Genomic DNA, 57,671 nt, shown 5'->3' with positions numbered 1-57,671 from the left:
GCACTGCCATAGCGTTTTTTGATGCGTTCGGCTTCCTCAAAGGGAATTTTGAGGATCTGGGCGATGTCTCCAGTGATGTGGTCTCCGCCAATGGGGATCACGGCACTGTGGCAGAGGTTGCCCCGGCGAAACACCCCGATGTCGGTGGTTCCGCCGCCGATGTCGATGATCAGCACGGTGTGGTCGTAATCTTGCTGGTCCAGCACGGCAAGGCCAGCGCTGTAAGCCTGCAAAACCAACTGGTTGGGTGTGATTCCGCTTTCCTGCACGCAACGGCGCAGGTTGGCCAGAGGACCCACCGAACCGGTGACCATGTGCACGTCCACCTCAAGGCGGACGCCCTGCATGCCAATCGGGTTTTTGATCTCTTCCTGACCGTCTACGGTGTATTCCTGCGGCAAAATGTGCAGGATTTCCACCGTGGGATCCAGGGGTACTGCCTGTGCATTTTCAATCGCGCGTTCTACGTCTGCGCGGGAGATTTCCTGGTTTCTGCGGATGGCTGCTAGTCCGTGACTGGTGAGCGCTTTGATGTGGGAGCCGTTGGCGCTGACGAATGCTTCGTGTACTTTCACTCCTGCAACGCGCTCGGCAGCCGCAATGCTCTGCCGGATGGCTTGAGTGGTCTTGTCTAAATTGACGACCACGCCCTTCTTGATCCCGTCGCTGGGAACGGTGGCTTCACCAATAACGTCCAGCACACCATCGGGTCCGACCTCGCCGATCACCGTTGTGACTTTCGTCGTACCGATGTCGAGACCTACAATGATTTGGTTTTCCTTCATTACTGGACGCTCACCCCCCAAGGGTAAATGTGGATGTTCTTACCACGCTTCATTTTGACACTGCTCATGTATTTGCGCAAGGAATCGACAGAATCCGCCCAGACGGTGGAGTCTCCCAGTTTCATGCGAATGCCTGCTGGAGTCAATTCTACAACCTGAACGCCTTCAGAACGCAACAGGAACGCAACTTCCAGAGCCTGTTGAATATTCAATTTGCCTTCTGTCTTGATGAGGGGTCCCACTCGGGGTGCTCCAGGCAGTTCCACACCATCGGCGGAGAGCACCACTTCATGGCCTTCTTTGAGAAGTCGGGCCACCGGAACCCTTTCCACGATGCTGACTTTCACATCACTGGGAAAGGTTTTGACCACACTTGCACTCAAAATCCAGGGATGGTTTTCCAGCGCTTTCAGGCGGAAACGGGCAATCCACAACCACGGATCGCCGGGCTTGCCGTGCACCAGTTTGACCACCTCTTCGTTTTTGAGGTGCCTGAGTCCAGAGATTTCGGTTTTTCGCACTGGCAGAATGAACCATGACGCCACCAGCAAGGTGACGCTGATCAGCATGACCACCAGCAGGCGAATTATTCCCACACTTCATACTCCATTTCCAGAGGCACCCCAATTTTTTCGCGCACGATGCGCAGCAGTTCCATGACATCTGCGGCGGTGGCTCCGCCCAGATTGATCACAAAGTTACCGTGCTCGTGTGAGACCATGGCATTGCCCACCCTTAAGCCTTTGAGTCCAGCTTCATCAATCAGTTTACCTGCACTCACACCACCGGGATTCTTGAAGGCACATCCGGCGGTGCGGGCTTTGGGCTGACCTTTGCGCGCATGGTCTGCAAAATCCATTTTGGCCTGCACGTCCTCTGGATTGGAGGGGGTCAGCTTCAGGCGCACCCTGCTGACCACGGCACCCTCTGGAAGTCCACTGGAACGGTACTGGTAGGGAAAATCCGAAGGATGATGGACAGTGATTTTTCCCTGATAAGCGATTTCCAGACAGTAGAGGGCGTCCCACATCTCGCCGTAACGGGTGCCTGCGTTCATCCAGACGGCCCCTCCGACGGTGGCTGGAATGCCCACCAGTCCTTCCATGCCGCTCAGGCCCAGTTTTTGCACCTGACGCACCAGAGCAGGCAAAGCTTTGCCCGCGCCAATCCATCCGGTGACATGCAAATTTTCCGAAGAGAGCTCTGGATCGGCTTCCAGATTCACTTCGGAGAGGGTGCCTTTCAAGAGGATCACACGCTCTTTGACCCCGGCATCGGAGACCACCAGATTGGAGCCTCCACCCAGAGGGCGGTAAGGGGCCTGCATCGCTTCCAGCAGTTCCTGATGGTCGTGTACGGTCCAGACTTCGGATTCGCCACCTACTCCAAGGGTGGTGAGTTTGGCCAGCGGAAGATGGGTGACTTTGATCATGGGAGCAACCTCGGGGCAAGTTGGGTGACGTCTCCGGCACCCAAGGTCAAAAGCAGGTCGTTGCTTTGCAAATCGTGCAGGGCCTGCTGGATGGCTTCTTCAAAGGTTCGGGCGTAAAAGACCTGCTGAAACCCCAAATCTTGCATGCGGTTCAGGATCAGGCCCGAGGTGATGCCTTCGATGGGGGGTTCACTGGCCCCATAAATGTCCAGCAAGATCACTTCGTCTGCGTCTGTGAGGATGCTGGCGTACCGCTCCCACGAAAGCTGGGTGCGTTTGTAGCGGTGGGGCTGGAAAATCACCCGTACGCGGCGTCCGGTTTGCCGTGCAGCTTGCAGGGCCGCCTGCACTTTGGTGGGGTTGTGGGCGTAATCGTCCACGATCAGGGCACCTTCGCGGGAGCCGATTTCCTGCCACCTTCTGCCTGCCCCTTTGAAATGCTTCAGTGATTCAATGGCCCCGGACACATCCCCATTCAGTTCATGCACCACGGCCAGAGCTGCGAGGGCGTTCAGCACATTGTGGTTGCCCAGCAAAGTCAGGTGAACCCGACCTTTGAAGGCACCTTGCACATACAGGTCAAAGCTCTGGTTGCGGTCCGTCGCAGAAAGATTTCTGGCCTGATACACCCCCTGCCCGATGCCATAAGACACCCGTTCAGGATGGTCTCGGGTGAATTCTTCCAGACCCGGCCAGTCTGCACAGTAAATCAGTTTCTTTGCACCATCCACATGGTTTTTGAAAGCCTGATGCAGGTCTGAGATGGAGGCATAGTAATTTTCAGTGGCTTTGCCGTCTGGTGAAACATGATCGTCTTCCAGATTGGTCAGGACTGCCAGAGACACCTTCAAATGCTGAAATTGAGGATCGGACTCGTCGATCTCTGCGACAAAAGGTCCAGAGCCCACCCGCACATTGCTGCCTTCAAAATCTGGAAGCACGCTGCCCACAAAAGCACTCGGGTCAAGGCCTCCGCCGATCATGGCCACTGCGGTCAAACTGGTGGTGGTGGTTTTGCCGTGGGTGCCTGCAATGCCCACACTGACTGGAGCGCCCTGCATGATTTCGTCCAGCACCTGAATGCGTCGCAAGACCGGAACACCCAGAGCTCTGGCCTGCACCACCTCGGGTTCGGAGTCTTTGATGGCCGTGCTCAGGATCAGGGCGGTGAGCTCTTCAGAGATGTGCTCCGGGCTGTGTTTTTCCAGCACAGGGATCCCTTCAGAGATCAGTTGTTCACCCATCCCATTGATTTTGGCATCGCAGCCAGAGACTTCATGGCCTTGAGCCTTGAGCAATCTGGCCAGACCGCTCACCCCGATGCCTCCAATGCCCATCAGGTGATACCGCATCACTGGCCTCCTTTGACCCGCAGCACTTCATCTGCCAGACGGGCCGCAGCGCCAGAGGGGGTCAGGGTGCCAGCGGCTTCACGCATTTTTTTGCGTTTGTCCGCAGAAATCAGCTCTTTGAAGGTGCTGGCAAGTTGCTGGATGTGGGCCTCTTCCACCACTTTGCCTGCTCCAGCGGTTTCCATGGCTCTGGCATTGAAAAACTGGTGGTTGTCGGCAGAACTGGAGAGGGGAACCGCAATGGTGGGCACGCCATAAAAAGCCGCCTCTGCCAGGGTGCTGCTGCCTGCCCGCGTGATGGCGATGTCTGCGCAGGACCATGCAGCAGTGCTGTCCACATAACCCGAGACCTTGTACCAGCTCAGGTGTTGCACTTTGGGCACCATCTCCGTCAGCCAGCGTGGACCGGTGGAGTGGATCACCTGAATGCCAAATTCACCACACAGGCCTTCAATGCCGCAAGCGGCCTCAAGGGCACCGGGCACCGACTGGTTCAGGAACAAACTGCCCTGAGAACCCCCCATCACCATCACGGTGAGCGGTCCTTTTTGCAGGTTCAGTTTCCCGAGCGCCTCATCGCGGTTCATGCGCCTTTCGCGGACAGGCATGCCGACCCATTTGGCTCTGGCTTCTGGCAGTCCTTGCACTTTGGGGTAAGCGGTGGTCACGCTTTTGGCTTTGCCAAGGGCCAGTTTCTGTGTGAGGCCCAGTTTGGCATTCTGTTCATGCAGGACAGTGGGGATGCCCAGAGATTGTGCAGAAAGCACGCCGGGCAGGGAGGCATAACCTCCAAATCCCACCACCACTTTGGGTTTGATTTTGATCAGGGCGTTGCGGGCCTCGGTGAAGCCTTTGGCGGCCTTGAGAAGTTCGAGGGGATTGGGTTTGCTGCGGTCTATCTTTCCAGCACTGACCCCGTAAAAGGGCAGGTTTTCCTGTTTGGCAATGCGTTCTTCCATGCCATTTTCCATGCCGAGAATGGCCGACGCATACCCCCTTTTGGCGAGTTCCTGAGCGAGAGCAACCGCAGGATAAATGTGTCCTCCGGTGCCTCCTGTGGCGAGTACGATCAAAGGCTGACTCATCGCACTATACCTTATATGTTTTCTGGTCGAAATTGCTATAGATCTCTGGAGGGTTTTTCGAAGGATTTAGACCACTCTTTAAAAGAAATTTTACAGTTGTGAAATTTCAAATTTGACTGCATTTGTGTTGCCGCTTTTTCGTGAAGCATCGCACGTTCGACCCACATTTGCTTAGATGGGTTGCTGAGCCTCAACTGAACATCCCTCCCACAAATGCAGGAAGGATGTCCAGAGGATGTGCTGTTTTCAGCGGGTTTTGTTGGCTTTGTTGCTCTGGGCTTTTGGCGTGACTCCCAGCCGTTCTGCGGTCTGGCTTGCAGTTTGGGTGGGAGACACCCCTCCTGCCATTTGCTCCATCTGGGCGTGGGCTTCTGGCATCGGAGGAGCAAGTCTCGGCTCTTCACCCATTGGGGTGACTTTGCGAACACTGAATGCGCTTTTGCCATCAATGGAAGGTCCAGAGGTGAACCGTCCTGTGGGCGCCTCAATCCCATCAATGCCGGTGGCAAAAAAGCTGTAGTTGACGTCCTGATTCTCCAGCTCCTGAGGGAAACTGTTGGGAATGGGCAAGACCCCCTGATGCCCCCCGAGTTCTTCCAGCACCGCAAGCCACTGCTGCTGGTGCATGGTGTCTCTGGCGATCAGAAAGGAAAGCATGTCTTTCATGCCGGGATCGTCGGTCAGGTGGTACAAACGGGTCGCCAGAGCCCGACCTGTGGCCTCGGCAGTCACATTGGCGTACATGTCGGCAGCCAGATTTCCGCTGGCATACACGTGGGACCCATCAAAAGGCACCCCATTGGCATCGCTTGCCAGAGCCGCCATCCCTGCGGAAAGGTACTGTCTGGGATCCATGCCGCCCATCACCGCCTCGACCAGAGGGTTTTGTTTTGCAGCTTGCTCCTGCATGTGGGATGGAGCACCTTCCAGATTCAAGGCCACAGCGGTGGCAAGCATCTCCACGTGGGCAATTTCCTCGGTGCCGGTTTCCAGCAGCATGTCACGGTACTTGGCTGGACCTCTGGCCCCCCATGCCTGGAACAGGTACTGGAGCATCACGCGGATTTCGCCTTCCACACCTCCAATGGCCTGTTGCAGCATGCGGGCGAAGCAGGGATCCGGGCGGTCCACCCGAACGGTGTATTGCAGTTTTTTGTCGTGGTAAAACATAAAGTTCTCCTTTCACAGAAAACGGTTTTCTGCCACTCTGGAGCAGCAAAAAAATCAAAAACGTTGAAAAACATCAAGCATTGTCTGATGTCCCCATCAGCCTAAGGTGAACAGGTGACAGTCAGATGATATGGGTCATGGGTTTTATGGGATTCTCTTGAAGTTAGAATGGAGAACATGCTCATTCTATGGAAATTTGCTGATTTTCATTAAAGGGCCCAAACGATGTCTTTTTTCTGCTTGAATAATGACATTTGTTTTTAGGGAAATCACTTGTATCATAAAAAAGACTGAAGCAATCACTTCAGTCTCTGGAGATTGTTGACAGAAGAATTTACAAGGCGGAGGCGTGCTCTGGGTTGGTCCCTTCGGCCAGACGGACTTCACGCAAAGCCGAGTGGATCAGGCCAAAAGCAATGCCCATGGACAGTTGTGAACTGCCTCCGTTGGACACCATCGGTAAAGGTACCCCGGTCACAGGAAAGAGGCCGATGGCCACACACAGGTTCACAAAGGCCTGTCCCACAATCATGAACATCGCTCCGGTCGCCATGATGCTGGCAGCGTGCAAATGCGGTCGGAACGTTCCCGCACTCACCACCATGGCCGATGCCCCGAGTCCCACATAGGCCACCAACCAGTACGCCAGAATCACCATCGCCACACCAATGAACCCTGTGGCGAAGGCCACACTGGCAATGATCATGTCGGTGTCTTTGGCCGGGAGTCTGGGCATGCGTCCATCCACCCCTTGTCCCCAGAGCCCACCCCGTTCCATGGCTTTGCGGGCCTGTTTGATCTGGTATCCCGAGTCCTGCGAAGTGTCTTTGCCCTGTACGGTGTTCACGTGACCGAAGAAACGGGCGGTGATGTAAGGGTGACGTTCCAGATAACTGCTGGCAAAAGGCAAGGCCACCAGAAACAACGACAGGATCAGGGCACTGATGCTGGTGAATCGCACCCCTGCAGCGAACATCATCAGGATGCCTGAGGCAAAAATCAGCACGCTGGTCCCGAGGTCTGGTTCCAGAATCACCAGAAAAGTGGTGGTCATGATCATCAGGCTGCTCTGCCAGAGTTTGGCATTGACCCCTTTGCGGGCAAAGGCGCTGCCGAGTTGCATGATCAGGGTCAGTTTGGCGATTTCGGAAGGTTGAAAGCGGATGGGACCGATTTCCAGCCAGCGTTTCACTTCACTGTCGTTGCCCCCCACCCCGATGAACAGGGTTAGGACCAGCAGGATCAGGGAGACCACCCACATGAAGGGTGCAATCCGAATGATCCCTTTGGGCCTCAGCATCGCAAAAATGAAGGCAGCCAGCATGGCCAGCAGGGTTTGTGGGATGTGGCCGGTCAGCTCTCCAGGCATGGCTGTGGCCACCCCGATCATGCCAAGCACCCCGAGGATGCCCTGTGCAAGCCAGAGGAGTTGCTGGTACTGGCGGCTTTTTAAGGTGAGGGTGGGTTTCAGGGTTCCTTCGTATAGCACTGGACAGCCTCCCGAAAAGCCCGCTCCCGATCTTTGTAATCCTTGAACTGGTCGAAACTGGTCCCCAGTGGGGCGAGCAGCACCGTTCCACCCTCAGGAAGCTGCTCGGCAGCGGCTTTTACAGCTTCTCTGATGGTAGCATCTCCATCTGCCTCAAAGATGATCTGGTGGGGAAGGTTAAAGGCGCTTGCAAACTGCGCTCCAGCCTCTCCGAAACCCACAATGAATTTGACTTTCTGCTGGGCCACTTCCTGCAAAGGTTCCAGAGCGGCCCCTTTGTCCCGACCACCCACCAGCCAGACGATGGGGGCTCTGGCTTGTTCCAGAGCAGATTTCACAGCGATGGTGCGTGTGGCAATCGAATCGACAACAAAATCAATGTTCTGGTGGGTGGCCACCCGTTCATTGCGGCCCTTGACGGGTTCTGCTTCCAGCAGAGCCTGACGGATGGCCTGCACATCCAGCGGTTTCTGGATTTGTTGCAGGTAGCTTTCGGTGGCCAGCACGGCTGCTTGTGCATTGGCAGGATGGATCCCTCTGGGCAAATTTGCTGCGTCCAGCACCAGATCACCGTTTTGCAACCGGATTTGCTCTGGCATGCGGGCAAATTTCAGGATGCGTGCCCGGGCAGAGGAGGGCACCTGCAGTTCTTCCATCACGACCAAGGTGTCGTCGGAAAGCTGGTTTTCCTGAATGCGCCATTTGGCCCCGTGGTACGCCTCGATGGTTTTGTGGCGGTCCAGATGGTCGATGTCCATGTTGGTGATCACCGCCACATGGGGTCTGAAGGTCTGGATGCGTTCCAGTTGGAAAGAAGAAATCTCCACCACGGCCACTTCGGCATCGTCGATGATGTCCAGAAAAGGCGGGTCGAAGTTGCCCCCAATCCGGGCATTCAGACCAGAGGCTTGCAGCAGTTGGGTGATCAGCACACTGGTTCCCCCTTTGCCTGCTGTCCCTGTGATTCCGACAATCGGGGTTCTGCGGGTCAGGAAGCCCAGTTCCAGTTCTCCGATCACTTTTGCACCCAGAGACCGCAGTTTTTCCAGATCTGGATGGTCAATGGGTACGCCCGGAGCAGCAATCACCCATGGGTAAGCTTGGTCTGCAGAGCCTTGCTGAAACCCCAGTTCTGAAACCAGTTCGAGGTCCTCTGGTTGGGGCCTCTGGTCCAGCCATTCGGCATTCCAGCCCAGTTTTTTCAGGTAACGGGCCACCCCGCGACCTGAGCGTCCGAGTCCGTAGATCAGGGCGTTCATTGTGCTTTCCCGAAAAGGCCCCATGCCAGAGCCGTGAAAATGGCCGTGATGGCAAAGAAACGACCGGCCACTTTGCCTTCCTGCCAGCCACTCAGTTCAAAGTGGTGGTGGATGGGGGTCATTTTGAAGATGCGTTTGCCTCCGGTTTGCCTGAAGTAGGCCACTTGCAGGGCCACACTCAGGATTTCCATGACGGGAACCACAGCAGCAATCGGCAAAAGCCAGGTGTGGTCATACAGGATGTAAGCCCCGGCAGCCAGAGCCCCCAGTGCGTGTGAGCCGACATCTCCCATGAAAATGCTGGCAGGTTTCCAGTTGTACCAGAGGTAACCCACGATGCACCCTGCCATGATGGCGACCACCGGAGACACCCCGATCAGGGGCAAAATGATGATCAGGGTCACCCCTGCACACAGGCCATCGACCCCATCGGTGAAGTTGAAGGCGTTTACAGCACCCACCATCACAAAAGTGTTGAACAGCAAATCAAACCAGAACACCCAGTCCATGGTGGTGGGGTGCGCCAGTCTGGCAGAGGCAATCCCGAATGCCAGACCCACCACAATCTGCAAAGCGATTTTGTAGCGGGCCATCAGGCCGCCCCGTTCTGCTGCTCCGGTCAGTTTGGAACGCACAATCAGGTAATCGTCAATCAGCCCGATGATGCCCATCAGCACAATGCTGAGCAGCAACACCACTTCCTGAGGTTTCACCTCGGTGAGCCCGGTCTGGATGTGATTGAGCACCCACACAAACAACAAAGCCACCACGAAAGGCGCACCACCCATGGTGGGTGTGCCCTGTTTCACCAAGTGGGTCTGGGGACCGTCTTTGCGTACGGTCTGGCCCCATCCGCGCCTTCTGGCGATGCCCAGAAACAGGCCGACAAAAAACCAGGCGGCCAGAGCCCCCCACACCACGTTGAGAAGTTCACTCACTTCGCACTCCCGACTGCGTTCAACTCCAGATCAAAACGCTGAAAAAATCCGTCTTTGCAAACCAGCATGACTTGATCGTACACCACGCCCAAGTGGCATTCCTTCTGAGAAGGCAGGCTCCAGGTGTTCAAAACCTCATTTTGCAGGTCTTTGAGCAGCACTTTTTGCCCTTGAAGCACAAATTGCTTGTTTCTCACTTGCACTGTGGGAACCGCAGCGGTTTGTACCCCGTTTGGCACTGCATACAGAAAAGCATCGCTGCTGTTGCGCAAAAAGGTGGTTTTGCCTTCCTGCAATTGATAGATCTTGCCACTGGCCAGCACGTAATCGGTGCCCTCCACGCTCAAGAGGTCTTCGATGAAACCCGGAAAGCGGTAAGAGGCGCTGTTCCCTGAGGGGTTCAAAACCCCACCATTTTCGAGGTAAATCAGGTTGTTGCTGAGGGCGCGTGCCCGTCCCACAGGGCGCACATCCGATACCCCTTGCACCCGGATCACCCAACTCGCATCAGGAAGGCTGGCGTATACCTCTTCGTTCCACCATGCCAGTCCAGAGAGGTTGGCAGGCAAAGAGATTTTTTCCAGCTCAAAACGGGGCCCTTGAAGGATGTACACCGTGCGCCCTGAACCCCAAGCGATCCCTCTGGAAAACGTGGCCACAGACAGGCTTTTGCCTTGAGGTCCCACCTGTGCTGACGGAGCGCAGGACACCAGAGCCAGCATGAACACCGCCAGACGTTTAAACACCAAAAGCCTCTTTGATGGCCTGCACCGCCTGTTCGAGCCTGACCCCTCTGGAGGCTTTGAACAGCACCACATCCCCGGCCCGCACTTCCTGTTTGAGGGTGTGGATCAGAGCTTGCATGTCGGTTTGTGGATGGGCGGAAAGTTGAGCGGCATGCTCACCCACGCTGAACACCAGATCGGCGTACTGCTGGGCAAAATTCCCGATGCTGCGGTGAAACCCTGCAGCGTCGGGTCCAAGCTCCAGCATGTCACCCAGCACGGCCAATTTGCGACCTTTGTAATGCTTGAGGTTTTCCAGACTGGCCCGCATCGAAATGGGATTGGCGTTGTAAGTGTCGTCAATGACGGTGATCCGGCCCACATGAACCCGGAAGCGCCCGCCCGGCACATCCACACTCTGGAGGCGCTCTGCAGCTTCACGCAAAGGGATTTTCAGTTCGCTGGCCAGTCCCAGAGCCAGCACAGCAGCTTCTGCAACCACCTGAGAAGTGGTGGGAACCGTCACGCCCTGATCCATGAACTGGAAGTGGCACTGCTCGGGATCGAAATTCAGGTTTTTGCCCTGAAAAGTACCCTGCTCGAAGCCGTAAGTGGGCAAACCCGGATAAAAATGGCTGCACCTCTGGCTGACCACCCCGAGTTTGCGGGCCTGCAAAATGACCCCTTTCTCGCGTGCAACGTTTTCCACGGTTTTCAGGAATTCCAGATGCGCCTCACCCACAGCGGTCACCACACCATAATCCGGTGAAACCAGAGCCACCAGTTCTTGCATTTCACCCATGCGGTCGATGCCCATTTCCACCACCAGAGGGGCAGGGGTGATGGTGGCATGTTCCAAGAGGAAACAAGAAATGGCATTCAGGGTGTTCAGGTTGCCGGGGGTGCACACCCCATCCACGGCTGCACGGACATGTTCTTTGGCGGTGGTTTTGCCTGCACTTCCGGTGATTCCAATGACTGCATGGTCATGCTGGTCCCTCTGGTGGCGTGCCCACTGGCGCAAGGCCGCAGTGGCATCTTCCACCTTCAGGGCACGGGGCACATCCAGATTGGTCAGCACAAAAGGAGCACCCCGTTCCAGAGCCTGTTCAATGAATTCATTGCCATGCCGGGATGCCCCTTGCAAGGCCGCAAAGGCGGTGTTTTCGTCACAATCCTGTGCCACAAAAGTGATGCGGTGGGCCGCTCTGGCCTCCGGGTGGCATTGCGCATCAAACGGAAACTGGTGGGGATCAATCATACAGGCCCCATCCTACCGCACCTGCATGAAAAAAATGGACGTGTGGAAAACAGATGGGGTGCAGAAGGCAGAAGAACAAGGCAACTCCAAAGCCACAGCATCAAATGGGAGGTTGAGGCCTCCTCAGAGAGGGCAACATTGCGCGAGGCATGAGAATGCTGGCCTGTGTTGCTGGCTTCTGTGTGAATGGTCAAAAAGCAATCTGCATTATGCCTTTTGCAAAAAACCCTCAGCTTTAAGGGCTGAGGGTTTTTGACCAACTTGGATCACTCCAGAGTCACCAGATAATCGTACAGGTCCGGCCCGCCAGCATGGATTTCCACCATCAAATCGGGGAAAGCCTCCTGAAGCGTGTTCATGAGACCATCAATTTGCTCTTGATCGACATTGGGACCCGTGAAAATGGTGGCCACAGTCTGATCGGTGTGCACCTGACGCAGCATGGTCAGAACGGCTTCCTCTGGGGTGCCCCCTGCATGCACCAGTTCATCGTCTTTCAGGCCAATGACCCCGCCTTCTTCAATGTTCAGACCGTTGAGTTCAACGCTTCTGGAAGCCCGGGTGACTTCCAGAGTGGTGACCCGATTGGCGCTGTCCTGCATCATTTCCAGTTGCTCTTCAACAGGGGAGAAGCTGGAAAAGCCGATGGCTGCACTCATGCCCTGCCCGAGGGTGCGGGTGGGCAGCACCTTCACATGGGGTCCCAGCAACTCTGCGGCTTTCTGGGCGGCCATGATCACGTTTTTGTTGTTGGGCAGAATGATGATTTCTCTGGCGGTCACGGATTTTGCTGCATCCAGAATGTCCTGCACACTGGGGTTCTGGGTTTGTCCTCCCGAGACCACACGGGCACCCAGAGAACGGAACACTTTCACCAAGCCGTACCCACTTGCCACTGCCACCAGACCACTCTGGGGGAGGTCTTCTTCTGCCCGGGTGCTGGCCCCTGCCATGGCAAGGATTTCGGTGTGCTGTTCGCTCATGTCTTCCACTTTGGTGCGGACCATGTTGCCGTGTCTGGCCACCGTGGAAAGCAACTCGTCTGGTTCGTTGGTGTGGATGTGCCCTTTGACGTATCCTTCAGCGCCCACCACCAGCAAACTGTCCCCGTAAGGGGCCACCAGTTCACGGACCTTTTCGATGGGCAAGGTGCAGTCTTTCATCAGGAATTCGGTGCAGTAACCAAACTCCTCGTGTTCCACACCCTGACCTGCGTAAGACTCGATTTTGGGAGCTTCGGGAAGGGCACGGTTGTGCAAGTAAGCCAGCATGCCTTCCAGCAGATACAGGTAACCCTGACCCCCACTGTCCACCACTCCGGCCTGTTTGAGGGCGGGAAGCTGATTTGGGGTGTTGTCCAGAGCGATCTGTCCTGACTTCAAAGCACATTCCAGCAGTTCCTCAATGGTGGTCACTTTGGCTTTGCGTGCCCCAGAGCCCACTTCTCGGGCAACGGTCAGGATGGTGCCCTCTACGGGTTTCATCACAGCAGCGTAGCCCAGTCTGGAGGCTTGCTCAAAAGCGGTTTTCAGGGTGTCCACAGACACGGTTTTGTGATCACGGATGCTCTCAGAGAAGCCTTTGAAGAGTTGGCTCAGGATCACGCCACTGTTGCCTCTGGCCCCGAGCAGACCCCCGTAAGCGATGGCCTTGGCCACGCTGGGCATGTTGTTTTCATCGCAGGTGTCGAGTTCCCGGCGGATGGACTGCATGGTGAGGTGCATGTTGGTGCCCGTGTCGCCGTCTGGAACGGGGTACACGTTCAGGGCGTTCACCTGCTCTTTATACACCCCGAGCCAGTCGGTGGCATAACGCAAAGAGGCGGCAATCTGTTGAGGGGTGAGGGTTTCAGGCATGGCTGACTCCAACCGCATGCACCGTCACTCCTGCAAGCTCAATGCCTGCATTGCGTTTGACAAAGTCTTTGACTTTTTCTTCGATGTTGCGGGCCACAATGGGAATGTTGACGCCAAAAGCCACAATCACATACAGGTCAGCACTGTACTGACCGTTGCTGTCTTTTTTGATGGTGACCCCTTCAGAAGCCTGGGCTTTGCCCAGAATCTTTCTCAGGCCGTCTCGGATGTTGGCAGGGGACATCCCCACCACGCCGGGAATTTCGTGTGCCGTCAGACCAATCAGGGCAGCGAGGGCCCCTTCAGTGATGGTAATGTGTCCTTTCATGTTTACCTCTATAAACCTCAGAGTATACCGGAGTTGAGGCTTTTGAGAGGACACATGAACAATGCATAATGGTGTTCATGCAAAAAGTTTCAATGGATTCTCAGAAAAAATGGTTCGGGATGCTGATGGTCACTTTGTTTTTTGGATGCGCTCCAATTCCTGCAGGCTCCAGCAAGGATGCCCCAAATGTGTTTGCTGCGGGCCAATCGGTGAACATTCCCCATGGCACCTCTTATTTCTCAATGTCTTATACGGCTCTGGAATTGACCGGTTCAGGAAAAACATTCACTGCACTGCGACCAGATTCTGAATTTGCAACCTTCACAGGGGACAGCATTCCCTTGGGAGATTTCACTTCACGGTTCCTTTTGAAAGATCCTGCTGAAGACAAAGTGGTTTTTGAACTGGTCAAAGTTGAAGGGTTCAGGAAAATCAAAGACCGAACAGGAACACGGGTGACATTCGTTGATCATCTGACCCTGACTTTCAAAACCGTTGCCACAGACATCGGCTACAGTGGGAATTATCGGGTGTTTTTGTCGTTTGATGGCAAACTGGAAAAGCCTCTGGACTTTCAGGTCCGTGAAGTCTTCAGGTGAAACCCCAGAGCATGGTTTCAATTTGCAAGATGACCTGCTGATTCTTTGATGTCGTTTGATGACACCTCTAGGAAATTTGGCTTAATCCTTCTTGTTCTTCTTGCAAAAATTTCATCCAACATTCATAATATTTCAGGAGTCTTTGAGACCCAGTAGGTGAAAAATGCGTAATATGTTGTTGGTCTGTGGTTTAATGGTTGGATTGATTGCGTGTGCTCCGGCGGCGGGCGTCAATAACTCTAAGAATCCTTATAAAGCTGAGAGATACGAAAGTCTGAGCACCATTGCGGTCAAGTCGGGCACCATCACTTATGCCACAGTGGCCTATTCCGAAAAATATTGGGATGGTGATTTTTCCAAACTCGTGGACAAGTCGGTTCAGGTGTCAGAAACACCCAGAGAAGGCGATGTGTATGCCAGTGAACTCAGTGGAATGCTGACCGTGAATTCTGTCTCTCCTGCAGCAGGTGTCGATGTCCAGATTGCTTATGTTGAAGCCCGTCGTGAGATTGACAGTCTTTACAACACTTATGATGAAAGTGGATACTACTACTATGACAGCATTGATGTGACTTATCGCATCAAGGTGGAAAAGGACATCAAAGAAATTCCCATGTACTATACTGTGGGCATCAAAAACAACTACAAAAATCAAGACAAAAGTGTGCTGCTTCGTTTGAGCATTGATGGCAGGAGCTTTTTAACAGACCTCCTCAAAGACGACGAAGAAACCCCCAAGAAGCCTGAAACCCCTGAAACCCCAACCAAACCTGAAACCCCTGAAAACAAATAAAATCCAGAGTGCATGAAAAAAGGAGGTCTGAAAAGACCTCCTTTTTGTTTTTTGCTCTGGTCAGGCCAGCACTTTTTTCAGGGCTTCAGTAGGGTCCACAAACTTCAGTCCGAAGGCTTCTGCAACCCCTTCGTTGGTGCATTCGCCCTGATAAGTGTTCAGGCCTTTCAGCAGGGCAGGGTTGCTGGTCAGGGCATCCAGACCTTTGTCTGCCAGTTCCAGAGCGTAACGGATGGTCTGGTTGGTCAGGGCGTAGGTGCTGGTTCTGGGCACTGCACCGGGCATGTTGGCCACGCCGTAGTGCACCACATCATCGATCACATAAGTGGGATCGTCGTGGGTGGTGGCATGGATGGTTTCCACGCATCCACCCTGGTCCACGGCCACATCCACAATCACACTGCCGGGTTTCATCAGGGAAAGCATGTCTCTGGTGATCAGGTGGGGGGCTTTGGCTCCGGGGATCAGCACGCCACCGATGACCAGATCGGCCTGGGCAATGGTTTTGCGGATGTTCTCTTCGGTGCTCATCAGGGTGACCAGACGGCCTCCGAACACATCATCGAGGTATTGCAGGCGTTTGTGGCTGACGTCCAGAATGGTCACCTGTGCCCCGAGGCCCATGGCCATTTTGGCCGCGTTGGTCCCGACCACACCACCCCCGAGGATGACCACTTTGCCGGGCTCCACACCGGGAACGCCGCCGAGCAGTACGCCCAGACCACCGTTGGGTTTTTGCAGGTGGTAGGCTCCGGCCTGCACTGACAGGCGTCCGGCCACTTCGCTCATGGGGGTGAGCAGGGGCAGGCTTCCGTCAGGCAGTTGCACGGTTTCGTAGGCCACACCGGTGGTTCCGCTTTCCATCAGGCGGTCTGTGAGGGGTTTGTCTGCAGCAAGGTGCAGGTAGGTGAACAGCAAGAGCCCTTTTCTGAGGTACTTGTATTCCCGCTCGATGGGTTCTTTGACTTTGACGACCATGTCTGCGCCCCAGGCTTCGTCTACCGAGACAAGCTGTGCGCCAGCAGCGAGGTAGGCTTCGTCGGAGATGCCCGAGCCCACACCTGCGCCACGTTCAACCAGAACCGTGTGCCCACGGCGAACCAGACTGGCTACGCCACCGTCGGTAAGGGCCACGCGGTTTTCTTTGACTTTGATTTCTTTAGGCAAGCCGATGATCATGTTGACCTTCCTTCTCAGCACTTCTTTGCAGAAGTCTGGTATTGCGAAAGCACATTGCTGCTCAGACACACATGTTGTGTATCCTGTATACAAGTTGCTTGAACCTTAAGATAACCGATTTGCCCTGCAAAAGGGAAGATGGTTTTTTCCTCATTTTGAGCGACTGAACCCGGTCAAGATAAGTGTTGATTGCACACGAAAAACATCCACCCTGAGATGTTTCAGGATGGATGTCGACAAAGGCATAAATATTGAAGCTCGAGTATAACTTTACATCCAAGGCTTCAGGTCTTCTGCTTGACTGGAATGTGGATTTCCGTCAGGTGCTGGTTTTCGTCTGCATCGAAGTGCAAATACACTTCACGCATGTGGCCTGCCCGTTCATATCCCTGTGCTTCCAGAAAGGTGGCCAGAGCTGCATAAGCCTCTCCAAGGACCTCATAACTGCCCCGATGCAACACCACTCCCATCTCAGGGGTTGCCTCTTGAAGGTGGCACTCGATTTCAGAGGTGCCTTCAACAGGTTTTTCAATGGGAAACACCAATTCCAGCGTGAAGGCGGCCATGTCTCCATAATCGCCATGCCAGATGACGGTGTCTGGTCCAGTGCGCTCGACAGGATGATGCTCAATGTGCTGGCAGAGCCTGTTCCAGAGGACCTGCATCGGTGCAGTGACATGCTGGTAATCCTGTGCGGTTTCACGGGTGGACAGCACATGGCGGGCCGGGATGGAACGGATCTCGGGACTGTACATGCGAACCTCCTGCAGTCTGTGTTCCAGACGCTTGATTCTGGATTGAAGCTGCTCAAGTTCTTGTTGCAGCATCCTGCGGTGTTCCTGCAAAACCTCCTGCAAAGAGGCCGGTGGGCCCACCAGAACCTGTCTGATGGTGTCCAGAGGAACACCCAGCTCCCGCAAAGACAGGATCTGCTGCATTTTCTGCAGGTCCTGTGCGGAATACATGCGGTATCCGTTCTCAGACAGGCGCTCTGGAGAGAGCAACCCCACCTCGTCATAGTGCCTGAGGGTTCGCAGGGTCACCCCTGTGATGTGTGCAAATTCACCGATCTTGAACATGGCTTCACCCGCAAACAGTCTCGTGGCTCACGCTGGGTGAAGGTCAAGGGTCAGTGCCAGACCCTGAGCACCTTCAAAACCCCATCGGTGACTTCGGCCACAGCGACCAGAGCCCCTTCGTGCAGGATCACGAGGCGGCCATCCGTGTCATGGCGGATTTTTTGTCCTGAACGCAATCTGCGTGCCAGTTCTACATCCACTTCCAGCACTGGAAATTCCAAGGCAGAGGTTTCTGGAAAACCTGTGGCCTCAGGGAGGGCTTCAAGGGTCACACAGTCTTGCAGGTGGTATTTTCCGGCCCTTGTTCGGACCAGACCTGCAAGGTGGGCAGGAACGCCCAGAGCCAATCCCACATCTCTGGCCAGAGCACGGATGTAAGAGCCTGAACTGACGCTGCAACGCACCATCAACACTGGAAAATTCCCAAGTTGCTCTGGGAAAGAGAACTGGCGTCCTGCGGGGTCCAGATCCCACCCTGTTTCTTTGGGACCGAATCCCAATGCAGGAAGGCTCTGGGCGTCACTGACCCCCAGCAAAGTCAATTCGTGGATGGTGATGGACCGGGCAGGCAAATCAATTGAGCCTCCCTGACGGGCAATGTCATAAGCCCGCACCCCACCCACCTGAATGGCACTGAATTGAGGGGGAATCTGCTGTTGAGGCCCCAGAAAACCGTTCAAGGCTTCCTGAAGGATTGCAGCCTCTGGCATCTCAAATTCAGCGGTTTCGGTGATGGGTCCTTCTGCATCCAGAGTCAGGGTGGAGGCCCCCAGAGCAATGAAAGCCAGATAATCCTTGGAGTCGCTTTCCATGAATTGAACCAGTTTGGTGGAACCATTGACACACAAGACCAGCACACCTGTCGCCAGAGGATCCAGCGTTCCAGTGTGTCCAATCTTGCGGGTTTGCAGCAGTTTTCTGGACTTGGCCACCACATCGTGTGAGGTGAAGTGCAGGGGCTTGTCCACGGCGTAAATCGGCATGGGAGTAGGCTACAGGATTGCAGGTGGGATTGGAAGGCAAAAGGCAAGACCCTCTCCAGAGTCCAGTGGTGGAGCAACTTTTTGAAGATGGTTGCACATGGACTCACCTGAGCGAACTGTGGCAAATGCATCGGTTGATTCGAAAAAGGTCCTCGACAGGGTGAGCCTGCGGGTGTACATTCATTATTGAAATTTCAATAATTATTGAAATTTCAGAAAGGAGCCCATGACTCCAGAGCAAGAACAATTCATTGAAAAAACCACGCAGGTCATCGAGCAACAGGGAGGACAGCGCATCATTGGCATGATTCTGGGCGCTTTGCTCATTCATGAACGGTCTGAATTGAATGCCCATGAGCTGCAAGACATCCTGCATGCTTCCAGAGCTGCCATCAGTCAGGGGTGCACCACCCTGGAGCAAATCGGCTTCATTGAGAAAGTGCGGCGCAAAGGGGAACGCAAGAGCTATTACCGCATCCGTGAAGGCATGTGGGAGAAGATCACCCTGCAAGGGGTCCAGAAGTTCACGGTGCTCCGCGAAACCGCAGAACTCGGTCTGAAAGTGGCCCCCAATGACCGTCTGCAAGAGATGCAGGGGTATTTCCAGTACTGGGAAGAAGCCTACCCCCGAATCATCCACGAATGGCAACAAAGGAAAAAACAACCATGAGTGTCGTTGCGGTTCAAAAACTCAGCAAAACATATGGCAAATCCAGAGGCATTGAAGGTCTGGTGTTCGAGATTCAGCAGGGCGAGGTGTTCGGTTTCCTCGGGCCAAACGGGGCAGGGAAGACCACCACCATTCGCACCTTGCTGGGCATGTTGAAACCCACTTCTGGAAGTGCTTCCATTCTGGGTCTGGACATCCTGCGGGACTCTGTCAAAATCCGCAGCAAAGTGGGCTACCTGCCCGGAGAACTCAACCTGTACCCCGAGATGACCGCTCTGGAGGTCTTGCGGTATTTTGCAGACCTGAGGGGAATGAAACTGGGCACAGAGGTTCAACAGATGATCGAACGCCTCAAACTGGACCCCAAAAAACGCATCAAAGACCTCTCCAAAGGCAACAAGCAGAAAATTGGGATCATTCAGGCGTTCATGCATCACCCGGAAGTGCTGATTCTGGACGAGCCCACCTCGGGTCTGGATCCCCTGATGCAGTACGAGTTTGACCAGTTGATTCTGGACAGCAAAAAGCAGGGCAAAACCATATTGCTCAGCTCCCATGTCCTCTCCGAAGTGGACAAAACCGCCGATCGGGTTGGCATCCTCAAAGAGGGACGCCTGATGGTCCAGAGCACCATGCAAGAACTCAAAAGCCACGCCAGACAGCAAATTGAGGTGGAGTTTGCGCACATCCCCTCTGGAGACCAGTTGCAGAACATTCCGGGCATTCAGGAAGCACAGGTGCAAGGCAGTCGGGCGGTTTTCACGGTGTCTGGCAAGATGGACGGTTTCATCAAAACCCTCTCCCATTATGAAATCCTCAGCCTGCGTTCCCTGAGTGCCGACCTCGAAAGCCTGTTCATGGATTACTACCGGGAGGACCCCCATGCTCAGCGTCTTTAAAAACACCTGGCTGAGGGCCAGAAAAACCATGCTGTTCTGGTGCATCGCTCTGGTGCTCTGGGCATTGACAGAACTCAGCCTGTTCAAGTCCATCATGTCCGAAGGGGGCATGGCCCAGATGTTTGAAGGGGCCATGCAGAACATGCCCGAGGTGCTCAAACAAATGTTTTTCACCATGGACATCACCACCCCTGTGGGGTATTTCAATGCCCGGTTGCTCAGCCTGACTTTGCCTCTGGTGATGGTCATTCACGGCATCAGCCTTGGGAATGCTGCTGTCGCTGGAGAAGAGCAACACGGTCAACTGGATTTGCTGCTCTCCAATCCCATCTCCAGAACGCGTTACTATCTGGGACGCTGGCTGGCCATGGTGACCATGCAACTGCTGCTGGTGGGGGTGTTTTACCTGACCTGTGTGGGAATGGCGCCCATGATGGGCATCCCGTTTGAAGGGGCACACCTGCTGGACGCTCTGGTGAGTGTGTTCCTGTTGGGTCTCACTGCTTCTTCGCTGGCATTGATGGCCGGAAGCCTGTTCCCCCATGCAGGTGTGGTGATGGGGGTCAGCAGTGTGGTGTTGCTGCTCAGTTACCTGCTCAATGCAGCAGCCCCCCTGAATGCCGACCTGAAAGACCTTCAAAAGCTCTCGGTGTTCTACTACTACAACGAATACCTGCCCATCAAAAATGGACTGGAAGCCAGCAAAGCACTGGTCTTGCTGGGTGCAGCTCTGGTGCTCGGGGTGGTGGGCCTGATCCGGTTCAACACCAGAGACCTGAGCAAATGACCTGACGGGCAGAGGTGTAAATTCTGTTCCAGCACGCCTCTGCCCCTTCAGGCTCTCGGCATTCACATGTCCAGAATGTATGATGTTGCGGTGACACGCGCCGTGTACTTCATCAGTGGAACCCTCTTCATCGCACTGGGTATTTTCTTTTACTTTGTGTTTGCGAATCCCACGCTGGATGGAATTCAGGTCCTCACCCTTTACCGCATGCTCGGGGCCGCTTTTGTGGGCTTCGGGTTGACCGCATTTTTTGCCAGACCCAGCACTGGGCTCAGCATTGGGCTGGCCGCAACCCAATTTTTGCTGGTGGCAACCCTCGTTCCCGCCATCCTCAGCAAGTATTTGCAAGGTCCCACCACAGTGGTGGTCTGGGGCCTTTCTGCAGCGTTCGGACTGCTGGCCGTCCTGAACCTGATGTTCATTCCTCGAAGGGAGATTTGATGCCCAGATTGCAGAAAATTCTGGCTCAGGCAGGTGTGGCCTCCCGCAGGCACGCCGAAGAATTGATTCAGGCCGGACGGGTGACGGTCAATGGCAAGGTGGCTTCTCTGGGCCAGAGTGCAGAGTTCTCAGACAGCATTGCCGTGGATGGCAAGCGCATCGAACTGGCCTCCAGCCACAAAACCTACCTGCTGTACAAACCCAAAGGGGTCATCACGACTGCCTCTGACGAAGCCGGACGCAAAACCGTGCTGGACCTGATGCCCGTCATTCCGGGTTTGCACCCTGTGGGCCGTCTGGACCGCCTCACCGAAGGTCTTTTGATCCTCACCACCGACGGTGACCTGACCCTCAAACTCACCCACCCGAGGTACCAGCACGAAAAGGAATACCGCATCTGGTCCGAAGAGGAAATCACCAACGAAGACCTGCACCGTCTGGAAGATGGCATTGAGCTCGATGACGGCATCACCCAGCCTGCTCTGGCCAAACGTGCTCCAGAGGGTTTGTACCTGACCATCCGCGAAGGCCGCAACCGTCAGGTGCGCCGCATGATGGACGCCATCGGCAAACCGGTGCGCCGTCTGGTGCGTGTGCGGCTCGGGGGATTGACGTTGCGTGGGGTCAAACCCGGTGAATACCGCCAGCTGACCGAGCGCGAAATTGAAGTGCTTTTGCACGAGACCTGCAGTCCCAGAGAACGGACCCGCTTGCATGAAGAGTGGGATTATGTAAAATACGGATTCGGGAAGAGACACGGTCGCGCGTTTACACGTGAGGAAAGTCCGGGCACCACAGGGCAGGATGCCATGCCAACGGCTGGGCGACGAGCAAACCAGCCTCCGAAGGGCAGAGGTGCGAAGTCGACGGAAAGTGCCACAGAAACCAGTCCGCTGCGCCGTCCGCGAACAGCGGAGCGGGATGTCCGAAACGGAACCCGCCGCAAGCGGTGACAGTCAGGGTGAAACGGTGCGGTAAGAGCGCACCAGTTCTCTGGGAGACCAGAGGAGCTGGTAAACCCCATCTGGTGCAAGGTCCGACAGTCGGCGAGGGGCTGCCCGTCCCATCGACCCGCAGGATGACCGCTCGAGGCGTCTGGCGACAGGCGTCCCAGATAGATGACCGTGACATTCAGGTGTCACCTGAATGGACAGAACCCGGCTTACCATCTTCCCACCCCCGCAAGGGGGATTTTTTTTGAGCGATCAGCCTTCAGCCGTCAGCGCTCAGTGCAAAGACCACCCAGAAGCTTTTGCTTTCGAAAACAGCAACACACAAAGACCTAAAATGAAAGCCACTCGAATTTTCAGGTCAAAGGCAGCAAGAAAACTGTCTTGCTGGCTGATGGCAGACAGCTCTTTCTGTTTGCGTCACCTGAACCGCAATTTTGTGTCGGCCCTGTGCTCTCTGACTGCTTCTCAGCAACTTGTGATGTGCTCTGTTTACAATGAACCATGTTCCGCAAATTGAAACGCCCCAATGTTTTGACGGTGATGCGCATTGTTTTGATTGTGCCCCTGTGTCTGGTGTTTCATTCCCAGCAGGTGGGTGCACTCTGGGCCAGTCTGGGTTTGCTGGCCATGATGGGCCTCACCGATCTGCTGGATGGGTATTTTGCACGCAGATACAATGTGGCCCACCGTGAAGGTGAACTCATGGACTCCATGGCAGACGGTTTCGTTCGCCTGAGTGTGTTTTTGCTGCTGCTGGCTGATGGTCTGGTTCCACTCTGGATGGTGCTGCTGGTGATGTGGCGTGATCTGGTGTCGTGGTCTTTGCGGTTCATGGACCTGGCCCGAGGCAACGATCAGGTGCACAAGCGCATCTCTGGCAAAATCAACGGTCTCATCCAGTCGGTGGCGATTGGCGGAATCTTGATTGCCCTGCTCTGGGCAGCCAGCGTGAGTCATCCCATCAACCTGATGGTGGTGCAACTGTTCATGCTTTCAGCGGTGCTGACGGCAGTGTGGTCCACTGTGGATTTGCTGTACACCCACAAACAGGCCGTCAAGACCTTTTTGAGGCGTTGAAGGCACTGCATTCACTCAGGAACGCTGGCCCAAGTGGTACTTTAAAATCTGCCTGAACATCCGCACCCGTGCCTGTGCCCCTTTCCAGAGCCCCTGTTTTTCTTCTTTGGTGACCTGTGAAACCCCATGCAAGGTGACGTATTTGATCTTGATGCCTGTTTTTTTCAAGGCATCGGTGATCGCCACTTCGATGGCATACCGCAGGTGGGCAGCACCTTCAAGGCCCAGCAGGAGGTCTCTGGGCAGAACCCTTTGTCCACTCCAGTGCCGGGTCATCCATGAAGCGAGGGTGGTGGAGGTGCGCCCTCCAGAGAACAAGCCCACGGTGGCTCTGGCCTGACCTTGTTGCACCGGAGACGCGAGGGCCTGAATGTGCTGGGCGGTCAGTCCGGTCAGATCTGCGTCCAGAAAAAGCAAATGTTCGGTGGTGCTGATTTTGGCCCCTTCCAGCATGGCTCCAGCTTTGCCCAGATTGTGGGGCAATTCCAGCACTTCGGCTCCAGAGGCTCGGGCGACTTGGGCAGTGCGGTCTGTGGAGGCGTCGCTGACCACCAGCACCTGTCCAAGCTGGGATTTCAGGGCAGCGTCAATCACGGGAGCAATGTTTTTTTCTTCATTGTAGGCCGGGATGATCAGGGTGAATTTCACCATGATGCCAGTCTGACAGGTGCAGGTGAGAAAGGGATTCCAGAGGTGGGCAAAATGGCTTAAGAGTAAAGCTTGCTTGACATCATGCCTAAAGTGTTTTACCTTAAGTCAAGGAAACTTGACATCAGATCCCATGGATGGTTTTCCCATCTGCTCCCATGATCCAGAGGTCAAGGGAACCCCGGTTTTGATGCAGGCGTACCACAACAATGGAGGCCAACCATGGTCACAATTGAAAACCTCAGCAAGTTTTATGGCAAAGTGCAAGCCCTCAAAGGGGTCAGTTTTCAGGCGCAGGACGGACAGATTTTTGGTTTGCTCGGACCAAACGGAGCAGGGAAGACCACCCTCCTGAGGACCCTCGCCACATTGTTGACCCCCACAGGCGGAACAGCCAGCGTTGCAGGATTCGACATCCGCAAAAACCCCGAGCAGGTCCGAAAGAACATTGGGGTGGTCAATGGAGGCATGGGCCTTTATGATCGCCTGACGGGCCGCGAAATCCTGCACTATTTCGGCGGATTTTACGACCTGCCCCGCGCACGCATCGACGAAAGGATTCAGGAACTCGACCGGTTTCTGGACCTCAAGGCTGTGCTGGACCGCAAAGCAGGAGAATACTCCACAGGAATGAAACAAAAAATTGTGGTGGCCCGGGCGGTGATCCACGATCCCAAGGTCCTCATTCTGGACGAAGCCACCAACGGTCTGGATGTGGTGGCCAGACGTGCCCTGCTGGATTTTGTGAAGTCTTACCGCTCAGCAGGAAAGCTGGTGCTGTATAGCACCCACGTGATGGAAGAAGTGGAAGAACTCTGTGAAAACCTTGCGGTCATTGACCACGGCACCTTGCTGTTCAATGGCAGTTTGCAAGGCCTGAAACAAAAAACTGGAAAAGCCAGACTGGAAGAAGCCTTCTTCGAACTGGCCAGAGGGGTCAACCATGCGTCTTGATTTTGTGTTGCAGGTCCTGGGCAAAGAAATCCTTTCCACGTGGCGTGACAAACGTACCCTCGCCAGCACCATTTTGCTGCCCCTGATCATGATTCCGATTTTCACCCTCGGGTTTCCCCTCCTGATTGGCAAGGCCTTTCAGGGAGAACAGCAAGCCCGTCAAAAAGTGGGTGTGGTGGGCCTTGAACGCATGCCTGCCGAACTTCGCACCTTTCTGGAGCAAGACCAGAAGGTGAACGGCAAGGTGGTGTCCTCTGGCGTAGAACTCATTGCCACAACCAAGCCCATTGAGGACGTGCAGGCCGGAACACTGGATGCTGCACTCTCCATTCCCGAGAACCTGCCGTCAGAAGCCGGAGGTCCCGCAGCCACCGTGCAGATTTTCGTCAAGCAGAACAGCCTGAAAAGCGTGGGTGTGAAAAGCAAGCTGGATGCTGCTGTGAATGCCTACAAAGACATTCTGGTGCAGAAAAAGCTTGCTGATGCAGGGCTCGGGCGTGAAGTGCTGACCCCGATCCAGACCGAAACGGTGGATGCCAGCACCACCGCAGAGAAACGCAGCGGTCAACTGGCCTTCATCATTCCGATGTTCATCTTGCAATTCATTCTGGCCGGGGCACAGCCCACCGCCATCGATTCCACCGCAGGGGAGAAAGAACGGGGTACCTTTGAAGTGCTGCTGGTGTCCCCCATCCGCAGGCTCGAAGTGGTGCTGGGCAAACTCGGGGCGGTGACGGTGTTCTCTCTGGTGAGTGCCATTTTCAGTGTGATCGGATTGGTCTTGGCAGGTCTGGCAGCCAAATACCTTTTGCCACGCATTCTGGGCGAAGAAAGCGGTCAGGAATCCCTGATGAACTCTTTCGGAGGCAGTCTCAATCTGGACACCACCAGTTTGCTGTTGCTGCTCGGGGTGGCCCTGACGGTGGCTTTGCTGGTGAGCGTGATTGTGCTGACCATCAGCGTCTATGCCCGCAACTTCAAGGAAGCCCAGACCTATCTGGTGCCGTTCTCTCTGGTGGTGGTGATTCCTGCGGTGGCCCTGCAATTTGCGGATTTCCTGCAAACCAATGCCCTGATGTATGCCATTCCCCTGATTGGCTCGATGCTCTCGATCATGGACATTGTGAAAGGGGCCGTAAAATCCGACATGATGACCATCACCTGCGTCAGCAACCTGTTGTTCACTGGCATTTTGCTGCTTTTTGCCCTGAGGTCCTTCTCCAGAGAAGAAGTGATTTTCCGTAATTGAAGCCACGTGTCAAAAAAAGTTTACATTTGATTGTGTTTGCCATCCTGTCACGTGCAGGATGGTTTTCTTTTGCAAGGTTTCACACATGTGGCTTTTGAGACATTTTCAAACTGTCCAGCCCTTCTTTACACAACTGACCTCTGGACATGCGTTTGATTGCCAAATTTGTCATAGTAACGTGACAAAGAAAACCCTATAAAGGATTTTAAAGAGGTGACGGGTGCACGGTCTGACTTTCCAATCTGCTTTTTCTTTGCCCCAATCGTTGTGGATTCCGGGTGCATGGGACAGTTTTTTGCAACACAACTCCCGACAACTGGAACGTGAACTCCTGAAAATGGACACAGAAATTGCCCGGATCCGTCTTGCACAGTTGTACATCCGTCAGCAAAAGGGGTCAGAGGCCGCGCAAACCTTGCAGGATTTGCACCATGTCCTTGCCCGTGCAGAACGCCTGCGTTTGATGCATCAACAAGGTCAGCACGATGCTGTGCTGGAAGCAGGACTCATGTTTTTGCAGAATTGGAATGGGGCCACAGACCTTCTGGAAGCGGAGGCCCATGGACGCATGTGCTGGATGGTGGGGTTGGCTCTGGCAGAACAGGGCAACCTGAAAGCCAGAGGGTACCTGGAGTCTGCGGCCAGCACGTTTCACCTGCTGGGCATCAACCACAGTCAGGTGATGCTGGACCTTGCCCTCAACCTCCTGAAGCTTGGAGACCATTCAGGTTCAGTGGGGGTGTACAGGCAAGTGATGGGGTTTGCCCGCAAGAACCGGGACGCTCGGATGCTGGAGCGTGCCCTGATTGAAGGCTGTGCTGCTTTGATCTGTGCTGGTGAGTGCGATCTGGATTTTGTGGAAGGCCTCTCCAACAAAATGCTCAGGGTGTCTTTTCGCAACCTTTTGCAGGCTGTTTTTCAGAGGACCCCTTACTCGGAAACCCCCGAAGAGCCCAGCAAACCACGGGATGTTTTTGCTGCCCTCACCCACCTGATCAAAGGCACCGAACGGGCTTTTCAGGAGTTTCACCTCGGGCATTTTGGGGATGCAAGACGCACCTGCGAGAAAGCTTTGCAGGCTTTTGATGTGGTTCAGGAATTCAACAACAGCACCACCCACCATTTCGAAGTGTTGTATGCCATGGCCCTGTACTTGAAAGGCCTGTGTGGTGTCATTGTGCGAGATCAGGATGTGGTTCGGGATGCCCTGCAAGAACTGGGTGCGCTCAAGTTGCAAAACCCACTGGTTCGCTGTTTGCGTGGGGTGTTGTGTGCAGAGATGTACAGTGTGCGCCGCATGAAGTGCCCTGTCTATTCTGTTCAGCAAGCTTTGCAAGATGTGTTTGATTTTTTTGCCCAGGCCCAGCCTGCATCCCAACAGTTCATGACCAGATGGTTGCTGCGGTTTGGCATTGGTGTTCTGGTGGTCCTCGAACTGCTTGACAAAGGCAACCCGAGCACCCATGCAGCCCTGTCAGAGGTGATGTTCATCACCCCTCTGGGGGCATTCCTGAACTTCAAAATGATCAACCATCCTTCTGCGGGTGCGATTTCCCAGAGTTTGTATGAAATTCTGGAGGTGCACCGTGCACAGGAACCCAAGCATGAAATGCAAATTTACCGTCACCGCCTGACCATGCGCGAAAACCTCCAGCCTCCCATCACCTTCAGTTTGATTGTCGACCACCTTTTGGAAGGCTCGGGGTGTGCCATGGAAGAAACATCCGATTTGATGTACCTGAAACGGTTTCTGCCAGAGAAGTACCAGAAGCTCAAAGAGCCTTCCTTGTCTTGAACGCTTTGGTTTTTGGTGTGAGCCAACTGCTGTGGTGTCACAGGGATGTGCTGTCATGGTGGAACATCCAGGTGGATGTTCAGATGAAGGATTTTGGCCTCTGGTGCGATAATAAGGGATTTCCCTTACTTTGCTTCGTAGGAAAACACTCATCTTTTTTTCTTTTGTTTTCAGGACGAACAATTTTAAATTGTAATCCCGCTGACCCTACAGATCGCTTCAGTTGAGCCTGTTTTTCTGTAGTAAAACTGAGATGGCAATTCATGTACCATTTACCTCGGGTCAAGGGAAACCGAAACCCATCCCCCTGTATCCATCGGATTAAGATTGAAATCAGGGCTGGCACACCTTAACTGCACAGAAAACCTGTCGCACACTCCTTGAGGTCACCTGTCCAAATCACAACACATTGTGTATTGAGCTCCCCGGATGTTCTGCATCCGGGGTTTCTCCTGTGTCACCCATGCCTGTCACCCAGACAGTGCTTGAACCCCATCCAAAGATGTTAACCAGAATTCAAAAAATAGGTTAACATTCTTGCCATGTTCAAACATGTTCTTCTGATGGTTTCGATGCTCAGTCTTCCTGCCAGTGCTGCCACACTGGTTTACGGTGCAACCGGCGAGCCCGTCAATCTGGAAAGTGGCAACATCGTGGAGCGCACCAGCATGCTCCCTCAGGTGCAAATCTACGACACACTGGTGTGGGTGCAAGACGGCAAGATCACACCCAAACCAGCTCTGGCCACCCGCTGGACCTCCAACAAGACCGCCACCGAATGGACCTTCACCCTGCGCAAAGGGGTCAAATTTCACGACGGCACCCCTTTCAATGCCGATGCGGTGGTCTTCAATGTGATGCGCTGGTGGGACCCCAACTTTGAATACGGATACCGGGACAGTGGTAAAGCCTTCGGGATCTGGGGCCAACTCCTTGGAGGGTACAGAGGCTCAGCCGATGGCCTCCTGAAGAACGTCCAGAGGCTCGATGAATTCACTGTCAAATTCACCCTGAGCAAACCCTATGCCAGTTTCCCACAACTGATCGGGGCGGGATACTTTGGGATTTCCAGCCCCACAGCCATCAAAGCACAAGGGGCAAAATACGGAACCCCCGCTTCCAGACCTGTGGGCACTGGACCATTTGAATTCGTGGAGTGGACCTCTGGGGACCGCATCGTCTTCAAACCCAACAAAAACTACTGGGGGGTCAAAAGCAATGTGGACCAACTGGTGTTCCGCTTCATTCCCGATGCCAACCAGAGGCTCAACGAACTGCGGGCAGGCACCATCGATTTCACCAGTGACCTGAACCCCGACAACCTGAGCCTCATCAAAAACGATGCCTGCTTGACAATGGTGCTCAAACCGTCTTTCAATGTGGGATTCCTGAGCCTGAACGTCAAAAACCCATTCCTCAAAGACGAGCGTGTGCGTGAAGCCATCTCTCTGGCCGTCAACAAAAAAGCCATCATCGAGGCCTTTTATGGCGATCTGGCGTACACCGATGGAAGCCTGCTGCCGAATCAACTGGATTGGGCGAACGATCCAGAGATCAAAGATTACAAATTTGATCCTGCACAGGCCCGCAAAATCCTGAAAGAAGCCGGGTACAACAACGTCAGTTTTGACCTGTGGTACCCACCCATCGCCCGCCAGTACTACCCCAATCCCAAAGCTCTGGCAGAAGCCATTGCCGTGGACCTCGCTGAAGTGGGCATCAAAGTGAATCTGCGCACCCAAGACTGGGCCAAGTGGGTCAAGGACTCCCGCACCCAACCCGGCTACGACAGTTACATTGTGGGCTGGATCGGGGACTATGGCGACCCAGACAACTTCTACAGCGCTTACTACGGTCCTTACACCAGTCTGGACAGCAACTATTATCCTCAGGAACTGGAAAACCTGCTGGTGAAAGCCCGCAGCACCACCAACAAAGCCCAGAAAACCCGCCTGTACCAGCAGATCCATGCCTTCACCTTCAAAGCCAACGTGCGGATTCCTCTGGTGCACTCCAAACCCATCGCGGCCACCCGAGCAAACATCTCCGGATGGTTGCCCAGTCCTCTGGGGGTTGAAGCCTTCAACAAAGTCAGGAAAAAGGCTGCAAAATGATCCGCGCTTTGCCAGAGGTGCTTGCCCTGTTTGATCTGCCTTTTCTGGATCTGGTGCATCAGGCCACTCTGGTGCACAGGCAGCATTTCACTTCAGGAGAGGTGCAGGCATCCACCTTGCTGTCCATCAAGACCGGAGGATGCCCCGAAAACTGCGCTTACTGTCCGCAATCGGCCCACTTCGAGACCGGGGTCAAAAGCCAGAAATTGCTGAGCCTTCCAGAGGTTCTGGAAGCTGCAAAACAGGCAAAAGCACAGGGGGCCAGCCGTTTCTGCATGGGTGCTGCGTGGAGGTCGCCCAGAGGCCAAGACCTGCAAAAGGTCGCCGAAATGGTGCAAGAGGTCAAAGCCCTTGGACTCGAAACCTGTGCCACGCTGGGTTTGCTGGATCAGGAGCAGGCAGAGGTGCTGTCTCTGGCAGGTCTGGATTACTACAACCACAATCTGGACACCTCCAGCGACCACTACGCTGAAATCATCACCACCAGAGCGTATCAGGACCGCCTGAACACCCTCTCAAATGTCCGAGAAGCAGGCATGAAAGTCTGCTGCGGAGGCATCGTGGGGCTGGGCGAAACCCGAGAACAACGGTCCAGATTTCTGCTGGAACTTTCCCTGCTGGATCCTGCCCCAGAGTCGGTGCCCATCAACCACCTGATTGCTACGCCAGGGACCCCTCTGGAACACCAGAAAGCTCTGGACTGGACAGAGTTTGTACGCACTGTAGCGGTGGCCCGCGTTTTGATGCCCAGCAGTTTTGTGAGGCTTTCGGCAGGTCGCGAAGGCATGCCTGAAGCGGTGCAAGCGTGGTGTTTCATGGCTGGTGCCAACTCCATCTTCCTTGGAGAAAAGCTTCTGACCGCCAGCAATCCGGAATTGGAGCAGGACCATCAGATGTTTGAAAAGCTGGGGCTTACCCTGATTTGATGGAATTTCAACCAAAAGGAGACCCTCCAGAGGGTCTCCTTTTGATTTTGCAAGCTTCAAGATCCTTGCAACTGGTTTCTCAGGGTTTCAGGATCTCTGGCAGGCAACTGGCAGGCAAAATCCCTGCACACGTAAGCAATGCCGTTTCCTTCCCGACCTTCCAGAGCAGACAGCCCCCATGCAGTTTCTGCAGGCGAGATGGCCGTGGTGGGCAGGTAAAATTCAGAGGCCACCTGTTCCAGAGGTTTGCGCTCCTCTGGGGTTCCCATGACCACCAGTTCGGTGTGGGGAGCCTGCAAGAACTCGAAGGCTTGCCAGAGGCCCCCAAAGCCTGAGGCGTAAGAGCGCATCTGGCCCAGACTGCTGGACACCACCCTTTCAGCAATGTGCTGTGCTTCTGCATCCTGAAAATAACGGTTGATCCAGATGGCAAGCAGGGCAGAGGCTCCATTGTCGCTGATCACGGCAGCATCAAAGAACTCCTGTCTGCGGGTGATCAGGTCACTCTGGGTGGCTGGGGTGCTGAAAAAGGCAGCCGTGTTTTCATCCCAGTGTTCCTGTTTGATGGTGTCCCAGAGCTTCTGGGCGGTTTGCAGGTGCTCTGGGGTGCCTGTGGCCTTGAACAGTTCGATCAGGCCCAGAGCGTACAGGGCATGGTCTTCAAGCAAACCTGAAATTTTGGCCTGACCGTCTTTGTAGGTGTGCAGAAGCGTGTCGTTTTGCCAGAGGTTCTGCTGAATGAACTGTGCATTCTGAACCGCCACTTGCAGGTAGTCCTCGCGGTTCAGGACGCGTCCAGCTTCTGCAAAGGCAGCCAGAGCCAGCCCATTCCACGAGGTGAGCACCTTGTCATCGGTGCCGGGTTTGACGCGGCTTTCTCTGGCTTCAAAGAGTTTCTGTCTGGCCTGAAGCACTTTCTCCTGCACCACTTCGATGCTGACATCAAACGTCTCTGCGAGGTCTTGCAGGCTGCGCTGGATGGACAGCACGCTTCTGCGCCCAAATGCCTTGTGGTGGGGGTCTTCAAAATTGCCGTAAGGGGTCACCCCATAATGCATTTTGAGCAGTTCACTGTCCGGTCCCAGCAGGTCATCGAACTCCTGAGGGGTCCACACAAAGTATTTGCCCTCAATGCCTTCCTGATCGGCATCCTGAGCGCTGTAAAAACCCCCCTCTGGAGAACGCATCTCACGGATCAGGTAATCCAGTGTGCGTTCGGTGGTTTCCTTGAACAGGGGAGATCCGGTCAGTTGGTAAGCATGCAGGTAGACCCGGGCAAGCTGGGTGTTGTCATACAGCATTTTTTCAAAGTGAGGGACCAGCCATTCGGCGTCCACGCTGTATCTGGCAAACCCCCCTCCAAGCTGGTCAAAAATGCCCCCTCTGGCCATCTGCTCAAGGGTGTACGTGACCATCTCCAGAGCCTTCTGGTTGCCTGTGCGTCTGGCATGCATCAGCAGGAATTCCAGAGTGGTTGGTCCAGGAAACTTCGGGGCATCACCAAAACCGCCGTATTGGGTGTCAAAACGCATGCGCAGGTTTTCGATGGTGTTTTGTGCATGCTCATCTGAAAGGTCATTTTGCCGGGCTTCTCGGGTGCTGGAAGACTTCAAATGATCGGTCAGGGAATTTGCACTGGTCAGGACCTCCTCCCGTTTGGTGTCCCATGCATTGCGAATGGCATGCAGCAAACGGCGAAACCCGATGCGTCCGAAGGCGTCTTCTGGAGGGTAATAGGTTCCTCCGTAAAAAGGTTTGAGGTCCGGGGTCAGGAACACCGTCATGGGCCATCCCCCCGAGCCGGTCATGGCCTGCACTGCGCCCATGTAGATGGCGTCCACATCGGGTCTTTCTTCCCGGTCCACTTTGACGGGAACGAACCACTGGTTCATCAGTCCTGCGATTTCTTCGTTTTCGAAGGATTCATGGGCCATCACATGGCACCAGTGGCAGGTGGAATACCCAATGGACAGCAAAATGGGCTTGTCTTCTAGACGGGCTTTCTCGAAGGCCTCTTCGCCCCATGGGTACCAATCGACGGGGTTGTGTTCGTGCTGTTTCAAATAAGGACTGGTTTCAAGGCTCAAACGGTTGGACATGGGGTCAGTTTACCGATTGAGTCTGAAGGCGTCTGGAAGATGGGGCAGGATTGGGGTGGGGCTGCGCCCTGCAGAAGGCAGAAGGCAGAAGGCAGAAGGCAGAAGGCAGAAGGCAGAAGGCAGAAGGCAGAAGGCAGAAGGCAGAAGGCAGAAGGCAGAAGGCAGAAGGCAGAACAGTGTTGTCCCAATCGTAGGGGCGAGGCGTGCCTCGCCCTGTCTTGCAAAGGCCAGAGCTTTAACTTTGCCTTGGCCTTCTGCCTTCTGCTTTACCCCTTGATTTATGTAGACCAGTCATTATAATAAAAACCATGTCTCCTCGAAAAAGCGATGCAAAAGCCAAACTGCTGCAAGCCACCTCCGCCCTGATGCAAAAACAGGGATACGCGGCCACCGGTCTCGAACAGATCGTGCAGGAAAGCCAGGCCCCCAAAGGATCCATGTATTACCACTTTCCAGAGGGCAAAGAACAACTGGCAGCAGAAGCCCTTTTGCTCAGTGGGGCACAGTACACCCAGATGATCCAGAGCATCCTGCAAGGTCCTGATTTGCAGGAGAACTTAAAGCACATTCTGGGACTTTTTGAGCAACAACTGGTCCAGAGCCAGTACACCCTCGGGTGTCCGATTGCCAGTGTTGCCACCACCTTGCAACCCGAGCAGCACAAACTTCAGCAAGCCTGTCAGACGGTGTTTCAGGACTGGACCCGCCTGTTGGAAGAAGCCTTAAAGGCCCATCAATTGCCTGCTGCTTTTGCCACAGTGTTGCTGTCCAGTCTGGAAGGTGCCCTCTTGCTCTCAAGAGCACACCAGTCTGTGGCCCCTTTGAAAACCACTGGGGAAGCCCTCATTCAAATGCTGGAGGTCCACCATGCACAAAATCGCTGAAGGTCTGTACGTGCTCCCGAGCTTTCCCAGCTTTGCGATCAACACCTACCTGATGGAAGATGTTTTGATTGATGCCGCCACCAAATGGGATGCCCTTCGAATCGCAAGGCAACTGAGAGGACGTCCAGTGAACCTGCTGGCCCTGACCCATGTGCACCCTGACCATCAGGGAGCAGCAAGCAAGCTGTGCCAGAGCATGAACCTGCCTCTGGCCTGCCATGCAGACGACCAGCAAATCATGGAAGGCCGCAAACCCATGCTGCCCAGAAGCTGGATGATCAAACTGCAAGAGAAAACCTGGATGGGCCGTCCTCATCCGGTTTCAAAAGTCCTCAAGACTGGAGATGAATTGGCCGGATTCAAAGTGATCCATGCGCCGGGTCACACCTCTGGATCGGTGATTTTCTTCCGCGAAAAAGATGGGGTGGCCGTGGCCGGAGATGTGATGAGCAACCTCAACCCCTTCACCTTGCGTCCCGGCCTCCATGAAATGCCAGATGAATACACCGTGCACCGTTCCCAGAGCCGGGAAAGCATCCGCTTGCTGGCCAGCCTCGATCCTGCGGTGGTGTGTTTCGGACATGGAAAACCCGTCACGGACCGTGCTGCCCTGAAAAGGTTCGCTCAGGCATTGCCATGAAAAAACCTCCCCGATTTGGGGAGGCACGACATTTCGAACAGTTTACTGTGCGCTTGCGATGTCAGGACGCAACACCACGGCTTCACGCAAGTAGATGTGCTTGACTTCGGTTTGCTTTTTGTCGGTCTCGACGTGCATCATCACGCGGATGGCTTTTTGCAGACGGCCCGGCACTGGAATTTCCAGAGCGTTCAGCAGGGGCACGGTGGTCATGCCAATGGCTCGGGCTGCCTCGGCAGGGAAAGCGGCATTGATGTCCGGTGTGACCGTGAAGATGATCGAGCAGATGTTTTCAAATTCCACACTGTTGGCATCCAGCATTTTCTGGAGCAGTTCCGTGGTGGCTTCATGTATGGCTTCAGAGGTGTTTTCAGTGACGGTGGTGGCACCGCGAATCCCGCGCATCATAGGGGGATTGTAACACTGAATTTTGCGGGTGGGGGAGAAGGTGTCTAAGTGGGGAGGAAGGCTTCGCCTTGCCGAGGGCCGAGAGCCGAGAGCTAAAAAAGCTTTGGCTAGAGCAAAGAAGGGCGAGGCACACCTCGCCCCTACAGATGCCCTTGACCAGTTCTAATACGCATAGCACGATGCTCTCGGCTCTCGGCTTCAGGGCAAGGCACGCTGAACCCCACCGAATGCCCCTTCTAACCCATCCCACCCCCACTTCCTGTATCCTGCTACCCGTGAACCCCCCTGACCTCCTGCTGGAAAAAGCCCTGAGCCTTGGTTTTGATGTGGCTGGATGGGCCACGGCCACCACGCCACCAGAGGCCTCTGAGCGTTACCAGAGCTGGTTGGATCAGGGCTTCCATGCAGGAATGGATTATCTGGAGCGGCAACTTCCGCGCAGAAACGACTTGCAGAGCACCCTCTCTGGGGCCAGAAGTGTGCTGGTGCTCGGGATTTCCCATGCTTTTCCAGAGTTGCCTGTTCCCAAGAATGGCGTGCGGGTGGGAAGGGTGGCCCGTTATGCATGGACGCCCGATTACCATCAGCAAATCGAACCCCTTCTCAGGGAACTTGAGGAGACTGCCCGAGGTCTTGGGGTCAGCAGTCGGGGCTGTGTGGATTACGCCCCCATCATGGAGCGTGAACTGGCGTCCCGGGCGTTTCTGGGATGGCAGGGCAAAAGTGGAATGGTGGTGTCCCAGAAACTCGGGGCTTTTGTGACGCTGGCGGTGCTGCTCACCGATCTGGAGGTCGAGGAGCACGGCAGGCATGCAGACCGCTGCGGACGCTGTCAGGCTTGTGTGCAGGCTTGTCCCACTTCAGCCATTCAGGGTGGGCGGGTGATTGATGCCAGACGCTGCATCTCCTACCTGACCATTGAACATCGGGGTCCCATCCCGTCAGAATTCCGGTCTGCTCTGGGAGAGTGGCTTTTTGGTTGTGACCGCTGTCTGGAAGTGTGCCCCTGGAGCATCAAAGCCGGAAGTGTCGCAGCAAAACTCATTCCAGATCCAGAGCTGGCCCACCCTGACCTCAGTCTGTTTTTTGAGGGTTCCAATCGGGATTTTGACCGCAGATTTGCCCACACGGCTTTCTCCAGACCCAGACGCAAAGGGATGGCTCGAAATGCCCTGATGGTGCTGGGCAACCTCAAAAACCCAGAGCACCTGCCTTTGATTCAGAAAGCCACAACAGACGAAGCGTGGGAGGTTCGGGTTTCAGCGGTGTGGGCTCTGGGCCAGATGCCAGAGGCGGGTCTCAAGGCCAAACTGGAAAAACTCCTGCACGACCCTCATCCAGAGGTGGTGCAGGAGTCACAAAGACAACTTGAGCTGTTGACTTGATTTGCTTTAAAAATCACCAAGGTCGTTGGCGAGGGCTTCAAGCTCCTCGGCGTTGAGGATCTTGATCATTCGGGGGTGGGTTTTCACCACGCCGACCTCTTCGAGCTTTTTGAGGGTGCGGGTGATGGTTTCGCGGCTGTTCCCACTCCGGCGGGCCAGATCTGCGTGGGTGACGGGAAGCTCGTTGAATTTGGGAACCCCTTTGCGGTGCCGCTCCTCGTACATGGAATGCAGGGTGTAAGCAATCCAGGTTTCGGCGTTGGCAAAGGTGCGCATGGTCAGGTCCCGGTTGGTTTGGGTCAGTCGCCCGGCAAGAATGCTGGCGAGGTTCCATAAAATCTGTGGATACTTGCGGCTCAGTTCCTTGAACACATCCCGATACAGCACATAACAACGCACAGCCGTCAGGCATCTGGCGGTTGCTGTGCGCGGCACATGGGTCAGCACGGCCACTTCACCCACGATGCACGGAGCGTACATCTGGTTGATCACCCGTTCCTGCCCGAGCGCCCCGTAATGCTCAATGCCAATTTCACCACTGACGATCAGGTAGAGGGCTTCTCCACTTTCTTCCTGATCGAACAGGGCGTTTCCTGCACTGTAATTGCGCAAGATGGCCGATTGGGCAATGCGATGAATGGCCTCCTCGGGGAGGTCAGCGAAAAGGTTCTGGTTTTGCAAGTCCGCAATGGCTTGACTGGATTGCATGTGACCATTCTAAGGGCTTTTGGGCAAAATGGCTAAATTCAGCATGAATCGCTGAACGAGATGCCTAAACCGTCACACCGGAGAGGGCAACCTGTCCGATCAGGGTAAACGCAAAGTCTGAAGTTTGGCAGGCCGACTGAGAAAGCGGTCAGCCGTCAGCCATCAGCGATCAGTGAAAAGCGGATCCAGAAGCTTTTGCGTTCGACAGCAGCAGGACCTAAAGGCCAAGCCCCATCAGGTTTGGCAAGCTCAACCGACTGGAAGAAGACTTTCCTTCTGGCCGACGGCTGACTGCTGAGGGCTGACGGCTCTTTCTGTTTGCATCGCCCGAACAGCGACTTTGCAGCTACCCTGCCTGTCCGATCCAGAGCGTCTGAAAACCACCCCAGACATGCTAGGATGGTGCGGTGTTTGTGCTGCAAGCCCTTGACATCCACCATACATTTTCAAGCACTGAAGTCCTGAAAGGGGTCAGTCTTCAACTCCAACCCGGAGAAACCGTGGCCCTCACTGGCCCATCGGGAAGCGGGAAAAGCACCTTGCTTCACCTGCTGGCAGGACTGGAAAAACCCTCTCAGGGGCAGGTGATGTGGGGAGATGCAGAGGTCAGCACCCTGAAAGGAACCGCTCTGGACCGCCTGAGAAACCAGCACATCGGTCTGGTGTTCCAGCAGCATTACCTGCTCAGCGACCTGACCGTGCTGCAAAATGCACTGGTTCCCGGCTGGATTCAGGCCCGGCATCCTCAGGAAGAGGCGTTGGAATTGCTGGCCAGAGTGGGCCTTTCGCACCGCTTGCAGCACTATCCTTCGCAGCTTTCTGGAGGAGAGCGCCAGAGGGTGGCCTTGGTCCGTGCAGTCATGAACCGCCCCGAGGTGATCCTCGCAGATGAGCCGACCGGAAACCTTGACCAGCACAACACCCAAGAGGTGATGAAACTCTTGCTGGAACTGGCCCGTGAACGGGGCTCGGGGGTGCTTCTGGTGACCCACGATCAGGCGCTGGCTTCCAGAGCAGACCGGGTCTTGAAGTTGCTGGATGGCTCTCTGGTGAATTGAAAAGCTGTGGTCTGCAACCCAAGGTGCAAAGGGTGACATGTACGGTCAAAGGTTCACTGTGAACTTGTGGTTTGCATGATCCTGACCGTGCTCTGGTGATGCCCTTTGCAGTCTGAGAATTCGGGTCAGGTATACTACCCCTAACATTTCAGGGCAGCGTGCCCTGCCCTTTGAGGAGAACAACATGAGCGACATGCTGGAAGCAGAATTTGAGAACATCACCCTCGATCAGGATGGCCCGATTGGCATCCTGACCATCAACCGTCCCAAGAGCCTGAACGCCCTGAACATCGACACTTTCCGCGAAATTGCCGAAGCCATCATGCTCATCGAGGAAAATCCTGAAGTGGAAGCCCTGATCGTCACCGGTGCCGGAGACAAGGCATTTGTGGCTGGAGCAGACATCACTGAGATTGCCGATCTGGAAGGGGCTTTCAATGGCCGTGACCTGAGCTTGCAAGGTCAGGACATTTTCCAGCAGATCGCCCAGTTGCCTTTCCTGACCATTGCAGCCGTGAACGGATATGCTCTGGGTGGCGGTCTGGAACTGGCCATGGCCTGTGACCTGCGCATCGCTTCCCCGAATGCCAAACTGGGCTTGCCAGAGGCCACTCTGGGTCTGTTGCCCGGCTATGGTGGCACCCAGCGTTTGCCCCGTCTGGTGGGTGTGGGCCGTGCGCTGGACATCATGGTGTCTGCCCGTCTGGTGGATGCCAAAGAAGCCAAAGACATCGGTCTGGTCAACGAAGTGGTGGATCAACCCCTCGAGCGCGCCAAGGAGTATGCCCACAACGTGCTCTCCAAAACCGCTCCTCTGGCCGTGGGACTCATCAAAGAAGCGGTGCGCCGTGGCATGGACACCACCTTCGCTGATGCTCTGGAAATCGAAGCAGACCTGTTCGGCATGGCGGTGGCCACCGAAGACCGCAAAGAAGGCACCAAAGCTTTCCTTGAAAAACGCAAACCCCAATTCAAAGGCGAGTGAAAAGGGTGCCCAAAGGGGCACTCACAGGCTTTTGAGCATTCGACTGATCCTCAGGGTGTCCCCGAGGGTCAGTTTTTTGCGTGTGTGGGTCAGCAGGTAGGTGCTCAGGCTGTCCCAGGTGACAATTTTGACGTTGTCGATTTCCCATTCACGCACCGTGGAAGCGTAAAGGGTTCTGGCTTTGAGTTCCTCGGGTTCCAGCAATTGCTGGAACAGCATGACCGGATAAATCGGCGTCCCCAGTTTGCGGGAGAACATCTCCACGCTTTGCTGCAGGGCGTGTACTTGCGGCATCATGTTCAGTTCGCCAATCAAAAGGGTTCTGGGGTTGTGCAGAATCACTCCGCTGGGTTCGAGGTGCACCAGAGCGAAAATGCCGTGCAGGGAAATCAAAAAGGTGACATCACTGAAGTGGCCCATCTGGATGTTTTCGCGGATCAACCAGTGGTCTGGCAGGGCATACAGGGTGTTTTCCAGTTTGGACCGTCTGGGCAGCAGGTTGGCAGGAAGGGCTGGACGTTCGGCTTTGAGTGTGCGAGCCAGGGTCATGGTGTTCCTCCATACGACAACTGAGGTGGGGCTGCCTCAGGGGGTTCTCATGAAATCCAAAATAGCACATTCTTTCAGATGAATAAACAAAAAATTCTTGAGTACAGGAAATCCCTTATCAAAACAAGGTCGAACAGAAAGGAATTTTCCGACTCAAAGGCAGAAAAATTTGATTCTGAAAAAATATTTAGGTTTATATTACAGAAAGATTACAGGGTGTGATCCTGCACCCGAAATGGTGATTGATTTGACCGGATTTTGACTGTTCTCAGGGTATTTTGTCCTAGAATGGAAGAACCTCGCAGGACGGAGGGGCTGAAAATCGCCTGAACTTCAGGCAGGTTTCGAAAGTGAGGGATATGAACCAGAACACCAAGTTCCGCATCCAGATTGAAGACGGTCAGGTTCAGAAAGTCACCCCCGCAAACACCGAACTTGCGGTGGCGTTCTCCAGTCCCAGACAGAAAATCCTCGACGAAATGGATCAGGGCATCCGCGCAGATCTGGCCCCTTATCCCAAGGCCCTCAAGGCCTATGACATGCTGATTCAGGATCCAGAGGCCCTCGGTCACTGGGACATGAGCAACTACATCACCATGCGCAAGCTGGGTTACAACGACCACGGGCGTGTGCACGCTTGGATGACCGGAGCAGCTTCTCTGGCCATTCTGGAATTGCTGCTGCAAGAAGGGGTCAAACCCGATTTTGTGGAAAGTGGATTTGGAGATGTCGATGATGCCAACCTGATCGTGATCCTCGGGACCATGCTCCACGACATTGGCAACGAGGTGCACCGCGAGCAGCACGAACAGTATGGAGTCATGCTGGCCATGCCCATTCTGGACCGCATCCTCCCCGAGATCTACGAGGATGTGTACAAACGCACCAAAGTCAGGGGGTTCATCCTGCACTGCATCAATTGCCATGACATCAACCCGGCTCCCCTCACCATTGAAGGGGGCATCACAGCGGTTGCAGATGGCACCGACATCACCAAAGGCCGGGGTCGCAAAGCCTTCATGCTGGGCAGTGTGGACATCCACAGCCTCAGTGCTCTGGCCGTGGACGAAGTGAAAATCGTGAAGGGCAAAGAGACCCCCATCGAAATTCGGGCCATTTACAACAATCCGGCCGGAATTTTCCAGCTTGAGGAGGTGCTGGCTCCCAAAGTGATCCGCACCCCCCTCAGCAAGTATGTGACCATTACAGCGGTGCACTCCAACACCGAAGACAAGTTGCTTCGCAGGGTGCGCTTGCATGGTGCCCAGTTTGTGCTTGAAGAAGAAACCTGAACCTCAAGGTTAAAGTTTCATTCAGGAATCCAGAGCCCATGCCTCAGCCCTTTTCATTAAGCTGAGGCATGCGTTTTTTACTTCCCCTGTTTTTGAGTTTCACTTCGATGGCTCTGGCAGCTGACCAGTCCACTCTGGCTTTTTTGGGATTTTCCAAAGATGGCAAATATGCAGCCTACGAGCAGTATGGCGTCCAGGATGGGAGTGGTTTCCCTTACAGCGAAATTGTGGTGCTCAGTGTGCCCCAGAGCAAGACAGTCATCAGCGTCAAAAAAGTGATTCAGACAGAGAGCAGTGGGGTCAAAGAGGCCAGATCACAGGCTGCCAAAGCAGCAGTCCTTGGGCGTTATGGCATCCAGATCAAAAACCTCGGGCGCACGGTTTATGCCAGTCCTTTGGGGAAAAGCATGGTGCAATTTCATGCCAAGTCACGGGCTTACCAGATGGGGATTTTGCCCATCAACTTCAAAAACAGCGATTGCATCAGTCCTTCTGCAAAGGGGGTCAGTGTGCAACTGAACAAAAAAGTGATTTTCAAAGATGCTGTTTTGCCCAAAGACCGTTATTGTGCCCAGAAATATGCCATTCAGCAGGTGCGCATCTGGGACACCAGCAAAAGTTTCATTGCTTTTTTGCGCTATGAGAAAGACGGTTTTGAGGGGCCAGATGTGCGTTACTGGGCGGTCACAGGCATTTTGCCCTGAGTGATTGATGTGCCCACAAGCAGGCAAAACACTTCTCTGGATGGGGTTCAGACTTGAGGCAAGGGGTGCAAACCCTTTGAATGTATGACAAAATAGAGCCAAAGCGCGAAAAAAATGTCATGCATGGAGGCCCCAATGCCCAGAAAAAATGAATGGCTGCAAACCCAGTACCAGAAAGCCATCTCCAAATTCCCGGAACGGCAGTACAATTTCAAGACGCTCTCAGACATTGACCCGGAGCCCCTTTACACTGCAGATGACACGGCAGACTTGAAAGACGAGGACCTCGGTTACCCCGGTGAATACCCTTACACCCGAGGGGTGCAGGCCAGCATGTACCGGGCAAAGCTCTGGACCATGCGCATGTTTGCGGGCTTTGGCAGTGCAGAACAAACCAATGAACGTTTCAAAGCGTTGCTCGGGGCAGGGCAGACCGGCCTTTCCACGGCCTTTGACCTTCCCACCCTGATGGGTTACGACTCAGACCACCCTTTCTCCAGAGGTGAAGTCGGCAAATGTGGGGTGGCGGTGGCCAGCCTTGCAGACATGGAAATCCTGTTTCAGGACATCAACCCTGAAACCGTGACCACCTCCATGACCATCAACAGTCCGGCCAATGCCATCTGGGCCATGTACATTGCCAATGCCCAGAAGCAGGGTCACGACATCACCAAGGTGGGCGGAACCATCCAGAACGACATCCTCAAAGAGTTCATTGCCCAGAAGGAGTTCATTTTCCCCCCAGAGCCCAGTGTCAAACTGGTCATTGACACCTTCGAGTGGGCACCCAGGTACATGCCCAAATGGAACTTCATCAGTGTCTCGGGTTACCACATCCGCGAGGCAGGGTCCACAGCCGTGCAGGAACTGGCTTTCACCCTTGCCGATGGGTTCCATTACGTGGAAAAAGCCCTTGAGCGTGGCCTCGACATCGATGAATTTGCCCCAAGAATCAGCTTTTTCTTCGATGTGCACAACGACTTCTTTGAGGAGATCGCCAAGTTCAGGGCCGCCAGACGCATCTGGGCCAGAGAGATGCGCCACCGTTACGGGGCCAAAAACCCACGCAGTTGGATGCTGCGCACCCACGCACAGACGGCAGGGGTGAGCCTGACCGCCCAGCAACCCCACAACAACATTGCACGTGTGGCCATTCAGGCTCTGGCCGCGGTTTTGGGAGGCACCAACAGCCTGCACACCGATTCTTTTGATGAGGCCCTTGCCCTGCCCACCGAAGAAGCTGCCACCATTGCCCTGAGAACCCAGCAGATCATCGCCTACGAAACAGGCGTGGCTGGAGTGGTGGACCCTCTGGGAGGCAGTTATTACGTGGAGTCCCTGACCCACTCCATCGAACAGCAAGCCATGCAGTACATCCAGCAGATTCGGGATCTGGGTGGGGTGGAGGCAGGCATCGAAATGGGTTATTACGCCAGAGAAATTCAGGAAGCCGCTTACCAGTATCAGAAAGAAGTGGACCGCAAAGAACGCCTGATTGTGGGGGTCAATGCTTTTACAGATGACCGACCCCTCAATGTGCCTATCCAGCTGATTGATCCTGTGGTGGAAAAAATTCAGGCCGAGCGTCTGGCGCGTGTGCGCCGTGAACGTGACCCTTGGCAGGCCCAGCAGGCTCTGGAAGCACTCAGGGATGCGGCCACCATGGGTCTCAACACCATGCCTGCTTTCATTGAATGTGCACATGCCTACTGCACTCTGGGCGAAATGATGGACGTGCTGCGCAAGGTGTATGGAGAATACACAGAACCTGTGACACTTTGAGGAAGTCTGGATCAGGCATTTCCCCGACCTTTTGCTCATCAAAGGTGAGTTTTGCTTTACATCAAATGGGGTATGATTGGGTATCGCTGCCTGTGGGCAGTTCAGACACCAACGGGAGTTGCTTCTATGACCTTCTTCAAACGACTCTTCAAACCCAAACCCGTGGAACCCGATCTGGAAGATCACGACGACCCTGAAGATTCAGCGGCCCCAAGTTTGCCTCAACCCAGACCCACACCCAAGGGTGTAGGGGACATTCTGGGTGAAATGCCCGATGAATGGTTGATCCGCGAAAATGTTACCATTGACCGCATGACCGTGGATTATGTTGCGGTTTCGCCTTATGGGGTGTATTGCATCTTTGAGCCTGCCAAGCGGGGTAAAGTGACGGCCACGCCACGGGGTTTGTACGTCAACAATGAAAAAATCGAGCCCCTGCCCACCGACGTGACGGGTGTGCTCAAACCCCTCCGCAAGTATCTGGGTGTCCCTCTGGAACCCATCATGGTGTTCCGCGACAGTGAAATCATGGGCACTGAGGTTGGAGCCCTGAAAATCTTTTCCCCAGAGCGTCTGAAAACCCATTTGTTGTTCAAAGTCACGCCCGTTCACAACGACACAGAATTGCGTGAAGTGCTCAAACGGATCAATGTGCTTCAGGACGAAGCCAAGAAATGGCGCTACTGACCCCAAAAACCACAGAAATGCAACAGCAGTTTTACCCAAAAAGAGCGGAAGCGTAGAATTTGCGTTTCCGCTCTGGTCTGTACAGGTCGGGATTCAGATCTGATTTCTGGACTTGGTCCAGAGAACACCACCTTACACACCACACACAAATGTGTTACAATCCAGTAACAAGATCTTAAAGATTCCTTGCATTCACCGGAGGTTTGCATGCTGCTGTTCCGTCGCAATCAGAAGAAAACTCCCACTCAGGCTGCCCCTGCCCGTCCTGCTCGCCTGGGAGATGCGATTTTCTCCCTGAATGACGACTGGTACATCCGTGAAGACATCGGTCTGGACCACCACAACATTGATTTCGCTGTGGTGTCCCGCTTTGGCCTCTTCACCATCTTCCAGCAAAGCGCCACCGGAACCGTCACGGCCAGTGGCAACAGCATCATGATCAACGGCAACGCCCACGACTACATCGTGAAAACCATCAAGATGTGCAATGCCATGATTGAATCGCAGGTCAAAGCCCGCGCCATTCCCATTGCCATTTTCAGTGGCAGCGATGTGCACGGTCTGGAAGCCTCTGGCATCAAACTGCTCACTCCGGACCAGTTGCTGCCTTACCTGACTTCCCACGACATGGGCACCCTGTCTCCCAAGCAAATCGCTGACATCAGCAGGGGTTTGCGTTCTCTGGAGGCCAGCAAGCCTGCAGTCAAAGTCAACCGTTCTCCGGTGGCTCTGGCCCAGTAAGCCGAAAAACATCAGTCCCCCGAACTCGGGGGACTTTTTTTTGATCTATCAATGTATAACAAATTGCATAGAGATTTCAATCGGGAATTTCCTGTAACAAGCTGAGTTGTAAAAAAGACATTTAGACAACAGATGCTTTTCGGCAAATCATTCGAACAGATCGGAGTTCTTGGGATACAATTACATAAAAATTTCAAGTGTCATCTATATCAGAATGAAAAAATTTTTACAATACCTATGCAATGTGGGCATAAATATGCAAAAATGGAGTGTGAGATGTGTGCCATGACGTGCACCCATCTGGAGGTGGAGCATGACCATTGCCCGAGTGCCCAGTACATACACCAGTTCCGTGCCTCTTGCCTCGCCTTTCAAATCTGTTCGACAAGAAGAGCACATTTACACGCTCTCAGACGAATGGTTCATCCGTGAAGATGTGGTGGCCCACCGTCACCAGATTGAGCATGTGCTGGTGTCCAATCGAGGGGTCTTTGCCCTGTTTTCTCAAAAACGCAGTGGTGCTTTGCAGCAAAACGGAGAACAGTTTTTTGTGGGTGGGGAAAGGCAAGACCACGCCATTCAGCAGGCATGGCACGTCAGTCAGGCCCTCGAAGCTCTGGTGGGAACCCGGGTTTATCCTGTGCTGGTGTACCCTGAGCTTTCCAACCCATCCACAGAGGCTGTTTCTGCGGTCGGCAGACGGGGTTACACCGCTGAAGCAGCAGAAGCACCTGTGCAAAGCCACTGGAAGATTCAGGGCACTCTGGTGACCAGTTGGGAGCATCTGCCTCAAGCCCTCGAAAAAGTTTGGTCCAAAGCTTTCCAGTGGAAAGACGTGTGTTTGCTGGCCCGCAAAGTGCGCCTCTTGAACCGCTGAAGTTCGCAGTCCAGCTTGCAAATTGAAACGGATCCTTTGTGGATCGTGTGTTTTGCTGCTGCAAGGCGCCCTGTCCTGATGACAGACTGACCCCAGAGAGGAGTTTTATGCCGCAAGCAAACGAAAATTATCCCAAAGGTTATGTGGTGGCTGTGGTTCGACGTGAGCAACTGGAGGGTGCCCGTCAGGATTTGCATCAGGCCGGTTTTGCAGATGTGATTGTGCACACCAGTCAAGACGATCCCCTTAAGGACCAGCTGACCGCCAACTTGAATTCTTTTGGCGACGAAAGTGTGATTTTGCAAGAACACCAGAAAGCCTGGGAAGAGGGTGCAGCCACTGTGGGCATTCATGCTGCCGACAGTGAGCAGAAGCAACGCATCCGTGAAATCCTGCAGGCGCACGATGGCTTGCAAATGATGTATTTCGGTACACTGGTTGTCGAAGAGCTTTAAATTTCATGTCGAAAAAGTTCCCTCTGGATTGCACAGGGGGAACTTTTGTTTCACTCAAGACATATCCAAATCAAGGAGTCCCCATGTCTCAAGAAAACGAACATCCTGTTGCTGACCCCATCGGCCCTGAAAATGACACTCCAGAAACCACAGAAACCAGCATGGAGGTCATGCTGTACGAGCAATCCCAGCAGGCCCGAGCCTATCACCTGAAAGCCCAGTCCGACATTGAACGCTGGCGTCAGGCCAAGCCTTCTGCTCTGGAACAAACCGGCAAGAAAACCGCCCTGTTGATCGAAAAGAGCCTTGGCACGGTGGGCAAGTACATTCCCGAGTCCATGACAGACCGGGTCACCCGTGCCATCGAACAGGCTCTGGACAGCACGGCAACACTGGCAGACCGTCTGCTGGACGAAGAAAAAATTGAAAAAAGCGTTGCGGATACCCGCAAAAACATCCCTTGCGAACTGCAAGCCAGAGACACCGTGGCCCGCAAGATCATTCTGGAAAACCTCAGCATGGGAACGGCTTCTGGCGCAGCCGCAGGTGCAGGAGGCTGGACCACCATTCTTCTGGACATTCCCATCCTGATCACCGTGACCCAGAGGGTGATCCGTCAGGTGGCTGCAGCATACGGTTACCGCATCGACACCCCGGAAGAAGAAGCCATCGCCCGTGGAATTCTGGGCTCTGCGTCTGCGCTGGATGTGGGCCAGAGGGAAAAATTCATGTTCAGCATGCAGGCGGTAACCCGTGTCTTGCAGCAGGGTGGAGGTCTGGACAAAGTCATCGCAGTGATGCTTCCGGCAACCCTTGAAAAGCTTGGTGTGCGAGAGATTGCCAAAAGCCTGGGCATCAACTTGACCCAGCGCAAAGCCCTGCAACTGGTTCCTCTGGTGGGTGCAGCGGTGGGAGCAACCATGAATGCCCTCACCATCAAAGACACGGCCACCGCAGCCTTCATGGTGTACCGAAAACGCTGGCTTGAAGAACACACAGACCTCTATGCCTCAGAACAAGTGCCCATGGACCTTGAAATGCTGGAAACAAAACCCACAGAATCCCCCTCTGATCCTTGAACAGAACCCTGAGCAAGAGCACGAAAACAGTCTTGTTTTCGTGCTTTTTGTTGCACAAAACATTTGAAACCGTTCAAAAGCTTCACTTTGCTCCATGATGTGATGTTCGTCAATGGATGGAAGAAACAAAAGTGTTAACCTGCAAATGAAGTGTGCATGAGTTGAACCCCATTTGGCTGGATGTGGGCTGAAGGTGCACATCTCATTTGCATTTCTGCGGCTGCTGGTTTTGCAGCGTTTTCAAACCAGCTCCCTTTTGGTGCTCTCTGGAGGCCAATCATGCTGGAATCATCGTTCAGGTTCTAGATTGTTCAAAGCCAAGTGCAGGTGTTTCACACTTTGCATTTCAGCGTTTCAACCTGAGCCCATTTTCTGGAGGAACCATGAGACATTCCATCTTCAAGTACAGTTTCAATGCCCTTGTTCTCGGTGTGCTGTTGACAGCATGTGGCGGCGGATCCACCACACCCACCACGGCCACCATTGAAGGACAGGTGGGGTTTTTGAACCAGAGCAACAAGCAGGCATCCCCTTCTGCCCATGGGGTCAAATCCACCCTGTTTGGACAAACCATCAGTCCGGATGTGATTCCCGGCAAAGTGCTGGTGAAGTACCGCCAGAACAGCAGTTTCAGCAAACAGGGTGTTGTGCAGGTCGCGGGCAAAACCCTCAAGTGGCAGCGGACCCTGGGCAACACAGGCATGCAACTCATGTCGGTGGATTCCGCCTCTCCAGCGGAAACCCTGCAGGTCGTGGAGGCCCTCAAAGCCAGACCAGAGGTGGAGTTCGCCCAGCCAGACTACATGATGTACCCCATGGCAACCCCCAATGATCCTTTTTTTGCAGAGCAATGGCACTACCAGAACATCAACCTGCCAGCAGCATGGGACATCACCAAAGGCAGCAATGTCACGGTGGCTGTGCTGGACACGGGGATCATTGGAAAACACCCTGATTTTGCAGGGAAGTTGTTGCCGGGCTACGATTTTGTCACCCTGACCGCCAACACCCCCACTGGAGATGGCAATTCCCGTGACAGCGATCCAGAAGACAATGGCACCATCGAAACCACCTCCTTCCACGGGTCGCATGTGGCTGGAACCATTGCTGCAGCCACCAACAATGGTGTGGGGGTGGCAGGGGTGTCATGGGGAGCCAAAATCCTTCCTGTGCGTGTGCTGGGTCTGGAAGGTGGCAGCCTGTCAGACATCATTGATGGTTTGCTCTGGGCCGGTGGAGAAAAAGTGAATGGGGTTCCTGACAACGCCAACCCTGCACAGGTCATCAACATGAGCCTGGGAGGCATGGCAAGTTGTGCAGACCTGCCTGCCTATCAGGCGGTTTTTGACCTCCTCAAAGACAAAGGCATCATTGTGGTGGTGGCTGCAGGAAATTCCAACATGGATGCCAGCCAGTTCAGCCCGGCCAGTTGTGGAAATGTGATCACTGTGGGTTCCACGGGTCTTGAAAACGACCGTTCCAGCTTCTCCAATTACGGTGCTCGCATCGATGTCATGGCCCCCGGTGGGGAAATGGCTGAAGACCTGGACAACAATGGAGACCCTGATGGCGTGCTGAGCATCAGCCGTCAGAACGGAGGGGCCTTCAATTACATGTATTTGCAAGGAACCAGCATGGCAGCACCCCACGTGGCTGGTGTGGTGGCCTTGCTCAAGAGTGTCAAACCTGACCTGAATTATGCTTCCGCGTTGCAAATCCTGCAGAACACTGCAACCCCCCTGACCAACGCCCAGTGCCGAATTGTGGGTGCTTGCGGAGCAGGTCTGATCAATGCACTGTCTGCAGTGCAAGCTGCCCAGACCAACCCCACCCCCGATTTCAATCTGGTGCTGGATGAACCTGTGGTCACCCTGGAAGCCGGCCAGAGCACCTCTGCCAGCATGCACCTGAGCCTGACCGGTGGGTTCAATGAAGCTGTAGGCATCGCTCTGGAAAATGTTGATCCCAAATTGCAGGCCAAGGTGGTCAACCTTGGGAACAACAATTACCGCATCGATGTGACGGCTCTGGCGAACTCCAATGGCAATTACACCATTGCTGTGACGGCCACCTCTGGAAACAAAGTCAGAACCGATTTCCTGACGGTGCAGGTCAAACCCAGTGCCCTGAATGCCCTGGGAACCTATGTGATTGCCTGTGCACTCACCAGCGATCCCAACAACATCTGTGATGACAACGCCAGTGAGGCCTTACAGGTGAAGAATCCTGTGGCAGCGGTCAATTATGGACTCAAGGTCAGCATGGCTTTTGACTATGTGTTGATGGCCTGGTTGGACAAAAACCAGAACGATGACCTGGACAATGGTGATTACTGGGCTTTCTACACCGAAAATGGCGTGCTGGTCTCTGTGGCTCCTGGAAGCAAAGGTGTGGATTTGCCGCTGGAACTCTATCAGGACATCGGTGCAGCCAATTTGAAACCGGCATCCCTGTCCACCCTCAAACAGATTGTCAAAGAAATGACCCAATGAAGCTGTTTTGATTTCATGTTTGAGCATCACAGCAACAAGAGAACCCCGAGCACGCTCGGGGTTCTCTTTGACTTCAAAACTCAGGGAATCAGTTTGATGGGGTTGGTGTAGGTGACCTGACGTGGATCGTCAGAGAGGATGGTGTTTCCAGCAAATGCAGGGGTGGAGAATTCAGAGGGGAGAATGTCACCTGCACCCCATCCACCACCAAAGATGCCTGCATACACATTGACGGCAGCGGGTTTGCTTGCCAGACCCAGCGCACTCCATGGAATGGCCAGTTCGGTGGTGTTTCCATCGGCAGAAGTGCCTTTGGCCTGATCAAAATTGCTGCTGGGGCTGACCTGGGTGCCATTGTTGTGGATCCAGAACTGGGGATTGTCGTTCTGGTATTGCCCAATGAAAGCGTCAATCCCCTGTGCAAAGGTGGCTTTGACAGACCATCCACTGAGGCCTTCGGCGTTCAGGAACCCACCATCTTTGACATCGATGTGAACCAGAGCAGAGTTGCCCGATGCCGTGTAGGTGTATGCCAGATAGAGGTAGTTGTCGTCGCTGTCCAGACGCAAGGACTTGAACAGGTTGCCCTCGCCCCACTTGGTGTCATAGCCACCTGTACGGTTGGTGACCACCGTTTTGGGTGATTTCCAGTCTGCCAAATTGCCGTCCAGGGTGTACTTCAGAGGCGCACTGACCACCAGATCAAAGTTCACATCGGTGCTGCCAGCGGTGGCTTCTTTGGTCTGGGAACGGTAACCGACTTTCTGGGCAGTGACATTGGTTTTGGTGTCTTTGGGGACAGGCAGGTGATACGTCCCATCGGCATAGGTGAAAGCAAAGTAGTAATTGGGGTCCAGAGCGGCTTCCAGCAAAATGTCTTTCAGGGCAGAAGGACCAGAGGTCACCTTGCCAGAGATGAAGCTGTCAGGCTCTGGAACCGTGATGAAGTTGTAGACACCAGACACGGTTTCGGTGGGCTCATCCGGGGTGATTTCACGGTTGGCAAATCCCGTGCCTTCGTAGCCGCTGTTCTTGGCTGCAGGTGAAGCGTTGCCAAATTTGAATTCGGTTTTCTTGAAGATGGGGAGTTCCACCACACCGGTGTAGAAGCCCTTCTGACCGTCCACAGGGTTGAGGGGGGTACGGACTTCACCGTTGGCAAAGGTGCGCACCTGAATTTGTGCATCACCCTGAGAACGCGCATCCACTGTGAAGGTGACTTTGGCTTTGGCATTCGGCAAGGCCGTGGTGGTGGGTCCATTGGTGGCTTCCCGTCCATCTTTGCCCACACTGATCAGCTTGAAGGTGTAGGTTTTGGCAGGGTCCAGACCTTCAACCATCAAACTGCCCTGATTGGCTGGAGCTGGCTCGGCGTTGTACATTTTGAAATCTTTGCCGTTGGTGCTGGTGTAAACGCGGTATCCACCCACACGGTCACTGACCACAGGGGTCCAGGTCAATTTCACGGCTCCAAATCCTGTCACCTTGTCCAGAGCTGCTGGGCTCGGGAGGGTGCTGTCTGTGCCGGGAACCGTACCACCTTTGGCGGTCAGGATGAGCACGCTGCGTTTGGCGATGGTGCCGGTCAGGTTGCCATCGGCATCCAAAACGATGGCGTGGGGTTGGCCTGTGAGCTCAGCCAGAAGGCTGCCTTTTGCAAAAGTGCCGAGCAGTTGCACTTTGCCTGCAGCCAGAGCATTCAGGTTCAGGTCGGTGTTGCTGTTGTTGACCAGCACCACCACAGGATCTGAGCCTTCGAGGGTGCGGCGGTAGGCCAGCAGGGGTTGTCCTCCGTTGGTGGCCGGGCGGGACAGGATGTCCTGTTTGCCAAAGGTCAGGGCTTTGCTGGCCTTGCGGGCATCGCTGAGGGCTTTGATGCGCTCATCGAGGGTGCTGGAATCCAGTTTGCTGAAGTCCATGTCTTCACGGTTGGATTCGCCTTTGATGTTGTTGTAAGGGTCCCCTTTGCCGGGCATGGCAATTTCGGTGCCGTAATACACACTGGGGGTGCCACGGGAAGAGAAAATCAGGCTGAGGGCCATGTCCAGACGTTCTCTGGCTTCGGCTTCCCCGACACCCCTTTCAAGGGCTTCGCTCATGAAGCGTTTGACATCGTGGTTGTCGATCAAGGTGACCAGTTTGCTGGGATCGTTGTAAGCACTGTCCTGATCAAAAATGCTGGCAATTCCATTCAGATTTCCGTTGGCGCTGCTCAGGTGGTCTTTGATGGCAAATTGCAGGGGGAAGTCAAACAGGGCAGGGCTTCCCAGATCGTTGATGAATTTCTTGTTGAAGTTGATGTCGCCAGAGAGCACTTCTCCGACGGTCCAGACTTTGCTGGGATCTCCTGCACCCCCTTTGGCAAAGAACTGTTTCCAGTAGTTGTCTTCCACATGTTTCATGGTGTCCATGCGGATGCCGTCGATGCCGACCTCTTTGACCCAGTAGGACACCGAGTCGTTCAGGAATTTCGTGACTTCCGGAATGCTTTGTTTGAAATCTGGAAGGCCAGCAAGAGTGCAGTCCACATCGCAGCCTTCGCCTGTGTTGAACCACTCAGGTTTGTCTTTGGACAGTTTGGCTTCGTAGCCCAGATGGTTGACCACCATGTCCTGCACAATTTTCAGACCATTGTCGTGGGCAATCTTGACCAGTTCTTTCAGGTCGGCCAAAGTGCCGAAGTGGGGGTCCACTTTGAAGAAGTCCTCAGCCCAGTAACCTGCATATCCTGCGTGGAAATTGCCTTTGTTGGGACCATCACCTGCCACCACAGCGGGCACTTGAAGGTAAACCGGGGAAATCCAGATGGCGGTCACCCCGAGTTTCTGGAAGTAGCCTTCTTTGATTTTCTGGGTGATGCCTTTGAGGTCCCCTCCGTGCCAGACGGTGGGGATGTTCTTGTCGGCTTTGTCTTCAGGCTTGCTGGTGCCGCCATTGTCGTTGCTGACATCCCCGTTGGCAAAGCGGTCTGTGAGGGCGAAATAGAGCACCTCTTTGTTCCAGGGGTTCAGGGTGGGTTCGGGTTGGGGTTTGGGTGGTGCGGCAAACAGACCGCAGCTGGCCAGAGCGAGCGAGAGGCTGAGTCCCAAAAGTGCATGACTGATCTGAGACCGTTTCCGGTCTCCCATACTGGGTTGTTTCATATGGAAACGCTACCAAAACAAAAAAGTTTTGCCTTTGATAGTTTTGAACATGGCTATACAAGTTCTGTTCCAGTCACTTAAAATCAATCAACAAAGCCAAGTCGCAAAGCCAAAAACTTTCTTTGTTGTGGTAAAAGACAAACCGGCCCTTTTGGGGCCGGTGTTGTTCAGCAAGCCAAAAACTTCAGACCAATTGGGCAGAGACTTCTTGCAGAATGCCCTGTTGAAGGTGCTGCATTTCTTCAGCGACCTGCTGGCGTTCTGCACCGAGTTCAGATTTCAGATCTGCATCGTACTTGAGGTTCATGTCCACGGTCAGCAGAAAAGCCTGCCCTGCGCCATGGAGCACTGCCACTCCTGCCCCCACATCGCTGATGATGCTGGAATGGGCCAGAGGCACAGCCCTTTCAGCAATGTTCAGGGCCTGCACCACATCTCTGGCAGCTGCCAGAGGGGTCAAGGCAGCATTGCGTGTGGCCTCTTTGACCGCCACTTTGCGCTCTTCAGAGCCTTTGGGGAGTTTCAAAGCCTCCATGTAACGTTCGAAGGCAGCGACATCCCGATCTGCATGGGTTTTCAGGACGGTCAGGCGTTCTCTGGCTTCCAGCAAGAGGGCATCGATGCCCACCACATCGGCATTCTTTTTCGGTCTGGAGATTTCCAGAGCCATGATCACGAGTCCCAGACCAAAAGCAGCCGTCAGGCCAGCCACCGATCCACCGCCGGGGGTGGGGGCATCGCTGGCGGTCTGGTTCAGCAGGTCTTCGATGTTCTCATTCCACAGGGTCATGGGCACCTCCGTTTTCTTCTGCTTGAAGTTCCAGAGCCCGCACGAAATTCTGGAAAATCAGGGCACTGGTGACCACCCCAACCCCGCCCGGCACCGGAGAATACGCCTTCAGCATCGGGTAGATCTCTGGGTCAGCGTCGCCTTTCAGGCCATCGTTGATCACGTTGATGCCTGCATCAATCACGATCTGGCCTTCGGTGATGGCGGCTTTTTTCAGGAGGCCATGCTTGCCCACACAGACGAAAACCACCTCGCAGTCCTTCAAAGTTTCACGGACATCCCGGGTGTGTTCTGTCACCACAGTGACGGTTGCCCCACGGTTGATCAGCATGCTGATGAGGGGACGGCCCACGGTGCGACCCGGCCCAATCACCGCCACCCGTTTTCCGATCAAAGGCCCCTGCGTTTCTGCAAGCAGAATGCAGGCGTGCGGGGTGGGTGCCAGAATGGCATCCTTTTCACGCCCCGTCGCAATCAAAGACAGGTTGGCAGGGGAGAGGCCCTCCACATCTTTGTGTGCAGCAATTTTGGCCAGAGCCTTCTCGGGGTCCAGATGGGGGGCCAGAGGAAACTCCAGCATCACCCCCTGAAATTCTGCGCTGTCTGACAGGCGATGCAGGGTGTTTTCCAGCACCTGCTGGGACACTTCGGCACCCAGATCAAAAACCGTCAGGGCAATTCCGAGGCTTTCAGCAGTCCGTTTTTTGCTTTGCACGTACACCAGACTGGCCGGGTCTGCGGAGGCCAGCACCACCGCCATGCGCGGTGAGATGCCAGCCCCATTCCAGCGGGCGATTTCCAGTTTGACATTGTACTTGATGTCTCTGGCGGAGTCTTTTCCGTAAATCGGTTGCATAATCCCTTAGTGTCTGAAGTGGCGCACACCGGTGAAGATCATGGCGATGCCCAGTTCATTGGCGGCTTTGATGCTGTCCTCGTCCCGGACGGATCCGCCGGGTTGGATGATGGCGGTGATGCCAGCAGCAGCAGCGGTGCGCACCACATCGTCAAAGGGGAAGAAGGCATCCGAAGCCAGCACACTCCCATGAGCGTGCTCCTTGGCATGCTCGATGGCCTGCTCGGTGGCCCAGATGCGGTTCACCTGACCCACTCCGATGCCAGTGGTGCGTCCATCCTTGCCAATCACAATGGCATTGGATTTGACGTGTTTCACCACACGCCATGTGAACAGGAGGTCTCTCAGTTCCTGCTCGGTGGGTGCACGTTCGGTGACCACGGTCTGCTCGATGCCTTCCAAGCCCAGAGTGTCGGCTTCCTGAACCACAAAGCCCCCATTGATGCGCTTGTAATCCAGAGTGGGTTTGGGTGCATCGGCGACTTTCATCAGGCGCAGGTTTTTCTTTTTGCTGAGGATTTCAAAGGCCTCTGGGGTGTACTCGGGGGCAAGGATCACCTCAAGGAACACGTCTTTGAGTGCGCGGGCGGTGTCAGCATCCAGAGGACGGTTCACAGCCACAATGCCACCGAAAATGCTCACAGGATCGGCCTCGTAAGCCCGTTGCCATGCCTCGGCAAGGGTGTCTCCGGTGCCCACAGCGCAGGGGTTGGCATGTTTCACACCGACCACGGTGGGTTCATCGAACTCGGTGACCAGATTCCAGCAGGCTTCTGCATCGGTGTAGTTGTTGAAGCTCATGGCCTTGCCGTGCAGGACTTCTGCGTCCAGAACTGCACCTTTTTGGCTGCCTTCGCGGTACAGGGCGGCTTTCTGGTGGGGGTTTTCACCATAACGCAGTTCCATGGTGCGGCTCAGTTCCACGGTTTTCTGCTCGGGCAGACCTGTGGAAGGGGCCAGATAATTGGCAATGGCCGTGTCGTAAGCAGCCGTGTGGGCAAAAGCCTTCTGGGCGAGGTACTTGCGGTACTCGGAGGTCACATTCCCGAGGTTGCCCAGAATCTCGGAGTAATCGGAAGGGTCCACAACAATCAGGACCGATTCATGGTTTTTGGCACTGGCACGGATCATGGCAGGACCACCAATGTCGATGTTCTCGATGGCGTCCTGAAAAGTCACATCGGGCTTGGCAATGGTTTCGCGGAAGGGGTACAGGTTCACACACACCAGATCGATGGGGGTGATGTTCTGCTCCTGCAGTTGGGCCAGATGCTCAGGGGTCCGGCGGGCCAGAATGCCACCGTGCACCGCAGGGTGCAACGTCTTGACCCGGCCTTCCAGAATCTCTGGAAAGGAGGTGATTTCGGTGACGTAACGGACCGCTACGCCTGCATCTTTGAGGGTCTTGAAGGTTCCACCAGTGGAAATGATCTCAAAACCTTTGTCCACGAGACCTTTTGCAAAGTCCACGATGCCACTTTTGTTGCTGACAGACAGAATTGCGCGCACGAAAAGCCCTCCTTGGGGGTTCAGCTTCTGTGCCCAGGCGTGCGGCAATGTTTCCTGTTGCGGCTTCCCCGTGGTACTCCACGCTGCGCCAGTCACCGCAACAAACCAAACCATTTTAACAGAATTGGAGGGGCCGTCAAAACCCCTGCAGGCCCAGAGGGTGCAACTGCTCTGGTGTCACTTGCATGGCTGCGCCCGTTTTGCTGGCTTCCTGAATCATTTCTTCCATTCCTGCTGCGACTGCCGAAGGGCCTGCACCTGTGGCTTCAGGATCTCCCATGTTGGTGGCTGCAATGAAAATGCTTTGTGCAGCAGGGAGCACAATGGCAGAAGCATAATTGAGGGTGTTGCTGCCATCGTGCAAAAACACCAGGTTGCCTTTGGCATCGTTGGTGACCATCCAGCCATATCCATAACCCACATTGACGTTCGGACCGATGTTTTGCACATGGCGGGTGTGCAGCAACTTGAAGGTTTCGGACTTCAGAATCCCATTTTTGCCGTTTTCGCCGTTCATGTGGGCTTGCAGATAACGGCTCAGGTCAGGCAGACTGCACCTCACATTGTCTGCGCCATTGATCACCTCTGGGTTTCCTGCAATCACATGTCCATTGGCTTTGGAGGGATACTCGGGTGAAATGGGGACAGGCTGGCCATTCTGTTCGGTGTGTGGCCAGGGTTGGCTGATCGTTTTGGTGTCCCAGACAAAGCCCACACTGCAAGTTTTCATCTGAAGGGGTTTGAAAATGTGCTGTTCGAGCAGAGATTCGTAGCTTTTTTTGCCCACTTGCTCCGCGATCATGGCCAGCAACGCATAGCCCACATTGGAATACTCAAACGGCGGAACCACGTTGATGCTCTGGGCAGAGGTTTTCGCTTTCAGCCCGTGCAAGAGGGTGGCCTTCAGAAAACTGGCTTTGCGTTGTGCCAGAGGGATGCTGGCATCCAACCAATCTTCTTGCATCTCCAGATTGGGCACCAACCCCGAGCGGTGAATCAACAACTGGTGCACAGTCACGTTTTCCAGTGCAGGCAGCATTGTTTCTTCAGGAAACAGGTCTTTCAGGGTGCTCTGGAAGCTGAGTTTTTTCTGTTCCACCAGAGAAGCAATCAGGGTGGCCGTGAAAGACTTGGAAATGGACCCGAGGTGATGCACATCTTGCAAGGTGACTTTCTCTGGCGCACCGTATTTGCGGACCCCGGTCACCGTTTGCGAAAGCACCTTCTGGTCAGAGGCCATCAAAAGGCTGAGGGAAGGCACATTGAATTTTTGACGGATGTTTTCAGTTCGGGTTTCCAGGGTGACATCCGGATTTGGATTGGGGGTGCTGGAGGTGGTCTGGCATCCAACAAGCAGCAATGCAGGCAGCAAATAACGTTTCATGCCTTCAGCGTAACCAGCCTTGATGAGAAATGCGTCATAAATGTAATGCCATTGCAATGGGTGATGTGCAGGAAGCAGTCTGATCGTTTTTGACTTGAATCTGGCCCAGGGTAAGCGCAAAGTCTGACTTTTGGCATGTCACTTGAAAAAGCGTTCAGCGATCAGCCCTCAGCTTTCAGCAAAAAGCTCACCAAAAGGCTTTTGCAAACAGCAAAACAAAAAGCCACAAACGGAAAGCCACTTAGACTTTCCGTTCAAAAGGCAGCCAGAAAACTGTCCTGATTGCTGACGGCTGATCGCTGACGGCTGATGGCTCTTGGTGTTGGCATGGCCTGACA

The 57,671-nt window shown here is 54.5% G+C and carries 52 protein-coding genes, 1 other RNA gene, 1 pseudogene and 1 riboswitch (1 of these 55 running past the window's edge); of the genes and pseudogenes, 28 read left to right on the top strand and 26 right to left on the bottom strand.

The window, feature by feature from the left end:
- From ftsA to Q371_RS07265, 13 genes are all read right to left on the bottom strand, one after another.
- Positions 1-785, bottom strand: the 5' portion of a protein-coding gene (ftsA, locus tag Q371_RS07325) for a cell division protein FtsA (RefSeq protein ID WP_034338262.1). 595 nt of this gene lie to the left of the window's left edge; 785 of the gene's 1,380 nt are visible here — the first part of the coding sequence; the start codon lies at positions 783-785; the stop codon falls past the left edge of the window.
- Positions 785-1,381: a cell division protein FtsQ/DivIB gene (locus tag Q371_RS07320; RefSeq protein ID WP_051963593.1), complete on the bottom strand. Its 597-nt coding sequence runs from the start codon at positions 1,379-1,381 to the stop codon at positions 785-787. The genes ftsA and Q371_RS07320 overlap by 1 nt, the downstream gene beginning before the upstream one ends.
- Positions 1,372-2,217 carry a UDP-N-acetylmuramate dehydrogenase gene (locus tag Q371_RS07315; RefSeq protein ID WP_034338259.1) on the bottom strand — a complete coding sequence of 282 codons (846 nt, stop codon included), beginning with the start codon at positions 2,215-2,217 and terminating at the stop codon, positions 1,372-1,374. Before Q371_RS07315 ends, Q371_RS07320 begins: the two co-directional genes overlap by 10 nt.
- Positions 2,214-3,569 (bottom strand): UDP-N-acetylmuramate--L-alanine ligase, encoded by a 1,356-nt coding sequence (gene murC, locus Q371_RS07310; RefSeq protein ID WP_245618273.1) that lies wholly within the window; start codon positions 3,567-3,569, stop codon positions 2,214-2,216. The genes Q371_RS07315 and murC overlap by 4 nt, the downstream gene beginning before the upstream one ends.
- Positions 3,569-4,654 (bottom strand): undecaprenyldiphospho-muramoylpentapeptide beta-N-acetylglucosaminyltransferase, encoded by a 1,086-nt coding sequence (gene murG, locus Q371_RS07305; RefSeq protein WP_034338256.1) that lies wholly within the window; start codon positions 4,652-4,654, stop codon positions 3,569-3,571. The genes murC and murG overlap by 1 nt, the downstream gene beginning before the upstream one ends.
- Positions 4,655-4,900: 246 nt before the next feature.
- The gene (locus Q371_RS07300) at positions 4,901-5,824 is read right to left on the bottom strand and encodes a manganese catalase family protein (RefSeq protein ID WP_051963590.1); all 924 of its coding nucleotides are present in this window, start codon (positions 5,822-5,824) and stop codon (positions 4,901-4,903) included.
- A gap of 334 nt (positions 5,825-6,158) precedes the next feature.
- A complete protein-coding gene (locus Q371_RS07295; RefSeq protein ID WP_245618271.1) occupies positions 6,159-7,313 on the bottom strand; it encodes an FtsW/RodA/SpoVE family cell cycle protein in 1,155 nt (384 codons plus the stop codon).
- Complete coding sequence (gene murD / locus Q371_RS07290; protein WP_034338253.1) at positions 7,292-8,572, bottom strand: UDP-N-acetylmuramoyl-L-alanine--D-glutamate ligase; 1,281 nt, start codon at positions 8,570-8,572, stop codon at positions 7,292-7,294. Before murD ends, Q371_RS07295 begins: the two co-directional genes overlap by 22 nt.
- Positions 8,569-9,510, bottom strand: a complete 942-nt coding sequence (locus Q371_RS07285) for a phospho-N-acetylmuramoyl-pentapeptide-transferase (protein WP_245618270.1) — start codon at positions 9,508-9,510, stop codon at positions 8,569-8,571. The genes murD and Q371_RS07285 overlap by 4 nt, the downstream gene beginning before the upstream one ends.
- A complete protein-coding gene (locus Q371_RS07280; protein WP_034338250.1) occupies positions 9,507-10,256 on the bottom strand; it encodes a hypothetical protein in 750 nt (249 codons plus the stop codon). Before Q371_RS07280 ends, Q371_RS07285 begins: the two co-directional genes overlap by 4 nt.
- Positions 10,249-11,496: a UDP-N-acetylmuramoyl-tripeptide--D-alanyl-D-alanine ligase gene (locus Q371_RS07275; RefSeq protein ID WP_051963587.1), complete on the bottom strand. Its 1,248-nt coding sequence runs from the start codon at positions 11,494-11,496 to the stop codon at positions 10,249-10,251. Before Q371_RS07275 ends, Q371_RS07280 begins: the two co-directional genes overlap by 8 nt.
- A gap of 266 nt (positions 11,497-11,762) precedes the next feature.
- Positions 11,763-13,352 carry a DAK2 domain-containing protein gene (locus Q371_RS07270; protein ID WP_051963585.1) on the bottom strand — a complete coding sequence of 530 codons (1,590 nt, stop codon included), beginning with the start codon at positions 13,350-13,352 and terminating at the stop codon, positions 11,763-11,765.
- Entirely contained in the window at positions 13,345-13,680 is a 336-nt protein-coding gene (locus tag Q371_RS07265) for an Asp23/Gls24 family envelope stress response protein (protein ID WP_034338247.1), read from the bottom strand. Before Q371_RS07265 ends, Q371_RS07270 begins: the two co-directional genes overlap by 8 nt.
- A 77-nt stretch (positions 13,681-13,757) precedes the next feature.
- Between Q371_RS07265 and Q371_RS07260 the strand changes: the two genes are divergently transcribed.
- Positions 13,758-14,279 carry a hypothetical protein gene (locus Q371_RS07260; RefSeq protein ID WP_157442583.1) on the top strand — a complete coding sequence of 174 codons (522 nt, stop codon included), beginning with the start codon at positions 13,758-13,760 and terminating at the stop codon, positions 14,277-14,279.
- A 163-nt stretch (positions 14,280-14,442) separates the two neighbouring features.
- Entirely contained in the window at positions 14,443-15,072 is a 630-nt protein-coding gene (locus Q371_RS07255) for a hypothetical protein (protein ID WP_157442582.1), read from the top strand.
- A 60-nt stretch (positions 15,073-15,132) separates the two neighbouring features.
- Here Q371_RS07255 and ald read toward each other — a convergent pair whose 3' ends face one another.
- The 3 genes from ald to truB all read right to left on the bottom strand — a co-directional run bounded on the left by ald (position 15,133) and on the right by truB (position 18,313).
- Positions 15,133-16,251 carry an alanine dehydrogenase gene (gene ald, locus Q371_RS07250; protein WP_034338240.1) on the bottom strand — a complete coding sequence of 373 codons (1,119 nt, stop codon included), beginning with the start codon at positions 16,249-16,251 and terminating at the stop codon, positions 15,133-15,135.
- Between the two features lie 284 nt (positions 16,252-16,535).
- Complete coding sequence (locus tag Q371_RS07245) at positions 16,536-17,330, bottom strand: MerR family transcriptional regulator (RefSeq protein ID WP_034338238.1); 795 nt, start codon at positions 17,328-17,330, stop codon at positions 16,536-16,538.
- 50 nt (positions 17,331-17,380) lie between these two features.
- Positions 17,381-18,313: a tRNA pseudouridine(55) synthase TruB gene (gene truB / locus Q371_RS07240; RefSeq protein WP_034338235.1), complete on the bottom strand. Its 933-nt coding sequence runs from the start codon at positions 18,311-18,313 to the stop codon at positions 17,381-17,383.
- Between the two features lie 226 nt (positions 18,314-18,539).
- Between truB and Q371_RS25480 the strand changes: the two genes are divergently transcribed.
- From Q371_RS25480 to Q371_RS07205, 7 genes and pseudogenes are all read left to right on the top strand, one after another.
- On the top strand, positions 18,540-18,983 hold the full coding sequence (locus Q371_RS25480) for a GbsR/MarR family transcriptional regulator (RefSeq protein ID WP_051963583.1): 444 nt from the start codon (positions 18,540-18,542) through the stop codon (positions 18,981-18,983).
- A complete protein-coding gene (locus tag Q371_RS07230; protein WP_034338232.1) occupies positions 18,980-19,882 on the top strand; it encodes an ABC transporter ATP-binding protein in 903 nt (300 codons plus the stop codon). Before Q371_RS25480 ends, Q371_RS07230 begins: the two co-directional genes overlap by 4 nt.
- Positions 19,866-20,669, top strand: a complete 804-nt coding sequence (locus tag Q371_RS07225) for an ABC transporter permease (protein WP_034338229.1) — start codon at positions 19,866-19,868, stop codon at positions 20,667-20,669. Before Q371_RS07230 ends, Q371_RS07225 begins: the two co-directional genes overlap by 17 nt.
- Before the next feature lie 90 nt (positions 20,670-20,759).
- Positions 20,760-21,110: a hypothetical protein gene (locus Q371_RS07220; protein ID WP_157442581.1), complete on the top strand. Its 351-nt coding sequence runs from the start codon at positions 20,760-20,762 to the stop codon at positions 21,108-21,110.
- Positions 21,110-21,706 (top strand): annotated as a pseudogene (locus Q371_RS07215) (pseudouridine synthase); the annotation flags it as partial. The gene Q371_RS07220 and the pseudogene Q371_RS07215, both read left to right, overlap by 1 nt.
- Positions 21,707-21,854: 148 nt before the next feature.
- Positions 21,855-22,291, top strand: an RNA gene (gene rnpB, locus Q371_RS25510) — RNase P RNA component class A.
- A 273-nt stretch (positions 22,292-22,564) separates the two neighbouring features.
- A complete protein-coding gene (locus Q371_RS07205; protein WP_034338220.1) occupies positions 22,565-23,140 on the top strand; it encodes a CDP-alcohol phosphatidyltransferase family protein in 576 nt (191 codons plus the stop codon).
- A gap of 15 nt (positions 23,141-23,155) precedes the next feature.
- On the opposite strand, the gene Q371_RS07200 is transcribed toward Q371_RS07205, so the two are convergent.
- On the bottom strand, positions 23,156-23,791 hold the full coding sequence (locus Q371_RS07200) for a glycosyltransferase family 2 protein (RefSeq protein WP_084571298.1): 636 nt from the start codon (positions 23,789-23,791) through the stop codon (positions 23,156-23,158).
- 219 nt (positions 23,792-24,010) lie between these two features.
- Between Q371_RS07200 and Q371_RS07195 the strand changes: the two genes are divergently transcribed.
- The 5 genes from Q371_RS07195 (at position 24,011) to bioB (ending at position 30,826) form a co-directional block, all read left to right on the top strand.
- Positions 24,011-24,742, top strand: a complete 732-nt coding sequence (locus tag Q371_RS07195) for an ABC transporter ATP-binding protein (RefSeq protein ID WP_034338217.1) — start codon at positions 24,011-24,013, stop codon at positions 24,740-24,742.
- Positions 24,732-25,991 carry an ABC transporter permease gene (locus tag Q371_RS07190; protein WP_034338214.1) on the top strand — a complete coding sequence of 420 codons (1,260 nt, stop codon included), beginning with the start codon at positions 24,732-24,734 and terminating at the stop codon, positions 25,989-25,991. The genes Q371_RS07195 and Q371_RS07190 overlap by 11 nt, the downstream gene beginning before the upstream one ends.
- Positions 25,992-26,211: 220 nt before the next feature.
- The gene (locus tag Q371_RS07185; RefSeq protein WP_034338211.1) at positions 26,212-27,786 is read left to right on the top strand and encodes a hypothetical protein; all 1,575 of its coding nucleotides are present in this window, start codon (positions 26,212-26,214) and stop codon (positions 27,784-27,786) included.
- Between the two features lie 542 nt (positions 27,787-28,328).
- A complete protein-coding gene (locus Q371_RS07180) occupies positions 28,329-29,900 on the top strand; it encodes an ABC transporter substrate-binding protein (RefSeq protein ID WP_034338208.1) in 1,572 nt (523 codons plus the stop codon).
- Positions 29,897-30,826, top strand: coding sequence for a biotin synthase BioB (gene bioB / locus Q371_RS07175; protein ID WP_034338520.1), 930 nt, complete (start codon positions 29,897-29,899; stop codon positions 30,824-30,826). Before Q371_RS07180 ends, bioB begins: the two co-directional genes overlap by 4 nt.
- Before the next feature lie 56 nt (positions 30,827-30,882).
- Here bioB and Q371_RS07170 read toward each other — a convergent pair whose 3' ends face one another.
- Positions 30,883-32,925, bottom strand: a complete 2,043-nt coding sequence (locus tag Q371_RS07170; protein ID WP_034338205.1) for a thioredoxin domain-containing protein — start codon at positions 32,923-32,925, stop codon at positions 30,883-30,885.
- Between the two features lie 308 nt (positions 32,926-33,233).
- Here Q371_RS07170 and Q371_RS07160 point away from each other — a divergent pair, with 308 nt between their 5' ends.
- Positions 33,234-33,809 carry a TetR/AcrR family transcriptional regulator gene (locus Q371_RS07160; protein ID WP_051963581.1) on the top strand — a complete coding sequence of 192 codons (576 nt, stop codon included), beginning with the start codon at positions 33,234-33,236 and terminating at the stop codon, positions 33,807-33,809.
- Positions 33,793-34,449 carry an MBL fold metallo-hydrolase gene (locus Q371_RS07155; protein WP_034338199.1) on the top strand — a complete coding sequence of 219 codons (657 nt, stop codon included), beginning with the start codon at positions 33,793-33,795 and terminating at the stop codon, positions 34,447-34,449. Before Q371_RS07160 ends, Q371_RS07155 begins: the two co-directional genes overlap by 17 nt.
- 42 nt (positions 34,450-34,491) lie before the next feature.
- On the opposite strand, the gene aroH is transcribed toward Q371_RS07155, so the two are convergent.
- A complete protein-coding gene (gene aroH / locus Q371_RS07150; RefSeq protein WP_034338196.1) occupies positions 34,492-34,857 on the bottom strand; it encodes a chorismate mutase in 366 nt (121 codons plus the stop codon).
- Positions 34,858-35,132: 275 nt separating this feature from the next.
- Here aroH and queG point away from each other — a divergent pair, with 275 nt between their 5' ends.
- Complete coding sequence (gene queG, locus Q371_RS07145) at positions 35,133-36,242, top strand: tRNA epoxyqueuosine(34) reductase QueG (RefSeq protein WP_034338193.1); 1,110 nt, start codon at positions 35,133-35,135, stop codon at positions 36,240-36,242.
- 6 nt (positions 36,243-36,248) lie between these two features.
- Here queG and Q371_RS07140 read toward each other — a convergent pair whose 3' ends face one another.
- Complete coding sequence (locus tag Q371_RS07140; RefSeq protein ID WP_051963578.1) at positions 36,249-36,950, bottom strand: Crp/Fnr family transcriptional regulator; 702 nt, start codon at positions 36,948-36,950, stop codon at positions 36,249-36,251.
- 407 nt (positions 36,951-37,357) lie between these two features.
- Between Q371_RS07140 and Q371_RS07130 the strand changes: the two genes are divergently transcribed.
- Complete coding sequence (locus Q371_RS07130; RefSeq protein WP_034338187.1) at positions 37,358-38,008, top strand: ABC transporter ATP-binding protein; 651 nt, start codon at positions 37,358-37,360, stop codon at positions 38,006-38,008.
- A 184-nt stretch (positions 38,009-38,192) separates the two neighbouring features.
- Positions 38,193-38,993 carry an enoyl-CoA hydratase/isomerase family protein gene (locus tag Q371_RS07125; RefSeq protein WP_034338184.1) on the top strand — a complete coding sequence of 267 codons (801 nt, stop codon included), beginning with the start codon at positions 38,193-38,195 and terminating at the stop codon, positions 38,991-38,993.
- A gap of 21 nt (positions 38,994-39,014) precedes the next feature.
- On the opposite strand, the gene Q371_RS07120 is transcribed toward Q371_RS07125, so the two are convergent.
- Positions 39,015-39,542: a hypothetical protein gene (locus Q371_RS07120; protein WP_034338182.1), complete on the bottom strand. Its 528-nt coding sequence runs from the start codon at positions 39,540-39,542 to the stop codon at positions 39,015-39,017.
- Between the two features lie 359 nt (positions 39,543-39,901).
- On the opposite strand from Q371_RS07120, the gene Q371_RS07115 reads away from it, so the two are divergent.
- From Q371_RS07115 to Q371_RS07070, 9 genes are all read left to right on the top strand, one after another.
- Complete coding sequence (locus Q371_RS07115; protein ID WP_051963577.1) at positions 39,902-40,834, top strand: phosphohydrolase; 933 nt, start codon at positions 39,902-39,904, stop codon at positions 40,832-40,834.
- Positions 40,835-40,902: 68 nt separating this feature from the next.
- Positions 40,903-41,538, top strand: coding sequence for a DUF2259 domain-containing protein (locus Q371_RS25475; RefSeq protein WP_051963574.1), 636 nt, complete (start codon positions 40,903-40,905; stop codon positions 41,536-41,538).
- 135 nt (positions 41,539-41,673) lie between these two features.
- Positions 41,674-43,320 carry an acyl-CoA mutase large subunit family protein gene (locus Q371_RS07105; protein ID WP_034338180.1) on the top strand — a complete coding sequence of 549 codons (1,647 nt, stop codon included), beginning with the start codon at positions 41,674-41,676 and terminating at the stop codon, positions 43,318-43,320.
- A 126-nt stretch (positions 43,321-43,446) separates the two neighbouring features.
- Complete coding sequence (locus tag Q371_RS07100; protein ID WP_034338176.1) at positions 43,447-44,007, top strand: NERD domain-containing protein; 561 nt, start codon at positions 43,447-43,449, stop codon at positions 44,005-44,007.
- Between the two features lie 207 nt (positions 44,008-44,214).
- Positions 44,215-44,748: a hypothetical protein gene (locus Q371_RS07095; protein WP_034338173.1), complete on the top strand. Its 534-nt coding sequence runs from the start codon at positions 44,215-44,217 to the stop codon at positions 44,746-44,748.
- A gap of 313 nt (positions 44,749-45,061) precedes the next feature.
- Entirely contained in the window at positions 45,062-45,625 is a 564-nt protein-coding gene (locus tag Q371_RS07090) for an NERD domain-containing protein (RefSeq protein ID WP_034338171.1), read from the top strand.
- A gap of 107 nt (positions 45,626-45,732) precedes the next feature.
- Positions 45,733-46,080: a hypothetical protein gene (locus Q371_RS07085; protein ID WP_034338168.1), complete on the top strand. Its 348-nt coding sequence runs from the start codon at positions 45,733-45,735 to the stop codon at positions 46,078-46,080.
- An 83-nt stretch (positions 46,081-46,163) separates the two neighbouring features.
- The gene (locus Q371_RS07075) at positions 46,164-47,159 is read left to right on the top strand and encodes an EcsC family protein (protein WP_051963572.1); all 996 of its coding nucleotides are present in this window, start codon (positions 46,164-46,166) and stop codon (positions 47,157-47,159) included.
- Between the two features lie 383 nt (positions 47,160-47,542).
- Entirely contained in the window at positions 47,543-49,651 is a 2,109-nt protein-coding gene (locus tag Q371_RS07070) for a S8 family serine peptidase (protein ID WP_051963567.1), read from the top strand.
- Positions 49,652-49,731: 80 nt separating this feature from the next.
- On the opposite strand, the gene Q371_RS07065 is transcribed toward Q371_RS07070, so the two are convergent.
- The 5 genes from Q371_RS07065 to Q371_RS07045 form a co-directional block, all read right to left on the bottom strand.
- Entirely contained in the window at positions 49,732-52,794 is a 3,063-nt protein-coding gene (locus Q371_RS07065; RefSeq protein WP_245618268.1) for an alpha-amylase family glycosyl hydrolase, read from the bottom strand.
- A 184-nt stretch (positions 52,795-52,978) separates the two neighbouring features.
- Positions 52,979-53,584 carry a cyclodeaminase/cyclohydrolase family protein gene (locus tag Q371_RS07060; protein WP_034338160.1) on the bottom strand — a complete coding sequence of 202 codons (606 nt, stop codon included), beginning with the start codon at positions 53,582-53,584 and terminating at the stop codon, positions 52,979-52,981.
- On the bottom strand, positions 53,568-54,440 hold the full coding sequence (locus Q371_RS07055) for a bifunctional 5,10-methylenetetrahydrofolate dehydrogenase/5,10-methenyltetrahydrofolate cyclohydrolase (protein WP_051963561.1): 873 nt from the start codon (positions 54,438-54,440) through the stop codon (positions 53,568-53,570). Before Q371_RS07055 ends, Q371_RS07060 begins: the two co-directional genes overlap by 17 nt.
- A gap of 6 nt (positions 54,441-54,446) precedes the next feature.
- Positions 54,447-55,949 carry a bifunctional phosphoribosylaminoimidazolecarboxamide formyltransferase/IMP cyclohydrolase gene (gene purH / locus Q371_RS07050; protein WP_034338498.1) on the bottom strand — a complete coding sequence of 501 codons (1,503 nt, stop codon included), beginning with the start codon at positions 55,947-55,949 and terminating at the stop codon, positions 54,447-54,449.
- A 24-nt stretch (positions 55,950-55,973) separates the two neighbouring features.
- Positions 55,974-56,055, bottom strand: a riboswitch (ZMP/ZTP riboswitch).
- A 30-nt stretch (positions 56,056-56,085) separates the two neighbouring features.
- Entirely contained in the window at positions 56,086-57,333 is a 1,248-nt protein-coding gene (locus tag Q371_RS07045) for a serine hydrolase domain-containing protein (protein WP_157442579.1), read from the bottom strand.
- Between the last annotated feature and the right edge of the window lie 338 nt (positions 57,334-57,671).

It is taken from the genome of Deinococcus misasensis DSM 22328, from assembly GCF_000745915.1.
GTDB classification, from domain to species: domain Bacteria; phylum Deinococcota; class Deinococci; order Deinococcales; family Deinococcaceae; genus Deinococcus_C; species Deinococcus_C misasensis.
This window is presented reverse-complemented; position numbering and strand designations above follow the sequence as displayed.

Excerpts from the sequence above, each read along its gene's own strand:
- murG (WP_034338256.1), bottom strand. The coding sequence starts at position 4,654 with ATGAGTCAGCCTTTGATCGTACTCGCCACAGGAGGCACCGGAGGACAC.
- Q371_RS07315 (WP_034338259.1), bottom strand. The coding sequence starts at position 2,217 with ATGATCAAAGTCACCCATCTTCCGCTGGCCAAACTCACCACCCTTGGA.
- Q371_RS07085 (WP_034338168.1), top strand. The coding sequence starts at position 45,733 with ATGCCGCAAGCAAACGAAAATTATCCCAAAGGTTATGTGGTGGCTGTG.
- Q371_RS25480 (WP_051963583.1), top strand. The coding sequence starts at position 18,540 with ATGACTCCAGAGCAAGAACAATTCATTGAAAAAACCACGCAGGTCATC.
- Q371_RS25475 (WP_051963574.1), top strand. The coding sequence starts at position 40,903 with ATGCGTTTTTTACTTCCCCTGTTTTTGAGTTTCACTTCGATGGCTCTG.
- Q371_RS07270 (WP_051963585.1), bottom strand. The coding sequence starts at position 13,352 with ATGCCTGAAACCCTCACCCCTCAACAGATTGCCGCCTCTTTGCGTTAT.
- Q371_RS07230 (WP_034338232.1), top strand. The coding sequence starts at position 18,980 with ATGAGTGTCGTTGCGGTTCAAAAACTCAGCAAAACATATGGCAAATCC.
- Q371_RS07255 (WP_157442582.1), top strand. The coding sequence starts at position 14,443 with ATGCGTAATATGTTGTTGGTCTGTGGTTTAATGGTTGGATTGATTGCG.
- Q371_RS07205 (WP_034338220.1), top strand. The coding sequence starts at position 22,565 with ATGTTCCGCAAATTGAAACGCCCCAATGTTTTGACGGTGATGCGCATT.
- Q371_RS07095 (WP_034338173.1), top strand. The coding sequence starts at position 44,215 with ATGCTGCTGTTCCGTCGCAATCAGAAGAAAACTCCCACTCAGGCTGCC.
- Q371_RS07225 (WP_034338229.1), top strand. The coding sequence starts at position 19,866 with ATGCTCAGCGTCTTTAAAAACACCTGGCTGAGGGCCAGAAAAACCATG.
- Q371_RS07275 (WP_051963587.1), bottom strand. The coding sequence starts at position 11,496 with ATGATTGATCCCCACCAGTTTCCGTTTGATGCGCAATGCCACCCGGAG.
- Q371_RS07195 (WP_034338217.1), top strand. The coding sequence starts at position 24,011 with ATGGTCACAATTGAAAACCTCAGCAAGTTTTATGGCAAAGTGCAAGCC.
- Q371_RS07170 (WP_034338205.1), bottom strand. The coding sequence starts at position 32,925 with ATGTCCAACCGTTTGAGCCTTGAAACCAGTCCTTATTTGAAACAGCAC.
- Q371_RS07300 (WP_051963590.1), bottom strand. The coding sequence starts at position 5,824 with ATGTTTTACCACGACAAAAAACTGCAATACACCGTTCGGGTGGACCGC.
- Q371_RS07120 (WP_034338182.1), bottom strand. The coding sequence starts at position 39,542 with ATGACCCTGGCTCGCACACTCAAAGCCGAACGTCCAGCCCTTCCTGCC.
- Q371_RS07125 (WP_034338184.1), top strand. The coding sequence starts at position 38,193 with ATGAGCGACATGCTGGAAGCAGAATTTGAGAACATCACCCTCGATCAG.
- murC (WP_245618273.1), bottom strand. The coding sequence starts at position 3,569 with ATGCGGTATCACCTGATGGGCATTGGAGGCATCGGGGTGAGCGGTCTG.
- Q371_RS07065 (WP_245618268.1), bottom strand. The coding sequence starts at position 52,794 with ATGAAACAACCCAGTATGGGAGACCGGAAACGGTCTCAGATCAGTCAT.
- Q371_RS07180 (WP_034338208.1), top strand. The coding sequence starts at position 28,329 with ATGTTCAAACATGTTCTTCTGATGGTTTCGATGCTCAGTCTTCCTGCC.
- Q371_RS07075 (WP_051963572.1), top strand. The coding sequence starts at position 46,164 with ATGTCTCAAGAAAACGAACATCCTGTTGCTGACCCCATCGGCCCTGAA.
- Q371_RS07105 (WP_034338180.1), top strand. The coding sequence starts at position 41,674 with ATGCCCAGAAAAAATGAATGGCTGCAAACCCAGTACCAGAAAGCCATC.
- Q371_RS07245 (WP_034338238.1), bottom strand. The coding sequence starts at position 17,330 with ATGTTCAAGATCGGTGAATTTGCACACATCACAGGGGTGACCCTGCGA.
- Q371_RS07100 (WP_034338176.1), top strand. The coding sequence starts at position 43,447 with ATGACCTTCTTCAAACGACTCTTCAAACCCAAACCCGTGGAACCCGAT.
- Q371_RS07260 (WP_157442583.1), top strand. The coding sequence starts at position 13,758 with ATGCAAAAAGTTTCAATGGATTCTCAGAAAAAATGGTTCGGGATGCTG.
- Q371_RS07155 (WP_034338199.1), top strand. The coding sequence starts at position 33,793 with ATGCACAAAATCGCTGAAGGTCTGTACGTGCTCCCGAGCTTTCCCAGC.
- murD (WP_034338253.1), bottom strand. The coding sequence starts at position 8,572 with ATGAACGCCCTGATCTACGGACTCGGACGCTCAGGTCGCGGGGTGGCC.
- Q371_RS07090 (WP_034338171.1), top strand. The coding sequence starts at position 45,062 with ATGACCATTGCCCGAGTGCCCAGTACATACACCAGTTCCGTGCCTCTT.
- truB (WP_034338235.1), bottom strand. The coding sequence starts at position 18,313 with ATGCCGATTTACGCCGTGGACAAGCCCCTGCACTTCACCTCACACGAT.
- Q371_RS07045 (WP_157442579.1), bottom strand. The coding sequence starts at position 57,333 with ATGAAACGTTATTTGCTGCCTGCATTGCTGCTTGTTGGATGCCAGACC.
- bioB (WP_034338520.1), top strand. The coding sequence starts at position 29,897 with ATGATCCGCGCTTTGCCAGAGGTGCTTGCCCTGTTTGATCTGCCTTTT.
- aroH (WP_034338196.1), bottom strand. The coding sequence starts at position 34,857 with ATGATGCGCGGGATTCGCGGTGCCACCACCGTCACTGAAAACACCTCT.
- Q371_RS07140 (WP_051963578.1), bottom strand. The coding sequence starts at position 36,950 with ATGCAATCCAGTCAAGCCATTGCGGACTTGCAAAACCAGAACCTTTTC.
- Q371_RS07060 (WP_034338160.1), bottom strand. The coding sequence starts at position 53,584 with ATGACCCTGTGGAATGAGAACATCGAAGACCTGCTGAACCAGACCGCC.
- Q371_RS07115 (WP_051963577.1), top strand. The coding sequence starts at position 39,902 with ATGAACCAGAACACCAAGTTCCGCATCCAGATTGAAGACGGTCAGGTT.
- Q371_RS07055 (WP_051963561.1), bottom strand. The coding sequence starts at position 54,440 with ATGCAACCGATTTACGGAAAAGACTCCGCCAGAGACATCAAGTACAAT.
- Q371_RS07160 (WP_051963581.1), top strand. The coding sequence starts at position 33,234 with ATGTCTCCTCGAAAAAGCGATGCAAAAGCCAAACTGCTGCAAGCCACC.
- Q371_RS07070 (WP_051963567.1), top strand. The coding sequence starts at position 47,543 with ATGAGACATTCCATCTTCAAGTACAGTTTCAATGCCCTTGTTCTCGGT.
- Q371_RS07200 (WP_084571298.1), bottom strand. The coding sequence starts at position 23,791 with ATGGTGAAATTCACCCTGATCATCCCGGCCTACAATGAAGAAAAAAAC.
- ald (WP_034338240.1), bottom strand. The coding sequence starts at position 16,251 with ATGATCATCGGCTTGCCTAAAGAAATCAAAGTCAAAGAAAACCGCGTG.
- Q371_RS07190 (WP_034338214.1), top strand. The coding sequence starts at position 24,732 with ATGCGTCTTGATTTTGTGTTGCAGGTCCTGGGCAAAGAAATCCTTTCC.
- Q371_RS07265 (WP_034338247.1), bottom strand. The coding sequence starts at position 13,680 with ATGAAAGGACACATTACCATCACTGAAGGGGCCCTCGCTGCCCTGATT.